56 protein-coding genes (1 of these 56 running past the window's edge) are annotated in these 54,443 nt (G+C 64.1%); 17 read left to right on the top strand and 39 right to left on the bottom strand.

The features are described 5' to 3' along the window. Nucleotides 1-55 precede the first annotated feature (55 nt). From OOJ09_RS22575 to OOJ09_RS22605, 7 genes are all read right to left on the bottom strand, one after another. Nucleotides 56-1,345 carry an NAD(P)/FAD-dependent oxidoreductase gene (locus OOJ09_RS22575; RefSeq protein WP_269907325.1) on the bottom strand — a complete coding sequence of 430 codons (1,290 nt, stop codon included), beginning with the start codon at nt 1,343-1,345 and terminating at the stop codon, nt 56-58. Beyond that, complete coding sequence (locus OOJ09_RS22580; RefSeq protein WP_269907326.1) at nt 1,338-2,087, bottom strand: ABC transporter ATP-binding protein; 750 nt, start codon at nt 2,085-2,087, stop codon at nt 1,338-1,340. The genes OOJ09_RS22575 and OOJ09_RS22580 overlap by 8 nt, the downstream gene beginning before the upstream one ends. Next, nucleotides 2,011-2,841 carry an ABC transporter ATP-binding protein gene (locus OOJ09_RS22585; RefSeq protein WP_269907327.1) on the bottom strand — a complete coding sequence of 277 codons (831 nt, stop codon included), beginning with the start codon at nt 2,839-2,841 and terminating at the stop codon, nt 2,011-2,013. Before OOJ09_RS22585 ends, OOJ09_RS22580 begins: the two co-directional genes overlap by 77 nt. After that, nucleotides 2,838-3,833 (bottom strand): branched-chain amino acid ABC transporter permease, encoded by a 996-nt coding sequence (locus OOJ09_RS22590; protein ID WP_269907328.1) that lies wholly within the window; start codon nt 3,831-3,833, stop codon nt 2,838-2,840. The genes OOJ09_RS22585 and OOJ09_RS22590 overlap by 4 nt, the downstream gene beginning before the upstream one ends. Further along, nucleotides 3,833-4,783 carry a branched-chain amino acid ABC transporter permease gene (locus tag OOJ09_RS22595; RefSeq protein WP_269907329.1) on the bottom strand — a complete coding sequence of 317 codons (951 nt, stop codon included), beginning with the start codon at nt 4,781-4,783 and terminating at the stop codon, nt 3,833-3,835. Before OOJ09_RS22595 ends, OOJ09_RS22590 begins: the two co-directional genes overlap by 1 nt. A 127-nt stretch (nt 4,784-4,910) precedes the next feature. Next, nucleotides 4,911-6,023: a branched-chain amino acid ABC transporter substrate-binding protein gene (locus tag OOJ09_RS22600; protein ID WP_269907330.1), complete on the bottom strand. Its 1,113-nt coding sequence runs from the start codon at nt 6,021-6,023 to the stop codon at nt 4,911-4,913. Between the two features lie 140 nt (nt 6,024-6,163). Further along, complete coding sequence (locus OOJ09_RS22605; RefSeq protein WP_269907331.1) at nt 6,164-6,937, bottom strand: GntR family transcriptional regulator; 774 nt, start codon at nt 6,935-6,937, stop codon at nt 6,164-6,166. 110 nt (nt 6,938-7,047) lie between these two features. Here OOJ09_RS22605 and OOJ09_RS22610 point away from each other — a divergent pair, with 110 nt between their 5' ends. Continuing rightward, nucleotides 7,048-7,815, top strand: a complete 768-nt coding sequence (locus OOJ09_RS22610) for a pyrroline-5-carboxylate reductase family protein (RefSeq protein WP_269907332.1) — start codon at nt 7,048-7,050, stop codon at nt 7,813-7,815. 12 nt (nt 7,816-7,827) lie between these two features. On the opposite strand, the gene OOJ09_RS22615 is transcribed toward OOJ09_RS22610, so the two are convergent. The 7 genes from OOJ09_RS22615 to OOJ09_RS22645 form a co-directional block, all read right to left on the bottom strand. Further along, a complete protein-coding gene (locus OOJ09_RS22615; protein ID WP_269907333.1) occupies nt 7,828-8,577 on the bottom strand; it encodes an SDR family oxidoreductase in 750 nt (249 codons plus the stop codon). Nucleotides 8,578-8,601: 24 nt separating this feature from the next. After that, nucleotides 8,602-9,525 carry a 3-hydroxyacyl-CoA dehydrogenase NAD-binding domain-containing protein gene (locus OOJ09_RS22620; protein ID WP_269907334.1) on the bottom strand — a complete coding sequence of 308 codons (924 nt, stop codon included), beginning with the start codon at nt 9,523-9,525 and terminating at the stop codon, nt 8,602-8,604. After that, complete coding sequence (locus tag OOJ09_RS22625; RefSeq protein WP_269907335.1) at nt 9,525-10,394, bottom strand: hypothetical protein; 870 nt, start codon at nt 10,392-10,394, stop codon at nt 9,525-9,527. The genes OOJ09_RS22620 and OOJ09_RS22625 overlap by 1 nt, the downstream gene beginning before the upstream one ends. A gap of 1 nt (nt 10,395) precedes the next feature. After that, nucleotides 10,396-10,719 (bottom strand): NIPSNAP family protein, encoded by a 324-nt coding sequence (locus OOJ09_RS22630; protein WP_269907336.1) that lies wholly within the window; start codon nt 10,717-10,719, stop codon nt 10,396-10,398. A gap of 105 nt (nt 10,720-10,824) precedes the next feature. Then, nucleotides 10,825-12,114, bottom strand: a complete 1,290-nt coding sequence (locus OOJ09_RS22635; protein ID WP_269907337.1) for an acetoin dehydrogenase dihydrolipoyllysine-residue acetyltransferase subunit — start codon at nt 12,112-12,114, stop codon at nt 10,825-10,827. An 11-nt stretch (nt 12,115-12,125) separates the two neighbouring features. Next, nucleotides 12,126-13,100, bottom strand: coding sequence for an alpha-ketoacid dehydrogenase subunit beta (locus OOJ09_RS22640; RefSeq protein WP_269907338.1), 975 nt, complete (start codon nt 13,098-13,100; stop codon nt 12,126-12,128). Nucleotide 13,101: 1 nt separating this feature from the next. Beyond that, nucleotides 13,102-14,073, bottom strand: a complete 972-nt coding sequence (locus OOJ09_RS22645; protein ID WP_269907339.1) for a thiamine pyrophosphate-dependent dehydrogenase E1 component subunit alpha — start codon at nt 14,071-14,073, stop codon at nt 13,102-13,104. A gap of 102 nt (nt 14,074-14,175) precedes the next feature. Here OOJ09_RS22645 and OOJ09_RS22650 point away from each other — a divergent pair, with 102 nt between their 5' ends. Further along, nucleotides 14,176-14,922: an SDR family oxidoreductase gene (locus OOJ09_RS22650; RefSeq protein WP_269907340.1), complete on the top strand. Its 747-nt coding sequence runs from the start codon at nt 14,176-14,178 to the stop codon at nt 14,920-14,922. A 30-nt stretch (nt 14,923-14,952) separates the two neighbouring features. Here OOJ09_RS22650 and OOJ09_RS22655 read toward each other — a convergent pair whose 3' ends face one another. From OOJ09_RS22655 to OOJ09_RS22670, 4 genes are read right to left on the bottom strand one after another with little or no spacing between them, the layout of a single operon-like run. Continuing rightward, nucleotides 14,953-16,692: a cobalamin-dependent protein gene (locus tag OOJ09_RS22655; protein WP_269907341.1), complete on the bottom strand. Its 1,740-nt coding sequence runs from the start codon at nt 16,690-16,692 to the stop codon at nt 14,953-14,955. After that, complete coding sequence (locus OOJ09_RS22660; protein ID WP_269907342.1) at nt 16,682-17,494, bottom strand: alpha/beta fold hydrolase; 813 nt, start codon at nt 17,492-17,494, stop codon at nt 16,682-16,684. The genes OOJ09_RS22655 and OOJ09_RS22660 overlap by 11 nt, the downstream gene beginning before the upstream one ends. Next, a complete protein-coding gene (locus tag OOJ09_RS22665; RefSeq protein WP_269907343.1) occupies nt 17,494-18,270 on the bottom strand; it encodes an aspartate dehydrogenase in 777 nt (258 codons plus the stop codon). Before OOJ09_RS22665 ends, OOJ09_RS22660 begins: the two co-directional genes overlap by 1 nt. Before the next feature lie 10 nt (nt 18,271-18,280). Continuing rightward, a complete protein-coding gene (locus OOJ09_RS22670) occupies nt 18,281-18,817 on the bottom strand; it encodes a cupin domain-containing protein (protein ID WP_269907344.1) in 537 nt (178 codons plus the stop codon). Nucleotides 18,818-18,965: 148 nt separating this feature from the next. Between OOJ09_RS22670 and OOJ09_RS22675 the strand changes: the two genes are divergently transcribed. Continuing rightward, nucleotides 18,966-20,567, top strand: a complete 1,602-nt coding sequence (locus tag OOJ09_RS22675; RefSeq protein WP_269907345.1) for an FAD-dependent oxidoreductase — start codon at nt 18,966-18,968, stop codon at nt 20,565-20,567. A gap of 25 nt (nt 20,568-20,592) precedes the next feature. On the opposite strand, the gene OOJ09_RS32070 is transcribed toward OOJ09_RS22675, so the two are convergent. Then, nucleotides 20,593-20,790 (bottom strand): hypothetical protein, encoded by a 198-nt coding sequence (locus tag OOJ09_RS32070; RefSeq protein ID WP_420107536.1) that lies wholly within the window; start codon nt 20,788-20,790, stop codon nt 20,593-20,595. Between the two features lie 83 nt (nt 20,791-20,873). Continuing rightward, nucleotides 20,874-21,656, bottom strand: a complete 783-nt coding sequence (locus OOJ09_RS22685; RefSeq protein WP_269907346.1) for a hypothetical protein — start codon at nt 21,654-21,656, stop codon at nt 20,874-20,876. Nucleotides 21,657-21,875: 219 nt separating this feature from the next. Between OOJ09_RS22685 and OOJ09_RS22690 the strand changes: the two genes are divergently transcribed. Then, nucleotides 21,876-22,658 (top strand): DeoR/GlpR family DNA-binding transcription regulator, encoded by a 783-nt coding sequence (locus OOJ09_RS22690; protein ID WP_269907347.1) that lies wholly within the window; start codon nt 21,876-21,878, stop codon nt 22,656-22,658. Nucleotides 22,659-22,685: 27 nt separating this feature from the next. On the opposite strand, the gene OOJ09_RS22695 is transcribed toward OOJ09_RS22690, so the two are convergent. The 6 genes from OOJ09_RS22695 to OOJ09_RS22720 all read right to left on the bottom strand — a co-directional run bounded on the left by OOJ09_RS22695 (nt 22,686) and on the right by OOJ09_RS22720 (nt 28,152). Beyond that, a complete protein-coding gene (locus tag OOJ09_RS22695; RefSeq protein WP_269907348.1) occupies nt 22,686-22,823 on the bottom strand; it encodes a hypothetical protein in 138 nt (45 codons plus the stop codon). An 88-nt stretch (nt 22,824-22,911) separates the two neighbouring features. Further along, a complete protein-coding gene (locus OOJ09_RS22700; RefSeq protein WP_269907349.1) occupies nt 22,912-23,688 on the bottom strand; it encodes an ATP-binding cassette domain-containing protein in 777 nt (258 codons plus the stop codon). Beyond that, on the bottom strand, nt 23,685-24,482 hold the full coding sequence (locus OOJ09_RS22705) for an ABC transporter ATP-binding protein (RefSeq protein WP_269907350.1): 798 nt from the start codon (nt 24,480-24,482) through the stop codon (nt 23,685-23,687). The genes OOJ09_RS22700 and OOJ09_RS22705 overlap by 4 nt, the downstream gene beginning before the upstream one ends. Next, nucleotides 24,479-25,309: an ABC transporter permease gene (locus OOJ09_RS22710; protein ID WP_269907351.1), complete on the bottom strand. Its 831-nt coding sequence runs from the start codon at nt 25,307-25,309 to the stop codon at nt 24,479-24,481. Before OOJ09_RS22710 ends, OOJ09_RS22705 begins: the two co-directional genes overlap by 4 nt. Beyond that, nucleotides 25,306-26,292: an ABC transporter permease gene (locus tag OOJ09_RS22715; RefSeq protein ID WP_269907352.1), complete on the bottom strand. Its 987-nt coding sequence runs from the start codon at nt 26,290-26,292 to the stop codon at nt 25,306-25,308. The genes OOJ09_RS22710 and OOJ09_RS22715 overlap by 4 nt, the downstream gene beginning before the upstream one ends. Nucleotides 26,293-26,541: 249 nt before the next feature. Beyond that, the gene (locus OOJ09_RS22720) at nt 26,542-28,152 is read right to left on the bottom strand and encodes an ABC transporter substrate-binding protein (protein ID WP_269907353.1); all 1,611 of its coding nucleotides are present in this window, start codon (nt 28,150-28,152) and stop codon (nt 26,542-26,544) included. A gap of 365 nt (nt 28,153-28,517) precedes the next feature. On the opposite strand from OOJ09_RS22720, the gene OOJ09_RS22725 reads away from it, so the two are divergent. Then, nucleotides 28,518-29,708: a M24 family metallopeptidase gene (locus tag OOJ09_RS22725; protein WP_269907354.1), complete on the top strand. Its 1,191-nt coding sequence runs from the start codon at nt 28,518-28,520 to the stop codon at nt 29,706-29,708. Between the two features lie 170 nt (nt 29,709-29,878). Here the strand turns inward: OOJ09_RS22725 and OOJ09_RS22730 are convergent, their stop codons facing one another. From OOJ09_RS22730 to OOJ09_RS22740, 3 genes are read right to left on the bottom strand one after another with little or no spacing between them, the layout of a single operon-like run. Next, nucleotides 29,879-30,298 carry a cupin domain-containing protein gene (locus OOJ09_RS22730; protein WP_269907355.1) on the bottom strand — a complete coding sequence of 140 codons (420 nt, stop codon included), beginning with the start codon at nt 30,296-30,298 and terminating at the stop codon, nt 29,879-29,881. Between the two features lie 6 nt (nt 30,299-30,304). Continuing rightward, a complete protein-coding gene (locus OOJ09_RS22735; protein ID WP_269907356.1) occupies nt 30,305-31,159 on the bottom strand; it encodes a phosphoenolpyruvate hydrolase family protein in 855 nt (284 codons plus the stop codon). Between the two features lie 10 nt (nt 31,160-31,169). After that, nucleotides 31,170-32,366 carry a Tm-1-like ATP-binding domain-containing protein gene (locus tag OOJ09_RS22740; RefSeq protein WP_269907357.1) on the bottom strand — a complete coding sequence of 399 codons (1,197 nt, stop codon included), beginning with the start codon at nt 32,364-32,366 and terminating at the stop codon, nt 31,170-31,172. 111 nt (nt 32,367-32,477) lie between these two features. Between OOJ09_RS22740 and OOJ09_RS22745 the strand changes: the two genes are divergently transcribed. The 7 genes from OOJ09_RS22745 to OOJ09_RS22775 all read left to right on the top strand — a co-directional run bounded on the left by OOJ09_RS22745 (nt 32,478) and on the right by OOJ09_RS22775 (nt 39,282). Next, nucleotides 32,478-33,161 carry a TetR/AcrR family transcriptional regulator gene (locus OOJ09_RS22745; protein ID WP_269907358.1) on the top strand — a complete coding sequence of 228 codons (684 nt, stop codon included), beginning with the start codon at nt 32,478-32,480 and terminating at the stop codon, nt 33,159-33,161. Between the two features lie 359 nt (nt 33,162-33,520). After that, a complete protein-coding gene (locus tag OOJ09_RS22750) occupies nt 33,521-34,837 on the top strand; it encodes an ABC transporter substrate-binding protein (protein ID WP_269907359.1) in 1,317 nt (438 codons plus the stop codon). Between the two features lie 68 nt (nt 34,838-34,905). Next, nucleotides 34,906-35,811: a carbohydrate ABC transporter permease gene (locus OOJ09_RS22755; protein WP_091583477.1), complete on the top strand. Its 906-nt coding sequence runs from the start codon at nt 34,906-34,908 to the stop codon at nt 35,809-35,811. 1 nt (nt 35,812) lies between these two features. Continuing rightward, nucleotides 35,813-36,772: a carbohydrate ABC transporter permease gene (locus OOJ09_RS22760; RefSeq protein WP_269907360.1), complete on the top strand. Its 960-nt coding sequence runs from the start codon at nt 35,813-35,815 to the stop codon at nt 36,770-36,772. After that, nucleotides 36,769-36,990 carry a hypothetical protein gene (locus OOJ09_RS22765; RefSeq protein ID WP_269907361.1) on the top strand — a complete coding sequence of 74 codons (222 nt, stop codon included), beginning with the start codon at nt 36,769-36,771 and terminating at the stop codon, nt 36,988-36,990. The genes OOJ09_RS22760 and OOJ09_RS22765 overlap by 4 nt, the downstream gene beginning before the upstream one ends. Then, complete coding sequence (locus tag OOJ09_RS22770) at nt 36,987-38,090, top strand: ABC transporter ATP-binding protein (RefSeq protein WP_269907362.1); 1,104 nt, start codon at nt 36,987-36,989, stop codon at nt 38,088-38,090. Before OOJ09_RS22765 ends, OOJ09_RS22770 begins: the two co-directional genes overlap by 4 nt. A 106-nt stretch (nt 38,091-38,196) precedes the next feature. After that, a complete protein-coding gene (locus OOJ09_RS22775; protein WP_269907363.1) occupies nt 38,197-39,282 on the top strand; it encodes an ABC transporter ATP-binding protein in 1,086 nt (361 codons plus the stop codon). 48 nt (nt 39,283-39,330) lie between these two features. Here the strand turns inward: OOJ09_RS22775 and OOJ09_RS22780 are convergent, their stop codons facing one another. Further along, nucleotides 39,331-40,317, bottom strand: coding sequence for an AraC family transcriptional regulator (locus tag OOJ09_RS22780; protein WP_269907364.1), 987 nt, complete (start codon nt 40,315-40,317; stop codon nt 39,331-39,333). 91 nt (nt 40,318-40,408) lie between these two features. Here OOJ09_RS22780 and OOJ09_RS22785 point away from each other — a divergent pair, with 91 nt between their 5' ends. Beyond that, the gene (locus tag OOJ09_RS22785) at nt 40,409-41,611 is read left to right on the top strand and encodes an MFS transporter (protein WP_269907365.1); all 1,203 of its coding nucleotides are present in this window, start codon (nt 40,409-40,411) and stop codon (nt 41,609-41,611) included. A 108-nt stretch (nt 41,612-41,719) separates the two neighbouring features. On the opposite strand, the gene OOJ09_RS22790 is transcribed toward OOJ09_RS22785, so the two are convergent. Continuing rightward, nucleotides 41,720-42,067: a GFA family protein gene (locus tag OOJ09_RS22790; protein WP_269907366.1), complete on the bottom strand. Its 348-nt coding sequence runs from the start codon at nt 42,065-42,067 to the stop codon at nt 41,720-41,722. Between the two features lie 121 nt (nt 42,068-42,188). Here OOJ09_RS22790 and OOJ09_RS22795 point away from each other — a divergent pair, with 121 nt between their 5' ends. Next, complete coding sequence (locus tag OOJ09_RS22795) at nt 42,189-43,484, top strand: amidase (RefSeq protein ID WP_269907367.1); 1,296 nt, start codon at nt 42,189-42,191, stop codon at nt 43,482-43,484. Between the two features lie 25 nt (nt 43,485-43,509). Here the strand turns inward: OOJ09_RS22795 and OOJ09_RS22800 are convergent, their stop codons facing one another. The 5 genes from OOJ09_RS22800 to OOJ09_RS22820 all read right to left on the bottom strand — a co-directional run bounded on the left by OOJ09_RS22800 (nt 43,510) and on the right by OOJ09_RS22820 (nt 47,764). Beyond that, nucleotides 43,510-43,899, bottom strand: coding sequence for a hypothetical protein (locus OOJ09_RS22800; RefSeq protein ID WP_269907368.1), 390 nt, complete (start codon nt 43,897-43,899; stop codon nt 43,510-43,512). 41 nt (nt 43,900-43,940) lie between these two features. Further along, complete coding sequence (locus OOJ09_RS22805; RefSeq protein ID WP_269907369.1) at nt 43,941-44,921, bottom strand: hydroxyacid dehydrogenase; 981 nt, start codon at nt 44,919-44,921, stop codon at nt 43,941-43,943. Nucleotides 44,922-44,923: 2 nt separating this feature from the next. Next, nucleotides 44,924-45,643 carry a FadR/GntR family transcriptional regulator gene (locus tag OOJ09_RS22810; protein ID WP_269907370.1) on the bottom strand — a complete coding sequence of 240 codons (720 nt, stop codon included), beginning with the start codon at nt 45,641-45,643 and terminating at the stop codon, nt 44,924-44,926. A gap of 2 nt (nt 45,644-45,645) precedes the next feature. Beyond that, nucleotides 45,646-46,815: a mandelate racemase/muconate lactonizing enzyme family protein gene (locus tag OOJ09_RS22815; protein WP_269907371.1), complete on the bottom strand. Its 1,170-nt coding sequence runs from the start codon at nt 46,813-46,815 to the stop codon at nt 45,646-45,648. A 61-nt stretch (nt 46,816-46,876) separates the two neighbouring features. Continuing rightward, nucleotides 46,877-47,764, bottom strand: coding sequence for a sugar phosphate isomerase/epimerase family protein (locus OOJ09_RS22820; protein WP_269907372.1), 888 nt, complete (start codon nt 47,762-47,764; stop codon nt 46,877-46,879). Nucleotides 47,765-48,164: 400 nt separating this feature from the next. Between OOJ09_RS22820 and OOJ09_RS22825 the strand changes: the two genes are divergently transcribed. The 3 genes from OOJ09_RS22825 to OOJ09_RS22835 all read left to right on the top strand — a co-directional run bounded on the left by OOJ09_RS22825 (nt 48,165) and on the right by OOJ09_RS22835 (nt 51,589). Beyond that, nucleotides 48,165-49,220 carry a sugar phosphate isomerase/epimerase family protein gene (locus tag OOJ09_RS22825; protein WP_269907373.1) on the top strand — a complete coding sequence of 352 codons (1,056 nt, stop codon included), beginning with the start codon at nt 48,165-48,167 and terminating at the stop codon, nt 49,218-49,220. Nucleotides 49,221-49,377: 157 nt separating this feature from the next. Further along, nucleotides 49,378-50,565, top strand: a complete 1,188-nt coding sequence (locus OOJ09_RS22830) for a Gfo/Idh/MocA family protein (RefSeq protein ID WP_269907374.1) — start codon at nt 49,378-49,380, stop codon at nt 50,563-50,565. A gap of 172 nt (nt 50,566-50,737) precedes the next feature. After that, on the top strand, nt 50,738-51,589 hold the full coding sequence (locus tag OOJ09_RS22835) for a sugar phosphate isomerase/epimerase family protein (protein WP_269907375.1): 852 nt from the start codon (nt 50,738-50,740) through the stop codon (nt 51,587-51,589). 67 nt (nt 51,590-51,656) lie between these two features. Here OOJ09_RS22835 and phnE (OOJ09_RS22840) read toward each other — a convergent pair whose 3' ends face one another. The 3 genes in view from phnE (OOJ09_RS22840) to phnD are tightly spaced (at most 55 nt apart) and all read right to left on the bottom strand, a layout consistent with a single transcriptional unit that may run on beyond the window. After that, complete coding sequence (gene phnE / locus OOJ09_RS22840; protein ID WP_269907376.1) at nt 51,657-53,024, bottom strand: phosphonate ABC transporter, permease protein PhnE; 1,368 nt, start codon at nt 53,022-53,024, stop codon at nt 51,657-51,659. A gap of 3 nt (nt 53,025-53,027) precedes the next feature. Beyond that, nucleotides 53,028-53,984, bottom strand: a complete 957-nt coding sequence (gene phnE / locus OOJ09_RS22845; RefSeq protein ID WP_269907377.1) for a phosphonate ABC transporter, permease protein PhnE — start codon at nt 53,982-53,984, stop codon at nt 53,028-53,030. Between the two features lie 55 nt (nt 53,985-54,039). Further along, on the bottom strand, nt 54,040-54,443 hold the 3' portion of the coding sequence (phnD, locus tag OOJ09_RS22850) for a phosphonate ABC transporter substrate-binding protein (protein WP_269907378.1). The gene runs 505 nt beyond the window's last position; 404 of the gene's 909 nt are visible here — the last part of the coding sequence; the start codon falls outside the window, past its right edge; the stop codon is at nt 54,040-54,042.

Below are 54,443 nucleotides of genomic sequence, written 5' to 3' on the forward strand. Positions count from 1 at the left end.
GCCCAGCCAAAAAGCCGACCGGGCTTTCTTTGTTTTAAAGCCGGGGCCAAGGGCTCTAAGAGCCTTGATCCTGCAAGCGGTTCCAGGCGTGCATGCGGTTGGCGACCTGCACCGCTATCGGATGGAACGGGACCGGTTTCATGTTGGTGACCGGCAGCGGCATCTGCCCGTCCGTACGCCGGCCTGCCGCCCAGCGGCCGATGTCCTGGCCAAGCGACATCGAAAGTGCCACGCCACGGCCGGAATAGACGCCACCAAACACAAGGCCGGGCGCCAGGCGATAAAGGCGCGGCCTGCGGTCGGGCACCACCGCGAAAGTCCCGTGCCAATATTCCACCATCTCCGGTTCGCCGCCAAACGCTGGAAATGCCTTGCCCAGCATGCGCGAGACCTTGGTCCGGCCGCGATCGGCTTCGTCAAACCAGAATGTATGCGTACCCCCGCTCACCAGCCGATTGTCGCGGTCATAGTGGAAATAGCGGATGTCATTGCGCATGTCGGATACGGCCGGATTGCCGACAAGGATTTTCGCGCGCACGTCCTCCGGCAGCGGGTTGGTCGCCGCCTGGAACACCTTGAGCGGCACCAGCGTCTTCTTGAGACCTGGCCAGATGTTGCCGGTCAGCGCGTTGGTCGCGAGCACGACCTCGGGTGCGGTGACGCTTCCCGACGCGGTGAAGACGCGCCAGCCGCCTTCCACTTTCTCGATGCGCGTTGCACGGGAGTTCTCGCAGATGGTCACGCCCTCGCGCTCCAGCGCGGCCGCGAGGCCGACGGTCATGGCAAACGGATTGATATGGCCCGAATTGTGAACCATCCAGCCGCCGAGATAGGGACTGCCGATGCGTGCGGTGGCTTCGGCGCGGTCAAGGCTGGAGACATTCGCGCCGAAGGCCTTCCATTCCTCGTAGAACTGGCGCGTACGGGCAAGCGTCGCCTCGGTGTGCGCGGGCTGGATCCAGCCTTCCTGCACCTGGTGCGCATCGATGTTGAAACGCTGCATCAGGCCGAAGGCGACGCCGGCCGCATCCGCCACCATGCGGTTGTAGCGGGTGCCAACGGTCTTTCCGTATGCCGCTTCGAACTCTGAGGGTGATGCCTTGGAATGGTGTGAGATGACGAGGCCGTTGTTGCGGCCGGACGCCGCTGAACCGATCTCGTTGCCTTCTAGGAGGATAACATCGACGCCGCTGTCGCGCGCTCCGAGTGCCGCGGCCATGCCGGTGAAGCCCCCGCCCACGATCAGTACGTCGGTCTTCAAATCACCCTGGAGCGCCGGCGCCGTCTGACGCAAATTTGCGATCTTGCGCCAGAGATGCGGCGTCTTCCAGTCGACCTCAAACATGAAGAACGTCCGTGTTTGCCCCGCCGAGATAGTGCTCGCTCAGCGCGGAATGCTCGGCCATTTCCTGTGCGGGGGCGTGAAGCTTCACCTTGCCCGTATTCAACAGATAGGCGTAGTCGCCGCATTCAAGCGCGAGCTGAACGTTCTGCTCGACAAGCAGGATGGAAATGCCGTTGCGCGACAGGTCGAGGATGATGCGGAAGATCTGGTGAACGATCTTCGGGGCAAGGCCGAGAGACGGTTCATCGAGCATCAGAAGTTTCGGCTCGGCCATCAGCGCCCGACCAATCGCAAGCATCTGCTGCTGGCCGCCGGACATGCGGCTTGCCATGCCATTGCGCCGCTCCTTCAGCACCGGAAAGAGGTCGAAGGCCTCGGTGCGCAGCGCTTCAAAGCTCTTGCCGCCGCGGCCGATATGGGCGGCGACCAGGTTTTCTTCCACCGTCAGCCGCTGAAAGATCTGGCGGCCTTCCGGGCAATGGGTGATGCCGAGACGCACGACCTGCTCCGGCCGCATGCCGGCGATGTCGCGCCCTTCGAAGGTGATGCTGCCGGCGGTCGGACGCGCAACGCCGGAGATGGAGTTGAGCAGCGTCGTCTTGCCGGCGCCATTGGGGCCAAGAACAACGACGATCTCGTGCGGATCGACGTCGATGTTTATGCCTTCAAGAACGCCGACGCGTCCGTATCCCGAGCTGAGCCCGGCGATCCTGAGCAGCGGCTCGGATGTCGTCGATGTCATTGGCGGTTCCCAGATAGGCGAGTTGGACGTCGGTGCTGGCCTGCACCTCGGCGGGTGTGCCCTGAAAGAGCAGTTTTCCGTGATGCATGACGATGATGTTGTCGCAGAGCGCCATGACCAGATCCATGTCGTGCTCCACGATGATCGTGATCCGGTCGGGCGAGCGCTGGGCGGCGAGCCTGGCGGTCAGCTCCGCCGTCTCGTGATGGTTCAGCCCCGCGGCGGGCTCGTCAAGCAGCAGCACACGGGGATTGCAAACCAGCGCGCGGGCGATTTCCAGCATGCGCTGCCGGCCATAGGGCAGGCTGCCTGCTTCCGCGTCGGCATGGCCTTGCAGATCGAAGAAACGCAAGATCTCCATGCATTTCTCGCGCCGACGGTCGCGCCGGGACGAGGCATAGGGCGGCCACAGCACTTCTTTCCAGGTGCCTCCGACATCGGTCGGATAAAAGCAGACCTCGAGGTTTTCGAGCGCCGTCATCTGGTCGAAGAGACGGATGTTCTGGTACGTGCGGGCGACTCCCGAATTGGCGATCTGATATTTCTTGAGCCTGTCGAGGCGTTTTCCGTCGAGCACGATCGATCCGGAGGAGACGGTGTAGGAGCCGGCGGTCATGTTGATGAGCGTCGACTTGCCTGCGCCGTTGGGTCCGATCACACCGTGGATCAGTCCGGGGGCGAAAGAGGCCGTCACGTCGTCGATGGCGACGACCTGGCCATATTCCTTGCGCAGTCTGTCAAAGGCGAGGGTCATTTGCCGATCAGCCTCCGGATGAGCTTGTCTGGCCCAAAGCTGCGTGGAACGATGCCGGCCGGGCGTACGATGATCAGGAAGATCATCAACAGTCCGAGGAACAGGATGCGCCATTCGGCGAATTCGCGAAGCACCTCCGGCAGCAGGATCAGGATTGCCGCGCCGGCGACGATGCCGAGAATGTTGCCGATGCCGCCGACCACGATCATCAGCACGATCAGCACGGATTCCTGAAGCGTGAAACTTTCCGGGCTGACGAAGCGCTGGGAGGCACCGAAGATTGCTCCTGCAATCGAACCGATGGTCGCGGAGGTGGCGAAGGCGGCAAGCTTGGCGTTGGTCGTATTGATGCCGATACCGCGCGCGGCGTCCTGGTCTTCACGGATCGCTGCCCAGGCCTTGCCGAGGATGGAACGCTCCAGCCGCCAGGCCACAAGGCCGGCCAGCAGCACGACAACGAGCAAGAGCCAGAAGAAATCGACGGGCCGCGCGATCTGAATGCCTAGGATCGAAGCCTTGTCGAGGCGGGCTATGCCCTTCGGCCCGCCGGTCAGCCAGTCGAGATTGTTGATGATGATGCGGACGATCTCGCCAAAGCCGAGTGTGACGATGGCAAGATAGTCGCCGCGCAGCCTCAACACCGGAATGCCAAGCAAAATGCCCGTGATCGCGCCAAGGCAGGCGGCGACGAGCAGAATGAGCAGGAAGGGCAAATGCAGGCCGAGCTGGGGGCTGGCAAGCAGTGCGTAGCTGTATGCACCGACCGCATAGAAGGCGACGAAGCCGAGATCGAGCAAGCCGGTATAGCCGATGACGATATTCAGCCCGATGCCGAGCAGGATGTAGATCAGCAGGCTGTCGATGACGCGGATGTAGTAGTTGGGCAGGAAGGGCGTCGCCGCGATCAGCGCGATGGCGATGGCAAAGACAAGGAACGCGACGGCCCGGCTTGAACGCGGCCTGACAGCAGCGAGGGTCTCGGCGACGGACATCAGAATTCCCTCTTGTACACGATGCTTTCCTCGGACACGGCCTCGCCCAATATGCCGGCGGGACGAACGAGAAGCACGAGTATGAGGATGGCGAAGGTGAGCACGTCGCGATATTCAGTGCCCAGCACGCCATGGGTGACGATGGGCAGCAAGGCGGTTCCGCCAACTTCGACGAAAGCGAGGATGAAGGCGCCAAGCATGGCGCCGGGAATGGAGCCGATGCCGCCGAGGATCGCCGCTGTGAAGGCCTTCAGGCCAATGACGGCACCCATGGACGGCGACATGATGCCGTAATAGCTGGCATAGAGGATGCCGCCCGCCGCGCCGAGCAGCGGGCCGACGAAGAACACCATGGAGATCGCGCCGTTGACGTTGATGCCGAGAAGCTGTGCGGTGGGGCGGCTTTCCGACACGGCGCGCACGATGATGCCGATGCGGCTGCGGTTGACGAGGAAATAAAGGCCGAACATCAAAACGAAGGCGGCAACGAGGATGCCGATCTGCATCGAGGTGATTGTGCCCCCCATCACCTCGTAACGGACGACGGGGAAGAAGCTCGGAAAGGCGACCGGCTGTGGCCCGGCAAGAATCTGTATGCCAGTGACCAGCGAGAGCGAAACGCCAAGCGAGGAGAGCATCGGCGCAAGCCGGGTGGAGTTTCTCAACGGCTTGTAGGCGACGCGTTCAATGCCGACGCCGATGAAGCCCACCAGGAAGATAGCCACGAGAAAGGCCACGGTAAGCGCGATCGCGCCCGCCATGCCGACATCGCCAACGAGCACGCTGAGGACCAGAAAGGCAACATAGGCGCCGAGCATGAACATCTCGCCATGGGCGAAATTGATCATGCGCAACACGCCATAGACCATGGTGTAGCCGAGCGCGATCAACGCGTAGATCGAGCCGATGGTCAACGCGTTGACCGTCTGCTGAATGAGGTTTCCCAGCATGGGCTGGCGTCCTGTGCAATGAGTTTCGATCGACCGGTCGAAACGGCCATCGCATTCTTGTCAGGCGCGGCCGTCAAGAGGCAAGAGGAGCCGCCTTCAAAAGGCAGGCGGCTCCCGCGCCTGGCTGCTATTTTGAGCCGACAAGCTGGAAGGCCGACCCCTCCACCTTGTAGAGGTAGGATGGGGCGACTTTGAGTTCGCCTGTGTCGTCGAATTCCAGTTCACCCACGGCGGTCTTGACCTTGACCGCGTGCAGCGCCGCGTTGATGTCCTCGCGCGTCAGGCCCTTGGTTGTCTTGAGCACCTGTTCGAGGATCTGTCCCTGCACGTAGCCGTAGATCGAGTAGGGGCCGGCGTCCTCGCCGTACTTGGCCTTGTAGAGTTTGGCGAAATCGGCGATCGCCGGTGAGGCATCCATCGGCGGCACCTGGATGGCGACGAGCGCGCCCTGGACGTTGGGCTCGCCAGCCTGTTTGATGAAGTCCGGTGTATAGCCACCGTCGGGCACGATCAGCGTGGCAGTGATGCCCTGCTCGTGCATCTGCTTTGCAAAGAGCGCCAGCTGCGGCATGACGGCACCGAGATAGATCACGTCGGGTTTCTTCGGTTTGATCTGCGCCAGCACGGCGGCGAAGTCCACGTCGCTCGGCGCGACGGCAATCGTGTCGAGGACCTTGCCGCCACCATCCTGCAAGTTCTTGGCGAAGATCTCGGAGATTCCCTGCCCGAACACCTGCTTGTCGTTGACGATCAGGGCCGTCTTGGCGCCAAGCTTGCCGAGCGCGTATTCAGCCGGCAGCAGCGCGCCCGCCAGATCGTTCGCGACCGGGCGCACCATGAACTTGTAGCCTTGCTTGGTGAGCGAAGGGTTGGAGCCGAAGGTCATCGTCGGCAACGAGCAATCCTCGTAGATCGGCAGGGTGGACTGGGCGACGCCGGAATTGAAGTTGACAAGGCCAAGCACCACCTGGGCATTGTCACAGAACTTCTGCGCCACGAGCGTTCCCTCGCGCGGATCTGCCTTGTCGTCTTCCTGTTCGTAGGCAATGGTCACGCCATTGACCCCGCCTTCGGCGTTCAGCTTGTCGATATAGAGCTTGAAGCCGTTATGCCATGTGGTGCCGAAATAAGCCTGCGGGCCAGAGAGTGGAGCGGAGAGACCAATCGTGGTCTGCTCAGCCATGGCCGGGCCTGCGAAGAGCGATGCTCCGAGAAGGAGCGTGGCGGTGAATTTCCTCATGATGGTTCCCCTTGGCTACTGGTCACGACAGGAGCGGCCGTTCCGGTCTTCTCTCCCTTGGAACCCATCGAAGCAGACAAAGAGACCGTCGTCAAGAAAGTGTCGACACTATTGCGTTCAATTTTGTGCTCAGATATCGATTATGCGTCGCGAGCCCGTCGCCGGCGCTTCAGGTCGGCGCCGTTGTCGGGTGCGAAAACCTTGAGCAGGGCGTCCTTGAGCGCCTGCTGCGTCGCGGAGACGGTCATTTCGATATGTTCGCGCAACAGTTTCGCGCCGTTCTCGGCATCCCGCTTGACGGCGGCTTCGACGATCGCCGAGTGAGAGGTGATCTGCGCCTTGTCATGCGAGGGGTGTTCGATCTGGATGCGGCGGATGAAGCGGATGCGCGCATTGATGGAGGCGAGCTGGCCGACGAGTTCCGGATTTCCGGACAGTTCGGCGATGAGCAGATGAAAGCCTTCGTCCTCGGCCAGGATGATGTCCGGCGGCTGGTCGCGATAGCCATCGACGATCGCCTCCCAATACTGCCGCAAACGGTCGATCTCGCTGTCTTCCGCGCGCTCGCACATCAGCTTGAAAGCAGCGGATTCAATGATGGAGCGCAGTTCGTAAAGGTCGAGCAGACCCTCGGTGCTGAGGCTCCTGACAAAGAAACCGCGATTGGGCGTGAGCGAAACGAAGCCCTCGGAAGCGAGCCGGTTCAGCGCCTCGCGGATTGGCGTGCGCGACACGCCGAGGCTGCGCGAAAGCTGGACCTCGTTGATGCGTTCGCCAGGCTTCAGCTTGAACTCGACCAGAAGCTTGCGGATGATGTTGTAAGCGCGCTCGCTGCTGTCGGCGCTGCGGCGCGTCTCGGCCTCATTCGCGAGGGACAGGTCGCTGTCGGCGCTGGTCTCGGCTCGTTCGGTCATGAAGATTCCAATCTGATTTGTCTGCAGGCTGTGTCGACACTTTACGGTGCCTCTTTCTTTCCCAACTTCATGTGAATGGCAAGCCGCAGGTTGCTACCGGGGAGACAACGATGATCATAGGCATTCTTGGCGTCGGGCATCTGGCGGCGTCCATGCTGGCTGGCTTCCTGCGTTCCGGGCTCGATCCTGAAACGATACTATTGTCTCCGCGCGGCAAGGCCGCGGCGCTTGCCACCCGGCACGGCTTTCGGCTGGCGGCCGGCAATCGCGATCTCGTCGAGCGGGCCGATATCGTGATCGTCGCTGTACGGCCGGCTCAAGCGCCGGAGACGGTCATGGGCCTGCCCTGGCGCGAGGGGCAGCTTGTGGTTTCGGTTTGCGCCGGCGTGCCGCTGTCACGGCTTGAGGTCGCGCCCGCGCGCGCCGTGCGCGCCATGCCGTTCACCGCCTCCGAGATTGCCGCCAGCCCGACAGTCTATTTCCCCGACCTTGAGCAGGCGCGGGCGGTTCTCGACCGGCTCGGCCCCGCGATCGCTCTCGCCAGCGAAGCGGACTTCGAAGTGGCGACGGTCAGCGCCGCCGTCTATGGCTGGGCGCAGGATCTGATCCGCAAGACGGCCGAATGGTCGAGTGCCGAAGGTCTCGATCCGGCAATCGCCCGCCGGCTGACGGCCTTGACCTTCGTGGCGGCCGGGCGGCTGATCGCGGAGAAGGGCGAACCGATGGACCAGATGCTCGAAGAGCTGGTGACACCGGGTGGCATCACCGAGCGAGGCCTGCAAGTTCTTTCGGCGCGCAGCGTGCCAGCAGCCTGGGAGGAGGCTTGCGCGGCGGTGCTCGACAAATTGACAGGGCGGGCTGATGCGAGGCCTCGTTGAGGCCACGCGCGCTTATCGTTGCGGCGCGGGTGGATAGACCTGGCCGCCGGCTGCCTGTTCGCTTGGCGCGATGGTCAGTTCGGCGATGTCGACATGGTCCGGCATCCGCAGCGCGGCGACAAGCACCGCAGCAATGTCCGCCGGGCCGAGCGGCCGCTGTTCGGAATACATGCGTTTGCGCAGGCCCTCGCGGTCGCCGTCGAAGGCCTTCAGGTAGAAATCCGTTTCCACGCGGCCAGGCGCGATCTCGGTCAGCCGCACGCCGGTGCCCGCGAGATCGAAGCGCAAGATGCGGCCGGCCTGGGAAAGGCCGGCTTTGGCCGCCCCGTAGGTTGTCGTGCCGGGAAAGACGGCGCTGGCCGCCGTGCTGGTCAGGTTGAAGATGTGGCCACGCTTGCGCGCGATCATGCCAGGCAGCAACAGACGGATGAGCTGCAACGGCGCGGTGAGGTTAAGCGCCACCACCTCGGCTGTTTCCTCAGCGCTTTGCTCATGAAGGGGGCGCACGGTCGCCAGACCCCCGGCATTGTTGATCAGCACGTCGATTTCCGTCGAACCGAGTGCGGAGGCGATCGCTTCGATGTCGCGTACATCGGCGACAAGCGGCTTGACGCCTGGTCCGAGCCGCGCCTGCAGGACCTGCAGTGCGTCGTGGTTGCGCGCCAGCGCATGGACGGTCAAGCCTTCCATGACCAGGCTCTCGACGATCGCCGCGCCGATGCCCTTCGAGGCACCGGTCACGAGGGCAGTGCGGTAGTTCATTGCCGTTCTCCTGAACCGTGACGATTAGAGCGCGCCGCGTTCGGCCACCGTTTTCAGAATGCCGACCAGGCCAGCCTCCCGCGCGGCCTTCAGCTCGTCCTGGCTGCGTCCATCCACCGCCGCATCTGTCGAAGCCGTGATCGCGCGGATCGTTTCGTCGTCGAGCTTCGCGTCGAGCAGCGTGTCCCAGATCGCCTGATAGGTCGGGCCATATTTGCGCAGGAAGTCCCCGATGCCATCGGCGTTGAGGCTGTTGGAAATGAACGAGCCTTGCAGGGTCCATTTCGCACCCGGCCCATACATGAAGGCACGATCCACGTCCTCGACGGAGGCGACGCCGTCGCGCACCAGCGCGATCGCCTCGCGCCACATCGCGCCCATCAGGCGCAGGGCGATATGGCCGGTCACTTCCCGGTTGAGCGTCACCGGCTTCTTGCCGATTGCTTCATAGATGGCGCGTGCCCGGGCGATCGCTTGTGGATCGGTCGCCTTGCCGCCGACGATCTCGACCAGCGGCATCAGATGCGCCGGGTTGAAGGGATGACCGAGCACGATGCGGCCGGGCCGACGGCACTCGCCCTGCATGTCGGACACCAGCAGGGCCGAGGAGGAGGAAGCGATGACGACCTCATCACCGACATGGCCTTCGATCTCGGCCAGCAGCCTGCGCTTCAGCGGCAGATCTTCCGGGCCGTTCTCCTGCACGAAATCGACGTCTTCGAGCGTCTCGGCGAGCGTCGGGAAAAGACGGATCGCACCGGGCGCGGACGAGGGTCCCTTCAACGCGTCGAGATCGGCCATGAGTGCGGGCAGCGCCTCGCTGAAAGCTGCCTCGCGCCGCTCCGTCGGATCGAACACATGCACCGCGTGGCCAGCATGGGCAAAGCAGGCCGTCCAGCGCTGACCGATCACGCCGAAGCCGACAATGCCGATGGTCAGCTTTTCCATTACCCGGCCCTCCTTCCGTCAAGCGCGGCGCGGAAGGCCTCGTTGAGGTCGTTCCACGGGATCAGGAGATCGAGCCAGGCACCGATCCGGCCAGCGACCAGGATCGCCTCGTCGATCAGGGCATCGAAAGGATAGCCGTCGCCCATCGCCGCCTTGAGCCGGAAAAGCAGGGCCGGCGTTTCCTCCATGTGGCAGAAGTCGCGCAGGCGGGTCGCGGTCTTGTCGAGCGCCAGCGCGGCCACCTGGCGCAGCACCACCTCGTCCTTTCTGCCGCGCTCGGCGCGTATCCACCACAGCAATTCGTGCAGCACCCGCGCTTCCGACTCCGCCGTGAAGACGGGACCGGCCGGGTGCATGATCGCGCGCGAGGCGGTGACATTGCTGATATCGACGGGACAAGCCGCCCACAACGCCTTGCGCGCGGCGATGATATCCTGCGGGAGCGGCGATGGCGCCGACGGCTCCGGCGCGCTGCCATCCGATCTGCCAAGTGTGCCTTCCAGGATGCGGCGGCCCTGGTCCCGCTTCAGTGTCGCGGCAAGCTCGGCAATGCCTTCCACCGGCGCGTCGAGATGGCCAAGAACGGTGATCTCGGCATTTTCCGCCTGGAGCGGTGCGAAGGTGATTTCGAGGAACTGCCGCACCGGCCAGTAGATGAAGGCGCCGGCGGCCGCGGCAAGCACATGCGTGGCCCCCTCCACATCCTCCACGAAGGGCGCATGCCAATAGATATGGCTGCCGGCGATCTTGGGCGTATGGAGCTGCAGGCGCATGGGCAGGACCGAAAGCAGCGCATCGCGGGTGCGGTCGGCATCGCCGGTAAGGCGTAGCGGCCAGCTGCGCCCCTCGGCAGAGAAAATCAGGTCCATCTTACTTTCCGGGATTGAAAAAGGAGACAGGTTTGAGGATCTGGTTGCGCATGTCGAGAAGGTAGTCGGTCTCGATCACCTTGCGCCGATAGGCCTGCCATTCGGGATCGGCTTCCATGCGGTCGCGCCGCTCTTCCCGGTCGGCAAGGCTTTCATATTTCCACAGATGCACGGTGCGCGAGAGGTCGCCGATATGGGTCTGGAAGAAGCCGAAGGGCTCGCCCAGATAATGTCGCTGCATCGGCAAGCCGACCTCCTCGTAGAGCGTGAGGAAATGCGACAGCTTGTTTGGGCGGGCGGTGTAGGTGCGATGGTCGAAGATCATCCTGGGCACTCCTTCTGGCATCCTGCTCCGGCGTCCTCGACGCCGGCGTAACGTGGTCTTGTCCGTCTCCCGCGACCGATCCGCGGGATCAAGCGAACTGCCGGCTCAACCGGCGCTGCGCACGGTCTCGGAGATCAGCCGGGCTGTAAGCGCCGGCGCCTCTATCTGCGGTACATGGCCAATGCCATCGAAAAGATGAACGGCGACGAAACCTGGCGCGCGGGCCGCATGGGCGACCGGGACAATCCGGTCCAGCTTCCCCCAGATCATCCGCGCCGGGACGTCGAGTTCGGCGAGCGCGGTCGCCAGGTCGAAGCCCTGGGTGCCGTCCGGGAACAGGCTTTCGGCCATCGCCGCGAGTGCTTCGCGATTGCCGGTCTTTTCCATTTGCCTGAGTGCAGCCTGCGCAAAACCACCTGGCAAGGCCGAGGGGGCGCCGACCATGACCGTCAGCCACCGCTCGAGGGCCTGCGCCGTGGTCGTGCGTGCAAGGCCGGCAAGGAAGCCTGCATTGATCTCAGGGCCAAGCCCAGCGGGTGCGAGAAGCGTGACCGAACGCACGGCGAGGCGGCCAAACCGGGTGAGCGCGAGAGCCGCGGCGCCGCCCAGGGAATGGCCGACGAGATGGGCATTGCCCACGCCCATAGCCTCCAGCTGATCGGAGAGGAGGAAAGCGATCTCTTCGATGGTACTCGCCGTCCTGGTGGCTTCGCTACCGTGGCCGGGCAGGTCGAGACTGATTGTCTCGATCCCCGGCCCGAGCAACGGGACGACCTGCCGCCATACGGAACGGTCCGCCCCGAAGCCATGGATGAGGACCACCGGCACTGCCTGTCTGGCCAGCGCCGGCGCTGCAACGGACGCTGTCTGGATTGCGGCTGGAGTCCGCTGGACCATGCCGTCATGTTCATTCGCGAGGGCGGCAAGTCTGGCATCGATGTCGCGCTTCTTGATGCGCCCGCGAGGGCCGCTTCCCGAAATGGTGGCAAGGTCGAGCCCGGCCGCCACGGCAAGTCGCCGGGCAAGCGGGCTGGCGATTGCACGGCTGCCGGTCTGATTGGCGGAGGTAGGGGTGTGTGCGGGCCCGGGCGCACGGGATGCCTCAGTTGCCGTGGCTTGCGCGGCCGGAGGCTGGCGAGCGGGGCCAGGCTTCTCATCCGCAATCGTACCGAGCACGGCGCCCACCGGCGCTTCCTGGCCCTCGGCGAAGAAGATTTCCGCCAGCCAGCCATCGCGGTCGGCTTCGATTTCTGTCGCCGCCTTGGCTGTCTCGACGGTGACGATGAGATCGCCGGCCTTGACCGGATCGCCTGGCTTCACTGCCCAGGCGATCACCAGCACGGCTTCCATGTATTCGCCGCCGGCGCTGTCGATCGTGATCGGATAGGTTGTCATCGCCGCCTCCGTCACTTCAGCGTCTTCAGCGCCGCAGTACGGATCTTTTCGGCATTCGGCAGCATCGCCGTTTCCAGCGGTTCGGAATAGGGGATGGGCATGTCCGGCAAGGTGACGCGCGCGACCGGCGCGTCGAGATCGTCGAAAGCGTGGTCCATGATCGTTGCCGAAAGCTCGGCGGCGTAGCCGCAGAAGCGCCAGCCTTCGTTGACCACCACGGCATGGTGCGTTTTCGAGATGGAGGCGACGATGGCGTCGACATCGAGCGGGCGCAGCGATCGCAGGTCGACGATTTCGGCCGAAACGCCGTCAGCGGCCAGCAGGTCGGCGGCCTTCAACGCCTCGACCACCATCTTGGAGGTGGCGAAGATCGAGATATCGCTGCCCTCGCGCATGGTCGCGGCCTTGCCGAGCGGCACCGTCACATCACCCTCCGGCACCTCGCCGCGGGTGTTGTAGAGCAGCTTGTGTTCGAGGAAGACCACCGGCTGATCGTCGCGGATCGCGGCCTTCAGCATGCCCTTGGCGTCGGCGGGCGTAGAAGGGGCAACCACCTTGATGCCGGGTATGTGGGCGAGCATGGAATCGAGCGCCTTGGAGTGTTGCGCGCCGGCACCGGCCCCGCCGCCGCCCTGCGTGCGCAGCACGAAAGGCATCTTCACCTGGCCGTTCCAGATGTAGTTGTAGATCGAGGCCTGGTTGACCAGCGCGTCGAGCGTCAGCGGTATGAAATCCGCATACATGATTTCCAGCACCGGACGAGTACCGGTCATGGCGGCGGTCACGGCCATGGCGGTCAGCGCTTGTTCGGAGATCGGCGTGTCGCGCACCCGTGTTTCGCCGAATTCCTCCATCAGCCCTTTCGTCACCTTGAAGACGCCGCCATAGCGGCCGATGTCTTCACCGAAGAGGAAGACGGAGGGGTCGGCCTGCATTTCTTCGCGCAGCGCCGCGTTGAGCGCTTCGGCGTACCGCATCATGGCCATGTCAGTGCGCCTCGCTATAGGGGTTGCAGGCTTCGTCGACGGAAAATTCCGGCATCGGATCGGACAACGCGGTCTCGAAAGCCTCGGCCACCTCGGCCTTGGCCGCCGCTTCGATCGCGGCGAGCTGGGCCTCGCCGACCTTGCCCAAAAGCACCTTGCGAGAGACGAGCAAAGGGTCGCGCGCTTTCCAGGCGGCGATGTCCTCGGGCTTCTGGTAACCGCCCATGTCGGAGGTGGAAAACCCTTCGATGCGGTAGGTCTTGCATTCAACCATGCCGGGACCCTCGCCGCGCCGGGCACGCTCGACCATCGCCGACACGGCGCGGTAGACGGCGACCGCGTCGTTGCCGTCGACGATCTCGGCGGGCATCGCATAGCCGGCGGCGCGGATCGACAGATCCTCGACCGGCGACTGGACGTCGGATGGGACGGTCAAGCCGAACTGGTTGTGCTCGAGGACGAAGACGACGGGCAGCTTCCACAGCCCCGCCATGTTCATCGCCTCGTGGCAGATGCCGGTCTGGGCTGCGCCGTCGCCGAAGATGCACATCGCGACATTGCCGTTGCCAAGGATTTGCATGGACAGCGCCATGCCGGTTGCCGCCGGGATGCCCGCGCCAACGATGGCGTTGCCGCCGATCACCCCCTTTTCGGCATCGGCTATCAGCATGTGGCCGGCGCGCCCGCCGCAGGCGCCGGTGGCGCGGCCAAGGATTTCGGCAACCACGGGACGCATGGCCATGCCCTTGCCGATATAGACAGCATGGCTGCGATGGGTGGTGGCGACCTTGTCGCCCGTGTCCAGCGCCGCCGTGGCCGCGACACCGACGGCTTCCTGGCCGTCGCAGCGATGGATCGGACCGCGCGTGCGGCCTTCCTTGTGGAGCGCGCCAAGGCTCTCTTCCAGATGCCGCACCAGCAGCATGCGGCGATAGATTTCCAGGTGCTGTTCGACGGAAGGAGTGTTTTTCACTGATATCTCCGATCTCGTGCCGAAATTAAATACAAAAGTGTCGACACTTTGCAAGGGCTTCTGCAAGATGGGGACGAAACAATCTGGAAAACAGGATCAACAATGCGTTTGAAGGACAAGATGGCGATCGTGACAGGCGCGGGAGCCGGCATCGGCGCGGCCGTGGCGGAACTGTTCGCGCAGCAGGGCGCGCGTGTCCTGGTCGTTGACCGGGACGGCGCGAAAGCACGGTATGTTGCGCACAGAACGGGTCAACTGGCGATGGAGGCTGATGTCTCGGACGAGAATTCCGTCGTGGCCATGGTGGCGCGCGCGCAGGACGCGTTCGGGCGCATAGATGTGCTCGTCAACAATGCCGGCTACGGCATACGCGGCTCCGTCGTCACCACCGCGGCGCAAGACTGGGACGCGCTGATGGCCGTCAACCTCAAGGGCGTTTTCCTCTGCTCCAAATATGCCATTCCGGTTATGGCCGCGGGCGGTGGCGGAGCGATCGTGAACACCGCCTCCAACGTCGCCCATGTCGGGATTGCCGATCGCGCGGCCTATGTCGCGTCGAAGGGCGGCGTCGTGGCGCTGACACGCGCCATGGCGCTCGACCACGCGGCAGAGAAGATTCGCGTCAACGCCGTGGCGCCCGGCACCACCTGGTCGAGCTATTTCGACAAGATTCTCGAAACCCATTCCGACCCCCAGGGCTTCGTCACGGCGTTGAATGCACGCGCGCCGATGAACCGCGTTGCCCAGCCGGTTGAGATCGCGCAGGCGATCCTGTGGCTTGCCAGCGACGAATCCTCCTTTGCGACCGGCTCGATCCTGACAGTCGACGGCGGCATGACGGCCTGGTGAGATGAGCGCCCGTCCGGCCCATGGCGGGCGTCACCGGCCGTTCGGGATAGAGCGCAGGGAGACGAGCATCGCATCGAGATCGGCGCATGGCACGCAGCCGAGCCTTGCGATGTCCTCGGTCACATCCACCGGCAGGTCGGAATTGGAGTCCTTCGGCACTTCGTTCAGCCGCCCACCGATGAGCACGGGCAGGACGAGTCCGCGCGCCGCCATCGCTGCCTTCACCGCCTGGGCATAACCGAGCGCCACGCCATTGTAGGTGCTGATGGCTATGGCATTGGCCCCGGTCTCCGCCGCGCGGGCAACAAGCGCTTCCGGGTCGACGGCCACGCCGGCATCTGCGATGGCAATGCCCAGGCCTTCCAGTGCCTGCTCGACGAGATACTTGCCGTGTTCGTGGACGTCGGTCGTACCGATGCAGACGGTCAGGGGTTCTTGCCTTGCCAGCGTTTTTTGCGTCGAAACCCAGCTTGCGGCCTTGTGATCGAGTTCGCGGGCCCATTCGGCATGGATCAGTGGCGTGCGTCCGCGCGCGCTTGCCGCGCCCGGGCCGAAGAGCGCCTCCATGCGCTTTGGCCCCATGCGGCGGACGGCGAGCATCAATGCGGCCGGGTCCTCGGTATCCACCCCGCGCTCGGCCAGCCCCTGCATGGCGGCATCGGCAAAGCGGCGTCCGCCCGCGACAAGTACATCGGCCATCGCCTCCACCTTGGTCCAGTCGAAGACCGGATCGTAGAACGGGGCGTGCAGCGTGAGCCGGTGCGCGAAGGTCTGCGCATCGATGATCTCGTCGACATCGGGAATGCGCTGGTTCTCGGTCACCGGCACGGGATTGATGGCATGGCCGGACGGCCATCGCCCGACGGCCAGTATGTCGGCCAGCAGATAGCTTGCCAGGCTTGCGTAATTGCCTGCCGGGGTCGACTGGTAGGAGACGGTGTTGCCGAAGATCATGGTGCCTGGCGTGTCACTGACCCGCACCAGCGCGGCATGGAAGGCGGTACGCGACAGCGGATCACTGAAATGGTGGCCGTAGCAATGGGCGAGCCGCGCGCCGATCAGATCCTCGACGATGTGCTTTTCGATCAGCACCATGCCGAGCGCGCAGGCCATGTCGATGAACAGCCCCGCGAATCCATCGTCGAGATTGGAATGGACAAGGATTTCGGCATCCTGCGTGGCAATCAGGCCGAGCGCGATGACGGTCGATTCGGTGGTCGCCACGTCATCGTCCCAGTAAGGCAGCCGGAAGGTGAAATATTGCCCCAGATTGCCGACCGCCGTCGCTCCGGCGGCGATGGCCGAGCGGGTGTTTTCCAATGCGCCCGGCAGGCCGAGCATGAAGTCGCCGAAATGGGCGGCGGCGGGTGCGGCGTTGGTGATGCGCGCGAAATCCTCGGGGCCGGTGAGCACGATGCCGGTGCCGCGCGCTGCCTTGGCGCGCATGGCCTGCGGATAGCCCATCGACCAGTCGAGCGTGATGCCGAAACGGTCCACCGTCACCCCTGCCTTGCGGCATTGCCCGTGCACCTCGCCGATCGCCGCAATGGTGCGGTCGACGCTTCTGAAGCCGATATGAGCATGCTGCATGACGCGCCTCTCGGCTGCGGCCTTGCGTTTCCATGCGGCCTCGGAAGGCATTCCGGTTTCGATGAGGAAGCGGCAGCTGCCGAGGCGCCAGTCGCGCGCCATGGCGCGCCCTTCGGCGAGGAGCTCGGCACTCGGCTTGAGGCGCGGGTCGATGAGAAGGGGGGCGAGTTCAGCGGTCATGATATTTGCTGTCGGCTTCGGCAATGAAACGGCGAATGATGGTGGCAAAACCTTCGGGGTCGGCGAGAGGATGAAAATGCGCGCCGGGAACGACGACATGGTCCGCACCCGGTATCGCGGTGGTGATGGCTTCCGAAAGAGCCGGCGGTGTCAGAATATCGCCAGCGGCCGCAATCACCTGGACCGGGGCGGCGATGCGCGGCAGGTCGGCAAGGCGGTCGTGGTCGAGCAGCATGCGCACGCGCGCGGCGCTGACGGCAAGTGGCGCCAGGGTCCGAGGGGCGGCGGCAACCGCCGCCTCGAGCTGCCCGGCATGCGCTTCGAGGTAGGACGGCTCGTGGCAGAGCACATGGCCGAGGCGCTGGTAGGTTTCGGCCATGCCGGCCTCCAGCAATTCGGCGCGAGCGCTGAAGAGCGCACGGAAACGGGTGTCGGCCCGCGCCCAGGAGCTGCTGATCGTGTAGCTCTGGCCGAGTTCAGCATGATCGAGCGCCAGCACTTGAGCGATGGCGCCACCGGTGGAATGTCCGACAATATTTGCCGGTCCGCCCGTCCGTGCCAGCAGGCCGGCAATGTCGCTGGCGATCAGGGGAATGGAGTAAGGCCCTTCCGGGCGATCGCTGCGACCCGCGCCGCGATGGTCGCTGACGATGATGCGATGGTCGGCCTCGAGCAGCCGAACGACGCCGGCCCAGAAGCGGCCGTCGCCGCCGAGTCCGGGGATGAGGATGAGGCGCGGGCCATGGCTGCCGAACGTCTCGTAGTGGATGCGGCAACCATCGGCGGCGGTGAAGAAGGGCATCAGCGATGGCCTTCCAGATCAAGCAACTCGCCAAGGGCTGCGACGAGGCTGAGTGCGGTGAGCGCGGAAGTCTTTGGATTGTCGGGCGAGGGCGCGTTGACGAAGCGAAAGGAGGCGGTGCCAGCGGCACTCTCGGCTTCAATCTCGTGGGTGTTGCCGGCAGCCTTCGGATCGGCAACCACGCGCACCGTGACCTTGCCGGCGCCCGCCGCGAGTGCCACTGCGAAAGCCGCGTTGAGGTTTCTCGGATAGAGCCTTGCCGCCTCAGTGGGCGTACCCTCGAAAAGGGTGATGGCGCCATTGTCGGCTGAAAGGCCGGCGGAGTTCAGCTCCGCCGCCCAGGCGGCAGGCGGTTTGCGCGAGGTATAGCGCACCCGCGCATCGGGAAGTGCCGCTATCGCTCGCAAATAGTCGAGGCCGCCCAACGCGCCTGACGGCAGGACGAAGCGCGCGCCTCCGTTGCGTGAAGCCCCGGCCAGCCGGGCGGCAAGCCCTGGGTCGGAGAGCGCGCCGACCGAAGCGATGACAGTCGGGATGCCGGCTTCAAGAAGCGCGGGTGCGTAAGCGGCCACGGCCTCCTGGCCTGCCGCTTCCACCACCGCCCTTGGACGCACGCCGATCAGTGCGTCAAGCCGCGTGACCGCGCTGACATTCGGTGGCAAGGGAGTTCCTGCACCCTCGCGCAGCAGCGCCACCCAGCGAACGGCGTCCGGTGGGAAAGCGGAGACGACCTCGCGCGCGATCGTGCCGAAGCCGATGAGGCCGAGCGTCACCATCAGGTTTTCTTCAGGGGTTCTGTTTTACGGGGTCGAACTTGTCGGCGAGGTCCGCTCCGAAGACCGTCTTGCGCTCGATTTCCAGCACGTTTTCCGGGCGCGGAAAATTGGACGGCACGCGGTCGCCCGGTTTGCGCGGCTTGCCGATAAGGCGAAAGAAGTCCTCGAGCCCGTTCGGCACGATCAGCCAGAGCCAGCGCAGGCGTGTCTCGCCATCGTTGATGAACATGTGCCTGACATTCTTCGGCAGGAACACAACGCTGTCCGGGCCTAGCGGATATTCCTTGCCCTCGACGACGGCGCGGCCATGACCCTCGATGACATAGATCGCCTCCTCGTTGCGGTCATGCGTGTGTTCGCGCACATAGCCGCCCGGCGCGACCGACTGCGTGCCCAGCGCGAAGGGGTGCTCCATGCCGACGATGTGCGGCGCGAGCGCCACGTCGATATGGCCGTTTGCCGGCACTGGCTGCCAATAGCTTTCACGCGTTCGGGAATCGGAAATATGGATGCCGGAGGGTGCGGTTGGAAGGCGGGTATCGTCCATGGTTCTGCCTGTCGAAAGGGCTACGAAGATCATGCCGAGCACGCTGCTGACTTGCACGAGGTTACAGCGCAAAAAGTGTCGACACAAGAGTAGACAGATTTAATTTTCTGCTCCTATAGTGCCGTGGCGATGCAGCAGGGGACCGCCAATGGGTGAATTCGACGTTCTGGTCATCGGGTCGGGGTCGGCGGCCTGTTCGGCGGCATTGAGGGCCGCCAAGGGCGGCCTCAAGGTGCTCGTCATCGAAAAGAGCGAATGGTTGGGCGGCACATCGGCCATGTCCGGTGCCGGGGTCTGGATACCCGCCAATCATGTGGCGGCCGAAGCCGGCATCGCCGACAGCCGCGAGGACGCGCTCGCCTATCTGCGCGCAGTCGCGCCCGAAGGGTGGAAGCTGAAGGAAGACACGCTCTGGTGTGCGTTCGTCAGGGCCGCGCCGGACATGCTACGCTTCCTGTCCGGCAACACGCCGCTCGATTTCCGCCTGATCAACGAGCCCGACCCCTTTACCGAAGCGCCGGGCGGCAAGCTCTACGGCCGCATGGTCTCGCCGAGGCCGCTCAGCCGCCGTATCCTGGGCAGGTACGCACGGAGCCTGCGCCGCTCCACGCTGCCGCACAGCTTCACTTACCAGGAGATCGTCGACCTGGATCTCTATCACCACCCTATCGCCGGATTCAAGGTCTGGCCGAGGCTTCTCTGGCGATGGCTGACGAATTCCGGCGGCCAGGGCACGGCCCTGATGACCGGGCTCATCAGGGGCTGCCTCGATGCCGGCGTCACCTTCCGGCTGGGAACGCGCGCCGTGACCCTGCTTCAGGATCCGGACTCGCGCATCACCGGCGCGGAAGTGCAGAGCGAGGGCCGACGAACGAAGATTGTCGCGCGCCGCGGCGTCGTGATCGCAACGGGTGGCTTCGAATGGGATGCCGAGATGCGTGGACACCATTTCCCCGGTGCCTTCGACCGGATCGGCAGTCCGCGCGGTAACGAGGGCGATGGCCAGAAACTTGCCGCTTCCGTCGGCGCGCAGCTGGACCGCATGGATCAGGCGAACGTCTACCCCTGCCTGCCGACGCGCTACCAGGGAAAGCCGCACGGCTTGCCGATGACCTTCCAGGCCGAGCCGCATTCGATCGTGGTCAATCGCGGTGGAAAGCGCTTTGTCAGCGAAAACGCCTTCAACATCGGCGAGGCGATCGATGCGCGCGGGCCGGAGGGCGTGCCCGTCAATCTGCCCTGCTATCTCATCGGCGATCATCGGTTCCTGAAAACGTCGCTGCCTTTCCGCTGGTATGCCTCCTATGAGCGCGATTGGGTCAAGAAGGCCGATACAATCGGTGGCCTTGCCGCCAAGCTCGGGTTGCCGGCGGCGGCGCTCGAGGAGACAATCGCCCGCTGGAACGGTTTTTGCGCCAAGGGGCACGATGCGGATTTCCACCGCGGCGAGAACGGTTGGGAGGACTACAAGGCGCATGGCCCCGAGAACCGGCTGAAGCCGATCGACAAGCCTCCCTATGTCGGCATGACGATCAACCGCTCCATTCTCGGTACCAAGGGCGGCGCCCGCACCAACGAGCGAGCGCAGGTGTTGAGGCCGGATGGTTCGATCATCCCCGGCCTTTATGCGGCGGGACTAGCCATGGCCAATCCCATCGGCACGCGCGCCGTGGGAGCCGGCACGACCCTCGGCCCCAACATGACCTGGGGCTACATCGCCGCCGAGACGATCCTGCATCAGAACCGATGATCGCGGGGCCTTGCTGCCCTCGGCTTCACGCCACGGCCACGCCGAGCGATCGCTTTTTCTCAGCGGCCGCGAGCAGATCGTCAAAGGCGCGCACCCTGGCGGGCCGGAACCGGGCCGGTGGAAAGACGGCATGGATGCCGCCGGTGGGCAAGCTCCAGTCGGCAAACACCGGCACCAGCCGCCCCTTGGCGATATCGTCGCCGACGCTGTAATCCGGAAACACGCCCGATGCCGGCGAGCACGCAGGCAAGGGCAGCGGGGCTCTTGTCGCACATGACGACCGGGTTGAGTTCGGTCAGCACAGGCTCAATCGAGCCCGGCCGATGCCAGACGCATCAACGCTTCACGAACGCCGACACGCCGGTAGGTCTCGCTGACGAGGCCGTCCTTTCTCAGCTCTTCGCGGCGGCGTTCGACAAAGGCGCGTTCCTCGCTGGTCAGGTCGTGTTCCCGTTTGCGGAGCCATTCCTGGTAGGACGGATCAACCTCCTTGACCGGCTTGGCCGCGGTGGAAACCGAAGCCGGCCGGTTGTCGGTGTAGCGCGGCCGCAAGGCGCTGTCGGGATTGTATTCGGTTCGCTTGTCGTTGCCTGAAATGACGAGGTCGGGATCCGCTACCCGGCCCGACGGGCTGTAGACGAATGCCGAGGCGATGCGGTCGAGTGCCGCGTCGACTTCCTTCGGCCGATGCACCACCTCGCGCGGCTGGCGATCGGGGACGGCCAGCCGGGTGATGCCGCGATCATTGATGGCATCGAGAACCTCGCGATGATCGCGCGAGGTGATGACCTCGCGCCGGGCAGGCCAGAAATCATAGGGCGCATGCGCCCCATGGCCCTTGCCGATATGGAAGGCATAGATTTCCGGATAGACCGTCAGTTCGGTGCGCCGGCTCGGCTTGACGTCGTAGAACGAGGTGATGGCGATCTGCAGCAGATGGGTGGCGCCGATGCCACCAAGCGCATCGTCGATCACCAGCCCGAACCGGTCGTGCGGGTTCCAGTCCGGCAAGGCCTCGCCGATCGAAGCCGGCTTGCCGTCGATCTCGACGTCGAACATATCCGCCTTCAGCAATGTCACGACATGCATCGGAGTATCCCTTCAATGAGGCGCTGACCGCCGATTCGTGCATCCAATCAGACCAAGGAAGGGCCGGGCTGTCACCCTTGTTCGGCTTCTTTCCCAACGGCTCCGGGATCGCTAATGTCTTCGGGTTCGGGATGTGCGCCGGCATCATCTGCCTTAACGCTGGCAGGACTTGATGGATAGGCGGGGCTGCGAACGCGCTGATTGCGGCAAGGGGGCGTCATGGAGCGGGGTCGGCTGACGAAGAAGGAGCGGCACGAGCTGATCCTGTCGGAAGTGCGCCGGTCGGCGTCGATCCGCATCTCGAAGCTCGCCAGGCGCATCGGTGTCGCCGGCGAAACGATCCGCCGCGATCTCATAGAGCTTGGCGAGGCCGGGCTGCTCAACCGTACCTATGGCGGCGCGACGATTTCACTGGTGACGTCCGAACCGGCCATTTCCGAACGTGGCCTGACCATGGTCGAGGAACGTGCCCGGATCGGGCGCGGCGCGGCCGGCCTGATCGAAAAGGGCCAGATCGTCATGATCGACGGCGGTTCGACAACCTACGAGGTGGCCCGCAATCTGTCGCAACTGGCGCGCAACCTGACCGTCATCACCAACTCCACCGGCGTGGCGTCGGTGACCGGCGCCAACCCGACCTTCCGCGTCATCCTTTGTCCGGGAACCTATGACAGCCGCGAGGGCAGCGTGCTGGGCGAAGACACCGTAGAGTTCGTCCGCCGCTACAATGCCGACATCGCCATCATCGGCGCGTCCGGTCTGACGGTCGATGGCCCGAATGACATGATAACTGGCGCGGCCGCGGTCAAGCGGGCGATGATCTCGCGCGCGCTGTCGACAATGCTGGTGGTGACCAACGACAAGTTCGGCCGCGCCAGCCTCGAGCGCGTGTGCGCGCTTGGCGACATCGCCGACATCGTCACTGACGACGAGCCGCAGGTCGAGTTGCGCGCGGCGATCGAAGAAGCCGGAACGGAGCTGCATGTTTTTGCAGGCAACTGACAGCGCGGCACAGGGCAGTGCGCCCGTTCAGGCGCCATCCCGGTTCGTCAGTGCAATGTGACAACAGCCGGAGCCGTGGCCCGGCGTCCAGGTGATATTTTCGAAACGCACGCCGGTAGCCTCGAACAGGCCACGGTCGAAGGCGCCGGCTATGCGGCAGAGCATGGCGATGATGTGTCCTGATTTGTTGTTTGACTATCATCTTGTCCGAAACCGGGCCCGGTTTTCGCGGACGCGGTCCTTCGGTTCGGGATCATCGTCTGGTTCCGTGCAGTCTTGGTGCCGCCGCCACCAGCGCTTTGCCGATGGCCGATCGCGGCGCGTCGATGACGGCTCGGGCATCGCCGCTCTCGGCAATCTGCCCGGCATCGAGGAGGATGACGCGGTGGGCGACTGCCCGGACCACGCCGAGATCATGCGAAATGAACAGATAGGCGATCCGCTCCTGGCGTTGCAGGTCGAGCAGGAGTTCGAGGATCTGCCCGCGCACCGAAACGTCGAGGGCAGACACCGCCTCGTCGAGTACGATCAGCGTCGGTTTCGTGGCGACGGCGCGAGCGATGGCGACGCGCTGCCGCTGGCCGCCAGAGATTTCATGGATGGCGCGCGAGGCAAGCTCCGCCGCCAGTCCGACGCGCTCCAGCAAGGCGGCGATGCGGCGCGGGCGCTCGGAGCGGGAAGCGATGCCATGGATGCGCAAGGGATCGTCGAGCACGCGCGCCACGGTGGCACGCGGATTGAAGGCTGCAAGCGGATCCTGGAACACCATCTGCAGACGCGCGCGGCGCGCACGCAAGGCGGCGGCCCTCAAAGCCAGGAAATCATCGCCCTCGAATTCGATGCGGCCGGCGTCCGGCTCGACCAGCCGCAGCACCAGTCGCGCGATTGTCGACTTGCCGCTGCCCGAGGGGCCGGCCAGTGCCAGCGTTTCGCCGGGGTCGATATGAAAGGAGACGTCGTCGACGGCGGCGATGCTCTTGCCGCCGCGACGGTAGCGTTTGGTGAGATTGGAAACCGCGAGCAGGCTCATGTGGCGAGACCGCTTCGGTTCAGCAACGGTTCGGCGTCGAGGCCGATATGGGCGTCGAGCAGCGCGCGTGTGTAAGGCTGGGCCGGGGCGTCGACAATCCGCGCCGTCGCGCCAAGCTCGACCAGCTGGCCATGACGGAACACGGCGATGCGTTCGGCAAGCTCGGCCGCCAGTGCGATGTCGTGGCTGATGAACAGCAGCGTCATGCCGTCCTCGGCCACCAGCCGCCGGATCAAGGCAACGATCTCGGCTTGCACGATGGTGTCGAGCGCGCTGGTCGCCTCGTCGGCGATCAGCAATTTCGGGCCGGCCGCAATCGCGGCGGCGATTGCCACACGCTGTTTCTGGCCGCCCGAGAGCTGATGCGGGAAGGCCAGCAGGGCCGAGTCCGGGTCCGGCAGGCGGACGCGCTCCAGCAAGTTTTTTGCCTTCGCGTAAGCCTGCGGCCATGTGAGGCCGAGATGCGTGCGCGCCACTTCGGCGATTTGCTTGCCGATTGGCATCACCGGATCGAGGCTGGCGGACGGATCCTGGAAGACGAAGCCAATGTCGCGGCCGCCGAGGGGTGCCCGGCCGAGGCCGGGCCACTCGATCCGCCCATCGATCCGAGACGCAGCCGGCAACAGCCCGGCAATGGCCAGTGCCAAAGTGCTCTTGCCCGATCCGCTTTCGCCGATGACAGCGAGGCGCTCGCCTGTAACAACATCGAGGCCGATGTTCTTCAGCGCCGCCACCGCGGTGCCGTCGCGGCGGTAGGTCACCGTCAGGTCGCGGATCGAAGTCAAGGCGGTCACTGCAGGCCCCTCCTCACGGCGGTGGTCTCGACGATGCCTTCACCAGCGAGATAGACACCCAGTACCGTCAGCACGAGGGCTATTCCCGGGACGATCGACAGAAAGGGCGCGGTGCGCAAAACGGTGCGGCCTTCGGCGATCATGCCGCCCCAGGTGACGCGGTTGGGGTCGCCGAGGCCAAGGAAGGACAGAGCCGCTTCGGTGAGGATCGCGGCGGCGACGATCACCGAGGACATCGCAAGCACCGGCGGCAACGCATTGGGCAGCACCTCGCGAAAGGCGATCGCCAGCGGATGCATGCCGATGGCGCGGGCGCTGGCAACATAATCGCGCTCACGGATGGAGAGGACTTCCGCGCGGGCGACCCGAGCCGGCCCAGTCCAGGTGCCAAGCGCGATGGCAATCACCACGATGCCGAGCGACGGCCCGACGACGCTGACAAAGGCCAGTGCCAGCAGGAAGCTCGGCACGGTCTGGAAGGCGTCTGTGATGCGCATCAGCACCTCGTCGATGAAGCCGCCGGCAAAGCCGGCCAGCGTGCCGACCACAGAGCCGACGGCGAGCGCCGCCGCTGCTGCCGCGAGCCCGACGGCGAGCGAGGTGCGGGCGCCGTGGAAAAGCTCGGCCAGAACGTCGCGGCCGAGCCGATCGGTGCCGAGCGGCAGCGACCAGTCCTGAAATGGCGGCAAAAGCGCGGGGCCGGCGATCGCTTGCGGGTCGCCGGGAAACAGCAGCGAGGCCGACAGCGCCATGGCGATCAGCGCCGCCAGGATGATGGCGCCCGCAACTGCCTCAGGCGTGCGCAGAAAGCGGCGGAAGCGGCTCATGCATTGGCCTCGCCGGCGCCGACGCGCGGATCGAGGAAGGCATAGGCGATGTCGACGAGCAGGTTGATGACGACGACAAGCACGGCACTGACGAGGATGATGCCGAGCAGCAAGGGCGTGTCGCGCGCGGCCACCGCTTCCTGCGCCAGCCGGCCGAGGCCGGGCACGGAAAAGACGCTTTCGATGACGACGCTGCCGCCGAGCATCTGCGCCGACTGCAGGCCGAGCATGGTGACCAGTGGCAGCAGTGCGTTGCGGGCGACGTGGGCGAGCACGATGCGGCGGCGCGAAAGCCCCTTGGCGCGGGCGGCCAGCACAAAATCCTGCCGCCAGACCTCGGCCATGCCGGCTCGCATCATGCGCAGATAGAGCGCGAGGTAGATGAAGCCGAGCGCCGCCACCGGCAGGACGAGGTGGATGGCGATATCGGCGGCACGGTCGAGGCCGGTCTTGTCCGAGGCCAGGGCCTCGATGCCGCCGATCGGCAGCCAGCGCAGGTCGACGGCAAAGACGACAATCAGCACCAGGCCGAGCCAAAAGCCCGGTATGGCATAAAGCGCCAGCGAGCCGATCGACAGGATGCGGTCACGGACGCTGCCGGGTCTGGCGCCGGCATAGATGCCGAGGGCGGAACCGAGGCCGAAGGATAGCGCGGTCGCGCTGACCATCAACAACAGGGTGTTGGGCAGCCGTTCGAGGATCACGTCGCGGATCGGTCTGGAGAACGTCACCGACTGGCCAAGATCGAGATGCAGCAGCGCCCAGAGATAGTTGGCCAGCCGCGTCAGTTCCGACTGGTCGAGGCCCCAGCGGTGGCGCAACAACTCGATCATGCCGGCATCCCCGCCGGTCGAGACGATATAGGCGTCGACGGCGTCGCCGGGTGCGGCTTCGAGCAGCAGAAAGGTGCCGATGACCACGATCAGCAGCACGAAGATGCTGCCGATGAGGCGGCGACGGAGCAGGATGAGGGCGCGGGTCATGCCGCTTTCACCCTCCCCCTTGTGGGGAGGGTCGATCGGCGAAGCGGAGCGGGGTGGGGGTCTTCAGGTCTTCGCCATTACCCCCACCCCGCCGAACGGTTGCCGCTTCGCGGCACCCATTCGTCGACCCTCCCCACAAGGGGGAGGGCGAACCCGGCGGAGATGTCCGGCGGGATAGAGGGGGGCGCGAAGGAACTCTCATTGTCGAACCTGAGCACCCGGATAGACGATCTGCAAGTCTGGAGAGGGTCAGCCCGCCAGATAGGTGTCCGCCCAGTTGGAGACTGCCCAGCGCGGATTGTTGGCGATGTTGCCCACGGTGTCACGAGCGACGCTGATAAAACTCCATTCGGCGACGTTGATCAGCGGCAGGTCGGCCGCCACCTCCTTCTGGAACTCCTTGTAAAGGTCGGTGCGGGCAGTGGTGTCGAGGGTTTCCGATGCCTTGGCGATGAGAGCGTCGAGCGCGTCGTTCTTGTAGCCGCCCTGGTTGGAGAAGGGCACGCCGTCGGGAATGCCGCTCTGCACCAGGATGGTGGTCGAGATTGCCGGGTCGCCGCGGAACACCGGCGGGCCGACGGCGAGGTCGAAGGCGTGGTCGGTGTAGACGGCCTTGATGTGCGCGGCCGAGTCGTTGTTGACCAGCTGGGCGTCGATGCCGATTGCGGCGAGCGCCTGGCGCAGATAGTCGCCGAACTGCTTGGTCTCGTTGAAATAGGGCGCCGGCAAAAGTTTCAGCGTAAAGCGCTTGCCGTCCGGGCCTTTCTTATAGCCGGCCTCGTCGAGCAGCGCGTTGGCCTTGGCGACGTCGAATGGATAGGTTGGCACGTCGGCAGTGTAGAATTGCGGATCGTTCTTGGGCACCGGGCCGGTGGCGGTGGTGGCATAGCCGAGGAACACCGTCTTGACGACGAAATCCTTGTCGATGGCGTGCGCGATCGCCTGGCGCACCTTGAGGTCGGCCAGTTCCTTGCGGCGATGGTTGATCTCGACGACGAGCTGATAGGTGAGCCCTTCATAACCCTTGGAGATCACTTTCAGGCCGGGCACCTTGGAGATGCGGTCGAGGTCGGCCAGCGGTACGGCGGAAAAGGCGGCGAGCTGGATCTCCTCGGCTTCCAGAGCGCTCGCCGCCGAGGTGCGGTCGGGCAGCACCTGGTAGATGATCTCGTCGAGATAGGGCTCGTCCTTGCCCCAGTAATCCGCGTTCTTCGTCAACCGGTAATACTGGCCGGCCTTGTATTCGGCGAATTTGAACGGCCCGGTGCCGATGGGTGCGTTGTTGGCCGGGTTGTCCTCGATCTTACCGACCTCGTAGATGTGTTTCGGCACCACGCTGCTCAGTGCCGGCAGAGCATTGCGGATCAGCTGGAACGGCGTCGGCTTGGCGAATTTGAACACGGCGGTGAGATCATCCGGCGTCTCGACGGCGGCGAGATCCTTGAACACGGTGCGGCCGAGATTCTGCAGCGGCTTCCAGATCTGCAGCGCCGAGAAGGCGACATCGGCCGATGTGAACGGCTTGCCGTCATGCCATTTGACGCCGTCACGCAGTTTGAAGGTCACGGAGAGCCCGTCGGCGGCCCCTTCCCAGCTCAGCGCCAACCGGGGAGCGAGCCCGTCCTTGCCGTCGAAGGAGGCTTCGGCCAGCGTTTCGACGATCTTGCTCGAGATGAAGAAAACGCCGTTGGAGGCGACGATCGCCGGGTTGAGGTTGCGCGGCTCGGAATCGGCGGCAAGCACCAGCCGGCCGCCCTTCTTCGGCGTTTGCGCCCAGCCGGTATCTGGCATGGCGGTGGAGGCCAGCAGCATCGCCGAGCCGGCAAGCATCGTGCGTCTGGAAATCGTGAAACCTGACATGATCGAACTCCGTCCTCTCCGCGACCCGATCGGGTGCGCCAATACCCCATGAATGCCCGCGGGCCAGCCAGCGGTCGCGATTATGAGCCTTGCCGAGGGTTTCGCCAGAGACGGAATTGGCGCATCCTCGCTTGGCTTTGAAATTTTCGTCCGCTGGACCAGTTTGGAGAAAGCGGCTCAATCCGCTCATTCTGGTAGGACCAGATTGAAAGGATGCGCGGCTAATGACGCGTTGGTGACCGCCAACCAATGCCATTATGCCTATTTCTGGCTGGACCAGAGTGGGCAATCTGGTGCAGATTTGATCTGCAGCTTGGGATCGGAAGCAGAACAGCCGGCGATCCCGGCAATTCAGGGAGAGAGAGATGAACGTTGCCCCGGGCAAGAGTGCCGTCGGCGATATCCCGTTCGACCAGGCAAGGGTCGACCGGTTGATGGAGGAGGCCGGCATCGATGTGCTGCTCGCCACCTCCAAGCACAACACGCAATATCTGCTTGGCGGCTACAAGTTCATCTTCTTCGCCGCGATGGATGCGATCGGCCACAGCCGTTATCTGCCTGTCGTCATCTATGAGAAGGGCGGGCCCGACCATGCCGCCTATATCGGCAACCGCATGGAAGGCGGCGAGCACCAGAACAATCCGTTCTGGACGCCGACGCTCCACGCCGCCTGCTGGGGCACGCTCGATGCCGCCAACCTCGCGGTCGAGCACCTGCGGAAGATCGGCAAGGCTGGTGCCCGCATCGGCATCGAGCCGGGCTTCCTGCCGTCGGACGCCTTTACGCTGATCCGCAAGGCGCTGCCGGATGCCAGGCTGATCGATGCGACGGCCATGCTGGAAAGCATGCGCGCCATCAAGACCGATGCGGAGCTGGAGAAGCTGCGCACGGCCTCCGAACGGATCACCGATTCCATGCTGGCAACCATTGCCTGGGCACGCGAAGGCACGACCAAGACCGAGATCATCGAGCAGCTGCGGCGCGAGGAAACCAATCGCGGCGCGCATTTCGAATATTGCTTGCTGACGCTGGGCTCCAGCCACAACCGCGCCGCCTCGCCGCAAGCCTGGAAGAAGGGCGAGGTGCTGTCGATCGATTCCGGCGGCAATTATCACGGCTATATCGGCGACCTCTGCCGGATGGGTATTCTCGGCGAACTGGATGCCGAACTCGAGGACCTGCTGGCCGCGGTCGAGACGGTGCAGCAGGCGGCCTTCTCGAAGGTCAGGGCGGGCACGCTGGGCGGCGACATGATTGCTCACGCCGAGGCCGCGCTGAAGAAATCCAAGGTCGCGCCCTACACGGATTTCTTCGCCCACGGCATGGGTCTGATCACGCATGAGGCGCCATTCCTGATGACCAACCATCCGGTGACCTATGAAGGCACGTATGCGGCAAAGCCGCTGGAAAAGAACATGGTGCTGTCGGTCGAGACGACGATGCTCCACCCGACGCGCGGCTTCATCAAGCTGGAAGACACGGTTGCGGTGACGGATGCCGGTTACGTGATGTTTGGCGATCGCGGCCGGGGGTGGAACAGGGGTGGGACCTTATAAAGTCCAAGGTCGGCGCTGCCCTCATCCGCCTGCCGGCACCTTCTCCCCGTGGAACGGGGAGAAGGGAGCGTTCCGGCGATTGGCGAAAGCGTCGATGACAGCGTCTTTCTCCCCGTTCCACGGGGAGAAATGTCCGACAGGACAATGAGGGGCTGCGCTGCCCGAGAAAGCTATTTCCCGCCCGGCGGGATCAGCCTGAAATCCGGCAGTTCGCGCAACACCAGTTCCGGTCCGGCCGGCGAATAGACGACGAAGAGCTGCATCGGTCCGTCGCCGGTGTTCAGCGTCGAGTGGAAGCGGCTTTCCGGCACGTAGATGGTGCAGCCGGGGCCGACCTTCGCGACCACCGGATTGCCCTTCTCGTCCTCGACCATCTGCTCGCCATGGCCGGAGATGACGAAGATGATTTCCTCGGCGCCGGGATGGTTGTGGCGGGTGTGGCCCTTGCCGGAGGGCAGGTCTACGACACCGCCGGAGAAACGCTCAGCGCCATTCACTTCCGGCGCCACCGTCAGCGCAAGCCGGCCCCAGTCGAAACCGAAGGTGCTGACGTCCCTCGGATAGACAAACATTTTGCTCTTGTCGGTCATCTCTCATCATCCCTTCTTTTTCTTCTGGTTATGCATCGTGACGGCCTTGAAATCAGCCGTCTGCCTGGCGATCGCGGCTTCCGCCGGCAGCCTTTCCATCGAACTGGCACCATAGAAGCCGTGCAGGCCCTTGCAGCGGTCGAGGATATAGCGGGCGTCGTCCGGCATCGAGATCGGCCCGCCATGGCAGAGCAGGATGACATCCTTGCGCACCGAGCGCGCGGCATTGGCGATGGCATCGATCTCGACGACGCAGTCATCAAGCGACCTGGCCGACGTGGCGCCGATCGAGCCGCCGGTCGTCACGCCCATATGAGCGACGACGATGTCGGCGCCGGCCTTGGTCATGGCGCGGGCCTCGTCCGGGTTGAAGACATAGGGTGTGGTCAGCAGGTCGAGCTTGTGCGCTTCCGCGATCATGTCGACCTCGAGCCCGAAGCCCATGCCGGTCTCCTCGAAGCTTTGCCGCATGTTGCCGTCGAACAGGCCGATGGTGGGGAAATTCTGCACGCCAGAAAAACCCATCGTCTTCAGTTCGGCCAGGAACAGCGGCATGATGACGAAGGGATCGGTGCCGTTGACGCCGGCCAGCACCGGCGTCTTCTTGACCACCGGCAGCACCTCGTAGGCCATTTCCTTGACGATCTCGTTGGCGTTGCCATAGGCGAGCAGGCCAGCGGCCGAGCCGCGCCCGGCCATCCGGTAGCGCCCGGAATTGTAGATGATGATGAGGTCGATGCCGCCGGCTTCCTCGGCTTTCGCCGACAGCCCGGTGCCTGCGCCGCCGCCGACAATCGGCACGCCCTTGTCGATCATTCCCCTGAATTTCTTCAGTATGTCCTTGCGCGGTATGGTGGGCATGTCTGGCCTCTCACTGTCTGGCGATGTCGAGGAAGGCGGCGGTTGCCGCCCCGGCGAATTCGGGATCGTTGATGTGCAGCGGCAAGCGCGTCACGCGGCGCCTGCCATTCGGCTTGATGGTGCGCTCGATGGCCTCGAACAGAACGGCGTCGGCTTCGGGATCGAAGAAGGCGCCGCCTTCGATGTCGAGCGCCGAGACGCCTTTTTCCGGAATGAGGAAATGCACCGGTCCCTCGCAGCGGGCGAGCCTGGCGCCGATCCACTCGCCGATCTGGCGGCATTCGTCCGCTGTGGTGCGCATCAGCGTGACATTCGGATTGTGCTCGTAGAACAGCCGCCCGCGATAGCGTTCCGGAATGGTCGACGGCGCCCAGAAATTGACCATGTCGAGTGCCCCGACCGAACCGACATAGGGCAGGCCGGTGCGGGCGATCGCGCCGAAGCGGTCCTCTGTCGCTGGCAGCACCCCGCCGAACAGGAGATCGCAGACCTCCGTTGTGGTGATGTCGATGACGCCGGACAGCAGGCCGCTGTCGGCCAGCTTCTCCATGCTGCGTCCGCCGGTGCCGGTGGCATGGAAGACCATGCAGTCATAGGTCGAACGAAGCCGGTCGGCGATGGCGGTCACGCAAGGCGTGGTGACGCCGAACATGGTGAGCCCGATCGACGGCTTGCCCTCGGGTGGCGGCGCTGGTCTGGCCGCCATGCCTGAAATCGCCTGGGCGGCATTGTGCAACACGACACGGGAAAGCCGGTTCAGTCCGGCCATGTCGGTCACGGATGGCATCATGACGATGTCGGAGACGTCGACATAGGGTGCGGTGTCGCCGGAAGCGAGCGTCGAGACCATGATCTTCGGGAGGCCGAGCGGCAGCGCGCGCATGCCCGACGTGATGATCGAGGTGCCGCCGCCGCCGCCAATGCCGATCATGGCGGCGATGTCGTTTCTCGATTGGGCAAAGCGGGCGAAGGCGATGCCCATCGCCGCGACCGCGGCGCCGCGATCATTGCCGCCGAGCACGGCTTTGCTCCCGCCGGGGTGATGGTTGGCAATTTCCTGGGCGGTGATGTCGACGGGAATGGTTGCGTCGCGCGTTCCGACATCGACGCGGGACACTGCGGCACCCGTGGCGGCGATGGCATCGGCCAGGAAGGCGAGTTCCTCGCCCTTGGTGTCAGCGGTGCCCACCACATAGATGCGCTTCATCGTGTTTCCCCAATCCGGGCGGGCTTGCGTCACCGCCTGCCGCTCCATTGCCCGCCCGTTCGACCGCTCGAAGGCCATTGCAATTTTTTGAGACGCGCGTATCGTATTGACATGGATGTCTCACGTCAACAAGCCGCGGTGAGCGACGATACCGCCGAGGGAGCCGAGCGTGGACCCCGCGCGCGCACGAAACGGCTGATGCTGGAGACGGCGACGAGGCTGATGCAGGCCGGCGTCACGCCGTCGGTCAGCGAGGTGGCGGAAGCCGCGGAAGTTTCCCGCGCGACTGCCTACCGTTATTTTCCGAGCCAGGCCGCATTGGTGCAGGCTGTCGTCGACGAGGGGCTGGGGCCAATCCTGACCTGGCAATCGACCTCCGCCGATGCCGAGCGCCGGGTCGCCGATCTGTTCGACACGGCCATGCCGCGCATCGAGGCGTTCGAGGCGACGTTCAAGGCGGCGCTGAAGCTGTCGCTCGATCAGTGGGCGAGGCGTCAGGCCGGCACGCTGGGTGGCGAGCCGGCCTTCACGCGCGGCCACCGCGTCCAATTGCTGAAGGAAGCGATCGCGCCGCTCAAGGGCCGCTTGCCGCCGCGCGATTTCAAGCGGCTGGCGCAGGCGCTGTCGCTGATCTTCGGCGTCGAGGTGCTGATCGTGCTCAAGGATATCTGGGGACTGGACAGCCGCAGCATGATGTCGGTCGCGCAGTGGGCGGCCGCGACGCTGGTGCGCGCGGCAATAGCGGAATCGATCGGTGAAGGAGATAGCATCGATCCGACGGTGGTCGTGAAATAGCACCTATCTGGTTGGACCAGATTTGAGCATTGACTACTAATATTACCCTCAATGCGGAGTGCTGGACAATACCTCCGTGTATCACTGAGTAGGAAAATCATGAGAAAACAGGCAGATAAACCCGGAATCCGATAGCAATGACCAAGTCAAGCTGCCAAGAAAGGGCTTGACGTGCACGCGAAATTGGTAATACCAGATCAGGGAAGAAAAGCGGATCGAAAGTGAGGGCTGCGATCCATTTTCCGGCAGGGCGAGGAGGCCCGGAACCGGAAGAGTGCGATCACGGGAGGAACTACCGGAGCCGGCCCCGTTGCCGGCTCGCATGACAGGGTAGAATGCGCACAAGGGAGGAAATCATTATGCGCAAGTTAGTGACCAGCGTGCTTGCTGGTATCGGCTTAACGCTTGCCTGCGGAACGTCCGTCTACGCGCAGGAAAAGTCGCTCACCATCTTCTGGGCGGAATGGGATCCGGCCAACTATTTGCAGGAACTCGGCAACGAGTACGAGAAGGAAACCGGCGTCAAGATCACGGTGGAAACGACGCCGTGGTCCGACTTCCAGACCAAGGCCTTCACCGAGTTCAACGCCCATGGCGACGCCTATGATCTGGTCGTCGGCGACTCGCAATGGCTCGGCGCCGGCTCGACCGGCGGCCACTATGTCGACCTCACCGACTTCTTCAACAAGTACAAGCTGAAAGAGGTGATGGCGCCGGCGACGGTGAAATACTACGCCGAATATCCCGGCAACAGCGGCAAGTACTGGGCCATCCCGCTCGAAGGCGATGCCGTCGGCTGGTCCTACCGCAAGGACTGGTTCGAGGATCCCAAGGAGAAGGAAGCCTTCAAGGCCAAATACGGCTACGATCTCGACGTACCGAAGGATTTCAAGGCGCTGCGCGACATCGCCGAATTCTTCTACCGGCCGGATCAGAAGAAATACGGCATCGCCATCTACACTGACAATTCCTATGACGCGATGGCGATGGGCTTCGAGAACGCGCTGTTTTCCTATGGCGGCGAACTGGGCGACTATTCGACCTACAAGGTCGACGGTATCGTCAACTCCGACAAGGCCATAGCGGCGCTCGACGCCTACAAGGAACTCTACAAGTTCACGCCTCCGGGCTGGGCCAAGTCGTTCTTTGTCGAGGACAACCAGGCGATCACTGAAAACCTGGCCGCGATGAGCATGAACTACTTCGCGTTCTTCCCCTCGCTCATCAACGAGGCGTCGAACCCGAACGCCAAGAACACCGGCTTCTTCGCCAACCCTCCCGGCCCGAACGGCGACCAGTTCGCCGCACTCGGCGGACAGGGCATCTCCATCGTTTCCTACTCGCAGAAGCAGGACGAGGCGATGAAGTTCCTGGAATGGTTCATCAAGGATGAGACCCAGAAGAAGTGGGCGGCACTTGGCGGCTACACCTGCAGCGCGGCGGTGCTCAAGTCGCCGGAATTCCAGAACGCCACGCCCTACAACAAGGCCTTCTACGAGACCATGTTCAAGGTGAAGGACTTCTGGGCGGTGCCGGAATATGCCGAACTGCTGCAGCAGCTCAACCAGCGCGTCTACCCCTACATGATCGGCGGCGAAGGCACCGCCAAGGAGACGCTGGACGCTTTGGCCGGCGACTGGAACGCGACCTTCAAGAAATACGGCCGCGTCAAGTAACAATCATGGCTCACGGAGGGGGCGTTGGTGCCTCCTCCGTTTCTTTTTCTGCAAATGGGAGCAGGGTCTTGGCGACCACGATGATCACCACGCTGGACAGGTCTTCAAGAGCGGCCGCGCGCGGCCTCAGCGACATTTCGATCCGCAACCTCTTCATCATCCCGACGGTCCTGTTCCTGATCGTCTTCAACATCTTTCCGCTGATCTATTCGCTTGGCTATTCCTTCACCGATTTTCGCGCGTCGACCAACGCGCCGGCGAACTTCGTCGGGCTGCAGAATTATCGCGACCTGCTCAACGATCCTTATGTTTGGTCCAACTTCGCCATCACCGCTAAGTACGTCATCATCTCGGTCGCCGGACAGCTGCTTGTCGGGTTCGGCGTGGCGATGCTGCTCAACCGCGACATTCCCATGAAGGGGTTGCTGACGACGCTGCTGCTGCTGCCGATGATGCTGTCGATGGCCGTCGTCGGCCTGTTCTGGAAGCTGCTCTACGACCCGTCCTTCGGCATCATCAACTATGCGCTCGGCCTCGGTACATTCGAATGGCTGTCGGATCCGAAGATGGCACTCTACGCCGTTGCGCTGACCGACATCTGGATGTGGTCGCCCTTCGTCATGCTGTTGTCGCTTGCCGGCCTGTCGGCGGTGCCGAAGCATCTCTACGAGGCCGCCGCGATCGATCGCGCCGGGCCGTTCTACACCTTCTTCCGCATCACGCTGCCGCTGGTCGCGCCGATCCTGATGATCGCCGTCATCTTCCGCACCATGGAAGCGTTCAAGACCTTCGATCTCGCCTACATCCTGACCAGCCAGCCGACGGCCGAGCTGATCTCGATCCGGCTCTACAAGATGGCATTCCAGGAATGGCAGACCGGGCGTTCCTGCGCGCTGGCCTACATCGTGCTGATCATGGTGCTGGCGATCACCAACATCTACGTCAAATACCTCAATAAGGTGAAGGAGCGCTGAGATGGCCGCCGTCCGCACTTCTTCCGAAATCGGCTTCAACCGCGTTGCCATCGTCGCCGTGCTGGTGGTGACGATCATCTTCCTGGCGCCGATCTACTGGATCGCCTCGACAGCGTTCAAGCCGCGCAACCTCGCCACCACCATCCCGCCGACGATCGTCTTCCAGCCGGAAATATCGCCTTTCGTGAAGCTGTTCACCAAGCGCTCGCAAATGCGCAGCCCGCCGTCGCCGGAAGAGTATGCGGCCGCGCCGTGGTGGGAGCGCGTCGTCTTCGACGGCGGCGAAAAGATCGTGCGCGACGGCAAGGGCCAGGTGCAGTGGTCGGGATATCCGAGCCGCTTCCTGAACTCGCTGATCATCGCCATTACCTCGACGGTGCTGGCGGTCGGCATGGGAACGTTCACCGCCTATGGCTTCTCGCGCTTCAAGGTGAAGGGCGAGGCGGACCTTTTGTTCTTCATCCTGTCGACGCGCATGTTGCCGCCCGTGGTGGTGGCGATCCCGATGTTCCTGATGTACCGGGCGGTCGGCCTCAACGATTCCCATGTCGGCCTGATCATCCTCTACACCGCCTTCAACCTGTCCTTCTCGGTGTGGCTGATGAAGGGCTTCATGGACGAGATCCCGAAGGAATATGAGGAGGCTGCCCTCGTCGATGGCTACACGCGCATGGAGGCCTTCTTCAAGATCGTGCTGCCGGAGGCCGCCACCGGCATCGCCGCCACCGCCGTGTTCTGCTTCATCACGGCATGGAACGAATATGCCTTCGCGCTGATCATGACCAACCGCCGCGCCCAGACCGCGCCGCCCTTCATTCCCAGCCAGGTCGGCTCCGGCCTGCCGGACTGGACAGTGATCGCCGCCGGAACCTTCCTGTTCCTGCTGCCGGTCGCGATCTTCACCTTCCTGCTCCGCAACCATCTGTTGCGCGGCATGTCCTTCGGAGCGATCCGCAAATGAGCTTTCGCGCCATCAACCAGAAATACCTGGAACCTGGATCGCAGATTCTCATGGTGCTCGGCATTATCGCACTCTGCCAGCCCTGGAACATGTTGCTGCATACATATGGCCTGACCATCATCCTGATCGGGCTGATCGGCTTCAACATCACGTCGAAGATCGCACCGGAAGAAAAAGCCGGCACGGGACAGATGCGAAATCCGGGAGCACAGCATTGACCCAGATCGAGCTTCGCGGCGTCCAGAAATTCTTCGGCGCCGTCCAGGTCATCAAGGACCTCAACCTCAAGATCAGCGACAACGAGTTCATCGTGCTGCTCGGCCAGTCTGGCTGCGGCAAGACGACGACGTTGCGCGCCATCGCCGGGCTGGAGACGATCGACGAGGGCGACATCCTCATCGACGGCAAACCCATCCAGCATCTGAAGGCCGCCGATCGCGATATCGCCATGGTCTTCCAGTCGTTCTCGCTCTACCCGCATATGAGCGTCTACGAGAACATCGCCTTCCCCTTGCGCGCCACGCGCAAGAGCAAAAGCGAGATCGACCAGGAAGTGCGTTCGGTCGCCAGGACGTTGCAGATATCGGACCTGCTCGCCAAGAAACCGTCCGCGCTTTCAGGCGGCGACATGCAGCGCGTCGCCATCGGCCGGGCGCTGGTGCGGCGGCCGAAAGCGATGCTGATGGACGAGCCGATCGGCGCGCTCGACGCCAAGCTGCGCGAGGAGATGCGGGCCGAGATCAAGCGGCTGCACATCAAGCAGGGTTCGACCACCATCTATGTCACCCACGACCAGATCGAGGCGATGAGCCTCGCCGACCGCATCGTCATCATGCATGAAGGCGTGCTGCAGCAGGTCGGCTCGCCGGACGAGGTCTATTCGCGGCCGGCCAATCTGTTCGTGGCGCAGTTCGTCGGCAGCCCGGTGATGAACGTCGCCGACGCGGCGGTCGCCGAAACGGCTTCGTCGGTCTCGGTGACGCTCGGTGGTGCTGCCGCCGGTTTCGAGTTCCCGCAGGCGCTGCTGTCGAAGCTCAACGGCCATGCCGGCGATCAGCTGGCGCTTGGCATCCGGCCGGAAGGCGTTCTCATTCGCCACGATGCGGCGAAAGGGTTCCTGCCGGTCGAGACGCAGATCGTCGAGCCGCTCGGCTCCTTCGATATCGTCGACCTCAAGGTCGGCTCCAAGATGCTGCGCGCGCGCACCAAGAGCGGCTTCGTCAGCGGTCCCGGCGAGAGGGTGTTCGCCAGGATCGATCCGGCCCAGGCGCATTTCTTCGACACGGCAAGCGGCAAGTCGCTGGGGGTGAGACTGTGACGGCCGAAAGCCGCGAAAAGCCAACGATCCGGCTTTTCGAACAGTCGAATGCCCGGAGCCATAGCGAAGGGCAGGCCGCCCTCGAACAGAATCGAGACAACTGACCATGGCCCATATCCAGCTCAAGAACATCTCGAAGACATTCGGAAATCATACCGCGCTGACCGGGCTCGATCTCGACATCGCCGATGGCGAATTCTTCGTGCTGCTGGGGGAAACGGGCGCCGGCAAGACGACGACGCTGCGGCTGATCGCCGGCCTCGAGAAGCCGAGCGAAGGCCAGGTTTTCATCGATGGCGTCGATGTCGCCGACTGGGGGGCAGCCGAGCGCGATGTGGCGCTGGTGCTGCAGCAATACTCGCTCTATCCACGCTACACGGTGCGCGAGAACCTCGAGTTCCCGCTGAAGCCGAAGATCCGCCGGCTGCCCGACGCCGAGATCAAGGACCGCGTCGACCGTGCCGCCCGCACGCTCAGGATCGAGCATCTGCTCGACCGCAAGACCGACCGGCTGTCGGGCGGCGAGATGCAGCGCGTCTCCATCGGCCGCGCCATCGTGCGCAAGCCGCGTGTGTTCCTGATGGACGAGCCGCTGTCGGCGCTCGACGCCAAGCTGCGAGAGGCGCTGCGCACGGAACTCAAGAACCTGCAGATGCAGCTTGGCGCCACCTTCCTGTTCGTCACCCATGACCAGATCGAGGCAATGTCGATGGGCGACAAGGTCGGTGTGCTCAACCACGGCCGCATCGTCCAGACCGGCACGCCGCACGAGATCTACAACAATCCGCGCGACACCTATGTGGCGAGCTTCGTCGGCTCGCCGCCGATGAACCTCATCGACGGCAAACTGGTGAATGGCCGCGCGGTGATGGCGCCGCTGAACTTCGAACTGCCTTTTTCAGGGGGAGCCAAGGCGAGCGGCGCGACCGATGGTCGCCCGCTCGTCTTCGGCGTTCGTCCCGAGGACGTCTATCTCGAGAGCGGCGCGCCGGTCGAGGCGCGCGTCCATGACGTCGAGAACCACGGCGTCGAGAAGATCCTGACGCTGCGCGTCGGCGACGCGACGCTGCGCGCCACGGTGCCAGCCAGGACCGATGTGGCGATCGAGCAAGCGGTGCGCTTTGCCTGGAACCCGGACAAGGTGGTGCTGTTCGACAAGGGCAGCGGTGTCAGCTTGCGGCACGTTGGATGAGGCACGCTGCTTCGCTCTAACCAGAGCCGCGTGCGCGGGAGCGGCCGCTCAGCCGGCCTGGCGGATCTCCGCCTGCTCCTCGGCGCGCAGGTGGCTGGGCGCCGAGCCGATGACACGCTTGAAGGCGCGGCTGAAGGCGGCGTCCGATTCATAACCGAGACGCGCGGCAACGACCGATATCTTCATCCGGTCCTGGACCAGCCACTGCCGCGCCTGATGCATTCTCACCTGGGTGACGTACTTCGCCGGTGTCTCGCCGACGATGGTGGCGAAACGCTCGGCAAAGCCCGATCGCGAGGCGCCCATCATCCTGGCCAGCGATTCGACCGTCCAGTCGTGGCTAGGTTCGAGATGGATGGCGGCCAGCACGCGCCCGATCTCGCGGTCCCTGACCGCCGCGATCCAGCCGCTGGAATCGCCACAGCCGCGCTCGACCCATGAGCGGATGACGGTGGCGGCCAGCACGTCGGCCAGCCGCGCCAGAATGCCACCCGAGCCAACGCGCTCCATCGTCACTTCGCGCGCCATCGAGTCCAGCAGATGCGGAATGCCCGGCTCGTAGGCTTCGAGCTCGTGGGTGCGCATCACATCCGGCATCATGCCGAGCAGCGGATGCAGGCCATCGAGATTGAAATACATGCTGGCGCAGAACAGCAGCGTTCCCGGCCGGCAGTCCTTGTCGCACATCTCCGCGTTCGACGTGCAGTAAACGTCCTTGCAGACCTCCTCGCGCTCGTAACCGTGGATTGGCCAGGTCTGTGCGCCGGGCTCGCTGGCCAGCACATGGGCTTCGCCTCGGGGCAGCAACACCGCATCGCCGGCGTTGAGTTGCACCCATTCGCCGGATGGCTGCTTCAGCCAGCAGCCTTTGCGGCCAACGAAATGAAAGCGCGCCGCCGGGTGGGCAGGGAACTGAATGCCCCAGGGCTCCTTCATTTCGCAGCGGCCATATTCGACGCCATCGAGACGCAAGCCACGCAAGATGTCTGTCAGCGGGTCGCCAGTGATCGGAATTTTGGACGAACGGTCAAACATAATGGGGTTTCTAGCATGGAAACTCCAAGCGGTCACTCCCTATGTTGCACTGCAGCCAAATGCTGCGCTGCAAGCAACCCGGAGACTGACCATGGCCGAACCTGCGACAGGCGTCATCGACGCCGCCCTGTTGAACCCTGCGGATCAGGAGGAGCGAACCGAGCCGGCATGGGGTGCCGTCGTCTCCCTGGCGCTTGGTGTTTTCGGCCTCGTCACGGCGGAATTCCTGCCCGCCAGCCTGCTGACGCCGATGGCGCGCGATCTCGGCGTCACCGAGGGCGTGGCCGGACAAGCGGTGACGGCGACCGCGATCGTCGGCGCCATTGCCGCGCCCACCATGGCCATCATCACCAGGCGCATGGACCGCAGGCTGGTGATGTGGATGCTGACGGTGTTTCTGATCCTGTCGAACCTCCTGGCCACCTTTGCCTCGTCGCTCACCATGCTTCTGCTTGCCCGCGTCGTGCTCGGCATGGCGCTCGGCGGCTTCTGGGCGATGTCGGCGGCGATGGCACTGCGGCTGGTGCCGATGCGGCTGATGCCGCGCGCCATGTCGATCATCCTGACCGGCGTTTCCCTTGCCACGGTCACCGCCGCCCCTGTCGGTGCCTATGTCGGCGACATCTGGGGATGGCGCACGGCGTTCATGATCGCCACCGTCGTCGGCGCGCTGGCACTGCTGGTGCAACTGGCCACCATTCCGAGGCTGCCGCCGGTGGGTGTGGCGAGCTTCCGCACCTTGCTCGACGTGCTGGAGCGCCCGACGATCCGGGCAGCGCTGCTGGTCGCTTCGGGACACTTTGCCGGCTTCACTTATGTGCGCCCCTTCCTCGAGAGGGTGCCCGTGCTCGACATCGAGACGATCTCGCTGGTGCTGCTGGCCTATGGCATAGGCGGCTTCTTCGGCAATATCGCCGGCGGCATCCTAGCCGAACGCAACCTCAAGGCAGCCGTTGCGCTGGCACCTTTGCTGATAGCCTTGGCGGCCGCCTCGATGCTGATCTTCGGCGCCTCGCCGACGATTGCCGCCGCCGCCGTCGCGGCCTGGGGCTTTGCCTTCGGCGCGGTGCCGGTCGGGATGCAGACCTGGCTGGTGCGGGCCGCGCCCGACCATGCCGAAAGCGCCGGCGGACTGATGGTGGCGACCTTCCAGGTGGCGATTGCGCTGGGTGCCGTGTTTGGCGGCCTGCTGGTCGACCATGCCGGCGTGGCCAGCGCCTTCGCCTATTGCGGCGCGGCGACCTTGCTGGCGGCGATCGTGGTGTTCCTGCGCGGCCCGAAGCAGGCTGAATAGTCTCTCCCATCGGAGCGACATAGACAGGTGTCCCAGACATTGCGCAGCGGCCCGAGAACCATCACGGTTTTCGGGCCGCTGCCGTTATGATGGCAGGGACGAGCGAACTCAAACCGCGCGCCCGTCGAAGTCGAAGACCTGCAAGGTGGAAGGGTCGAGATCGGCGACGCAGTGGATGTTGATATAGGCACTGCGCTCGCTGCCTTCGCGGACATCCTCGGCGAAGGGATGGGTTCCGCAGGTCCGGCAGAAGCGGTGTGCGATGGCGTGACCGCCGAATGTGTAGATGCCCAAATCATCGCCCCAGGCCAGAACCCGCAGCGTCTGGTGCGGGATGGCACACAACAGCGCGCCCTTGCGCGAGCAGATCGAGCAATTGCACCGCACGGCGCCGGTCAGTTCGGCCTTGAACTCGAAGGCGACCTTGCCACAGTGGCAGCTGCCTTTGTAGAGCATCGGTTTATTCCCTCCATCCGGCAGGGGTGCAAAACCGCCTGCGCCGGGTTAAGTCTCGGCAAGCCATGCAACTGGCTTCAACCGTTAAGACGTTCAACACGTCCGGAGTCCGACACCGACAATGCAATCCGTCCGGGATCATCTCGAAATCATCCTTTCGCGCCTCGCCGCCCGTGCCGGGGAAGAGCGCGTGTTCACGAAGATCTACGCGGAGCCCGCGCGAGCGGCGGCCGATGCCAGCGATGCGCGCCAGCGCGCAGGTATAACGCTCGGACCGCTCGATGGTACCATTGTCTCGATCAAGGATCTGTTCGATGTCGCGGGCGAACCAACCACGGCCGGCTCGCTGATGCTCAGGACCGCCGCACCGGCGCTGAGAGACGCGGTCATCGTCAGCCGGCTGCGGCAGGCCGGCGCGGTGATCATCGGCAAGACCAACATGACCGAATTCGCCTTCACGGCGATTGGCGACAACCAGCACCATGGCACACCCGGCAACGCGATGGATGCCAGCCGCATTCCGGGCGGCTCGTCTTCGGGTGCGGGCGTTTCTGTTGGCGAGGGCAGCTGCGACATCGCCATCGGCTCGGACACTGGCGGTTCGGTGCGTATACCGGCATCACTCAACGGTGTCGTCGGCTTCAAGCCGACGGCGCGGCGGGTGCCGCTGGCGGGCGCTTTCCCTTTGTCCGGCACGCTGGACTCGATCGGGCCGCTTGCCCGAACCGTCGCCCAGTGCGCCGCCACCGACGCGGTGATGGCCGGCGAGGTGCCGAGCGCGCTGGCGCCGCTTCCGCTTGCCGGGCTTCGCGTCGGCGTCCCGCGGGGCGTTCTTTTCGAAGACACCGAAGGCGAGGTCGCGGCAGCATTCGAGCACTGTCTCGGCAAGGTCGGACTGGCTGGTGCCCGGGTCACGGACCTGCCGATAGACGATCTGCTTGCCGATATGCGCGCGGCGACCAGGCGTGGCTCGATCGCCGCCATGGAAGGGGCCGAGATCCATGCCGACTGGCTGGCGACAGGGGCGTCAGTGCCGGTTGACCCACATGTCAGCGGGCCTTTGTCGCGGGCGGCCCTGCTGCCGACGCCGGTCTATATCAGGGCACTGCGGCGCCGTACCGCGCTCGCCGCGGCCATGGACGAGCGGCTGGCATCGGTCGATGTGCTGGCGCTGCCAACCACGCCGGTGACGGCGCCGACCATCGTTTCCATGGCCGAGGATGCCGAACTGCGTGATCGCAGCGAAGGCCTGCTCTTGCGCAACACACAGGTCGCCAACCAGTTCGACCTCTGCGCGATCTCGCTGCCGATGCCGGTCATGGCGCTGCCGGCCGGACTGATGCTGGTCGCGCGCAATGGCCATGACCGGCATTTGATGCGGATTGCGGCTGAAGTGGAAAGGCTGCTGGGCGGCTGATCGGCAGGGAACTGCGAACCGAGGATCAGTGCGACGAGCAGTGCTTGCGTTCGCTGTCGCTGGCGGTGCGCACGATGCGAGTCGCGACCAGCCAGGGCAGGCTGTAATCCTTGCCGGTGATGGTCTCGGTGCGCTGCTCGATCGAGCCCCTGACGACGATCTTTCCGGCATAAAGCACGTCGGACTGATCCGTTATCGCCTTGTCGGCCTGCGGCAATCCGCTGGTGTCGATAGACACACCCTTGATGATCGTGCCGGTGGCGAGATCAAGCGCGCTGTTTGACGGGCAGGGCGCCTTGAAGCAGCGCAACCCGTTGTCGCAATAGACATAGCTGCTCTGGGCCGCGGCGAGTGCCGGCAAGGCGCAGATAGATGGGACTGCGGCAATCAGAAATGCGAGGCGAAGACCGGACATGACCGCAACGTCGCGGAGAATTGGGGCGAAACCGCGATGCACTATAGGTTGGCCGGAAACCGCCGCCGGTAATGATCGACCACTTCCGGATTGCGCAGATTGACCGGCAGTTTGCCCGCCAGCACGAGCAAGGCCTCGCCCGCCGCGCCGACACCCATGCGCATCATCGATTCTTCGGTGATGCCGGCCATATGCGGGGTGACGATGACATTGTCGAAGCCGAAATAGGGATGATTTGGCGGCAGCGGCTGCTGCGAAAACACGTCGAGCGCGGCACCGCCGATGCGGCGTTTCCGCAGGGCCTCGATCAGCGCGTCGTCGTCGACGACCGGTCCGCGCGACACGTTGATCAGCAGCGCATTCGGCTTCATGCGGGCGATCCGCTCACGATTGATCAGTCCGCGCGTCTCCGGCGTCAGCGGACAACACAGGACGATGATGTCGCTTTGTTCGACCAGCGCGTCGATCGACAGGAAGCCGACCTTCTCCGGCGCGGGCTGCATGCTGCGCGTCGTTGCCACCACCTTCAGGTCGAAGCCGTGCGCCGCGATGTGGCCGACGGCCTGTCCGACGGCGCCGAGGCCGACAATGCCGATCGTCTTGCCGGCCAGCTCGCTGTTGGAATTGGCGTGCTCGCGGCCGGCGAGCCAGCCTTTCGTGCGCAGGTCGCGGTCGACAACGCGGAAGTTACGCAGCAAGGCGAGGGCCGCAAACATGACGTGTTCGGCAACCGAGCGGGCATTGACCGCCGGCACATTGGCCACCAGCACGCCGGCCGCGAAAGCAGCTTCCATCGGGATCATGTCGAGCCCGGCGCCATGGCGGATCGCGGCCCGCAGCCTCACCGCACCCTCGAACAACGCCGGCGGCAGGGGCGCGCGCACGATGACGATGTCGGCATTCTTCGCCTCGGCGGCAAGCGTGCCTGGATCGAGGGCGGGAGCAACGACAAGCTCACCGGCGCCGGCCAGCATCGCCGAGGCGCGCGGATGCAGCGGATGAGTCGACAGGATCCTTGGCACGGTCAGGCCTTTTCGAGCGTAGGGCTTGCGGGCGCCACCGCTTTGCCGCCCTCGATAAGGCCCTTCCAGTAGCTCTCCGCGCCTTGCAGATGGGCGCTCATCAGCGCCTGGGCGAGGTTGCCGTCGCGACGCAGCAGCGCCTCATAGATCTGGATGTGCTCGGCATGCGAGCGCACGCTGCGCTCGGGGTCGTTGAAATAGATCGGCAGGCGCTGTTCGCCCATCATGTAGTAGACGCTGCAGACATTGTGGAAGACGCTGTTCTTGGTGGCGCGGACGATCTCGAGGTGAAACTCGCGGTCTTCCTTGGCAAGACCTTCGCCTGCAGCGATGCGGTCTTCCGAAGCCTTCAGGATTTCGCGCAACCGCTCGAAATTCTCCTCGGTGGCGCGCGAACAGGCCAGCTCGGCCGCCTTGATCTCGTGGATCTTGCGCAGTTCGACCGTCTCGTAGATCTGGATCGGGTCGAGCGGCAGGCCGGCGCGCGCGAACAGCGCCATCGCTTCGACACTGGCCTGCTTGGTGTCGATGTAGATGCCGGATTTGGCGCGGCGCTCGACGATGCGCATGGCCTCGAGAATGGCGAGCGCCTCGCGGATCTGGCCGCGGCTGACGCTGAAATGCTCCGCCAGTTCGCGTTCCGACGGCGTTCGGCCGGTCTCCTTGTCCGAATGGGAGAACAGGTAGGCGGCGAGTTCCGCGAGAAGGTTCTTTTCTTTCATCGTCAATCGCGTTGCGCGTGCGCCTCCAGGAACCGCTCCGAAATGGTGAATCCCAGACCCGGCTTTTCCGGGATCGCTACCATACCGTCCCGTGCTTCGACAGTCTCTTCGATCAAATCATGGATCATCGGGTTGGCGCCGAGCGAATATTCGACGGTGAAACTCGATGGCGATGCGGCGCAGACATGCAACCCGGCGAAAAAGCAGGGAGCTCCGGCCCACAGATGCGGGGCAAAGCGCAGGTTGAAGGCGCTGGCGATGGTGCCGATCTTCATCGCCTCGCTGATGCCGCCGCAGAAGGCGGGATCCGGCTGGAAGATGTCGGCGGCCTTGAGTACGGCAAGGTCGCGGAAGGCATAGCGCGTCGCTTCGCTTTCGCCGGTGGCGATTGGAACGGCGCCGGACGCGCGCACTTCAGCCATGCCCGGCTTGTCGTCGGCGATGATCGGCTCCTCGAACCAGGCGAGATCGAGGTCGTTGACGAGGTGGATGAAGCGCTTGGCCTCCGCCACCGTGTAGGTGCCATGCGCGTCGACCATCAATTCGACATCGGGACCCAGTGTCTGCCGCGCGGCGCGGACACGCGCCGCGGAAATGTGTGCTGCGCCGTCCATGGCCCCGACCCGCATCTTCAGCGCCTTGAAGCCGCCCCTGGCGATATAGGACTTCAATTGCTCGCCGATGGCCTCGGCGGGCGCCCAGCCGCCGGACGCGTAGGCCGGCATGCGATCGAGCTTGCGGCCGCCGAGCAGCCGCCAGACCGGGACCCCAAGCGATTTGCCGAGAATATCCCAGAGCGCGATGTCTACCGCGCTGATGGCGGCGATGCTCATGCCACGCCGTGCCAGCTGCGGCATGGCGTGGCCGGCGCGCGCGGCACTGTCGTGGCGCACGCCATTGTAGAGCATCTCCCATATGACGCCGATATCGGCCGGATCACGGCCGATCAGCTGCGGCCCGACCTCATGGTTCAGCATGTGGACAAGGGCGCCGTAGCTGCCGGCGCTGCCGGCGGCGTTCTTGCCTTCGCCCCATCCGACCAGCCCGTCATTGGTCTCGATGCGCAGGATGGCGGCGTCAAAGGTCGTCACCTGGCCGAAATCGCTGCGGTGTTGCCGTGCGGCTTCGATCGGGATGCGGACCCACCAGGCTTGGACGGTCTTGATACGCATGGTCTTCCCCAGCCCTGCCGCCGGTCGGGGCGGAAGGGCAAATTTTCCAACAGGCAGTCGACTACTTGATCAGCGGCAGCAGCGTTTCGGCGGTGATGCGCATCTGGTCGGTGTAGAATTTCTCGGTAAGCACGCTCGAGCCGTGGTCCTGGATGAACTTCAGCTGTTCGGGCGAGATGTCGACCGGATGGCGCTCGACCATGTCGGGATAGGGCGCGGCCGGCGTGCGGTCGACCGGTGCCACGAACTCGTTGGTCAGCGCACCGTCGTAACCGATCTCCTTCAACGTGGCGACGATCTTTGGCCAGTCGATCTGGCCGAGGCCGGCGGCAAAGCGGTTGTTGTCGGCGACATGGAAGTCGAACAGGCGCTTTCCGACCTGACGGATCGCGTCGTAGACGTTAAATTCTTCCATATGGATATGGTAGGCGTCGAGGCAGACGCCGCATTCCGGGCTGACCGCGTCGGCCAACGCCAGGGCCTGAGCGCCGCGGTTGAACAGATAGGTCTCGAAGCGGTTCAGCGGTTCGACGGCGATCTTGACGCCGACCTTCTTGGCGTGGGCGAAGCATTCGCGGGTCGCGTCGACGACCCATTTCCATTCTTCTTCCTCGGTGCCATCCGGCACCACCTTGCCGACGGTGGCCGGAACCAGCGTGATGATCTCGCCGTCGAGTTCGCTGACCATGGTCAGCACGTCCTTGACGTACTGAACGGAGCGTTCGCGCTGGCCCTGGTTCTTGGCGGCGAGGTTGCGCTCGCCCAGCATCAGCGTCACCGCCCCCCAGCAGCGAATGCCATGTTCCTTGAGGAGCGCGCGCGTCTCCCTGGTCTTGTACTGTTCGGGCTCGCCGGAAATCTCGATCGACTCATAGCCGAATTTCTTGATGCGCTTGAGCGTCGTCTCCAGGGGTTCCGCGCGCATCCAGTTGTGCGTCGAAAGATGCATGGTCTGTCCTTCCCAAATTCGCCTGTATGGTTCGCCTGCGACATGCATCGCCGAAAGGCGACGCAAGGGTTCCTCCCCAAGGCATCCCCAGCCTTTTCTCGAAAACTGGTTCGACCAATTGGGCCTCAAGCGAGGTCTACAGCAAATTCTTCGAGACGGCAAGAAGTGCGGGAATACGACTTTTAACCTAGATTACCTCATTGATTACATTGGAATATGCGACGGTTTCTTGCGTGCATGAAGGGCTCCGCCGGCACATAGCGAGGCTTGACCAAATTGGCATATTTGGTAATACCAGAATGGCGACGTGTACAAGTGCTAACGTGAAAAGACCAAAGTGGCTGGCCCTGCTTCCAATCGGCGCTATGCTTGGTCGCGATGAAAACGAGGGAGGATGCCGATGCCGACAACGATGAAGGGCCCTGGGCTGTTTCTGGCGCAGTTCGCGGGCGATGCCGCGCCGTTCAATTCACTGGCCTCGATCACCAAATGGGCGGCCGGCCTCGGCTACAAGGGCGTGCAGATTCCGACCTGGGACGCGCGGCTGTTCGATCTCGAGAAGGCGGCCTCTTCCAAGACCTATTGCGACGAGGTCAAGGGCATCTGCGCCGAGGCCGGCGTCGAGATCACCGAACTGTCCACGCACCTGCAGGGGCAATTGGTGGCGGTGCATCCGGCCTATGACGCGCAGTTCGATGGTTTTGCTCCGGCTTCGGTGCACAACAATCCCAAGGCGCGGCAGAAATGGGCGGTCGAACAGATGAAGTTCGGCGCCAAGGCCTCGAAGAACCTTGGCCTCAAGGCCTCGGTATCGTTTTCCGGCGCACTGGCCTTCCCTTACCTCTATCCTTGGCCGCAGCGGCCGGCCGGCCTGATCGAGGAAGCGTTTGCCGAACTCGGCAAGCGCTGGAAGCCGATCCTCGATGTCTATGAGGACAATGGCGTCGATATCGGCTACGAGATCCATCCCGGCGAGGACGTGTTCGACGGCGCGACCTTCGAGATGTTCCTCGACGCGGTTGGCGGCCACAAGCGCTGCAACATCAATTATGATCCGTCGCACTTCCTGTTGCAGCAGCTCGACTATCTCGAATTCATCGACATCTATCACGAGCGGATCAAGGCCTTCCACGTCAAGGACGCCGAGTTCAACCCGACCGGCCGGCAAGGCGTCTATTCCGGCTACCAGAGCTGGACCAACCGCGCCGGCCGCTTCCGCTCGCTTGGCGACGGTCAGGTGGATTTCGGCGGTATCTTTTCCAAGCTCACCCAGTACGATTATGATTCCTGGGCGGTGCTGGAGTGGGAGTGCTGCCTGAAGCATCCGGAGGATGGCGCGGCCGAAGGCGCGCCCTTCATCGAGCACCACATCATTCGGGTGACGGAAAAGGCATTCGACGATTTTGCCGGCGGCGCTACCGACAAGAAGGTGCTGCGCGCCATGATGGGAATTTGAAGCGGTCTTCCTTCCCCTTTGAGGGGAGGGTCGATCCGCATAGCGGATCGGGGTGGGGTCGCCGGCCGCAGAGCCCGGCATGAAGCGATCCCTTCCGGCCCTTCGGGCCACCCTCCCCACAGGGGGAGGGGTATCTCAGCCAACACGGGAGAAAAAGATGGTCGGCGCATCGAAGTCGGAAACGGGAGGCGGCCCGATCCGCTACGGCATGGTCGGCGGAGGGCAGGGCGCCTTCATCGGCGCGGTGCACCGGATCGCGGCGCGCATGGACAACGACTTCGTACTGGTCGCCGGCGCGCTGTCGGCGAATCCTGAGCGGGCCAAGGCATCGGCCGCTGAACTCGGCCTCGACCCGGATCGCAGCTACGCCTCCTACGCCGAAATGGCCAAGGCCGAAGCCAAGCGGCCCGACGGCATCGAGGCGGTGGCCATCGTCACGCCCAACAATGTGCATGTGCCGGCGGCCAAGGCCTTCCTCGAGGCTGGCATCCACGTCATCTGCGACAAGCCGCTGGCAACGACGCTGGCCGAGGCAAAGAAGCTGGCGGCGATAGTCGAGAAGACCGGCAAGGTGTTCGTGCTCACCCACAACTACACCGCCTATCCAATGGTACGGCAGGCGCGCGAGATGGTGGCCAAGGGTGTGCTCGGCGACATCCGCATCGTGCAGTCGGAGTATCCGCAGGACTGGCTGACCGAGGACCTTGCCGCCACCGGCCAGAAGCAGGCGTCGTGGCGCAGCGACCCGAAGCAGGCGGGCGCCGGCGGTGCGCTCGGCGACATCGGTACGCACGCCTATAACCTCGCCCGTTTCGTCTCCGGGCTGGAACTTGATTCATTGTCGGCCGATCTCGACGCCTTCGTGCCGGGCCGGCTGCTCGACGACAACGTCAACGTCATGCTGCGCTTCAAACCGGCCGGCAGGACGCATCCGGCCAAGGGCATGATCTGGGCAAGCCAGGTGGCGCCGGGCCATGAGAACGGGCTGAAGCTGCGCATCTACGGCTCGAAGGGCGGGCTGGAATGGGTGCAGGCCGACCCGAACTATCTCTGGTACACGCCGTTCGGCCAGCCGAAGCAGCTGATCACCCGAAATGGCGCTGGCGCGCTGCCGGTAGCGGGTCGTGTCAGCCGCGTTCCGTCGGGCCATCCGGAAGGCTATCTCGAGGGCTTCGCCAACATCTACCAGGAGGCGGCGCGGGCGATCCGTGCGGCACGACGCAAAGGCGGCAAGCCGGCAAAGGATGTCGTCTTTCCGACCATACAGGATGGCGTCGAGGGCATGGCCTTTATCGAGGCCTGCGTGAAGTCTTCGAAGAAGAATGGAGCGTGGACGAAGCTCTGACCGGGGTGCTGATCTTCAGGTGATGCCGGCCTGCAAACGGCAGTTTCCGGCGCTTCCGGTGCTCACGTACGAAAAGTACGCTCCGCTCCGGTTCTCGGAAACTACCATTTTCGGCTCGGCCTGACCTGAAGCTCAACACCCCGGCAGGGCCGAAAAATGGGGAGGGTCGTCGATGAAAATCGGCATGTGCATGTTCTTGTGGACGACGGCGGTGTCGAAGAAACACGAGCCGCTGCTTCGCGACATCAAGGCGACAGGCTTCGATGGTGTGGAGATACCGATCTTTGCCGGCACGCCGGACGACTACAGGAAACTCGGCGAGTTGCTCGATCGCATCGGGCTCGAGCGGACCGCGGTTTCAGCCATGGGCGATCCGGCAATGAACCTGATCTCGGCCGATGCGGCAACGCGCAAGGCCGGCATCGACTACATGAAATGGGCGATTGATTGCGCCAATGCGCTCGGTGCGAGCACGCTGAGCGGCCCGCTGCATTCGACGCTCGGCGCCTTTTCCGGCACCGGGCCGACGGCCGCCGAGAAGAAGCGCTCGGTCGCCTCGCAACGCGCCATCGGCGACCATGCCGGCAAGAAGGGCGTCACCATCGGGCTCGAGGCGCTCAACCGCTTCGAATGCTATCTCCTCAACACGATGGCGGATCTGTCGGAGCATATCGACGCCATCGACCGGCCGCACATCAAGGCGATGTACGACACCTTCCATGCCAATATCGAGGAGGCCGACCCGATCGGCGCCTATACAAAGCACCGCGGGAATGTCGTGCATATCCATATTTCGGAGAATGACCGCGGCGTGCCGGGGCGCGGCAATATTCCGTGGACGGAGACTTTTTCCGCCATCCGCAAGAGCGGCTATGACGACTGGCTGACGATCGAGGCGTTTGGCCGCTCGCTCAAGGACCTGGCGGCGGCAACCAAGGTGTGGCGCGATTTTTTCGAGAGCCCGGAAGCCGTCTACCGGGACGGCTACAAGCATATCAGAAACGGGTGGAAGAAAGCCGCTTAGGGTATGCCGATATCCAGGTGAGGCCGGTCTGGCCTGACGCTCAACACACCCTGGGGCGCCGAACCGGTTACTCCTGCTCGGCCTGGAGCCTGTTGTAGTCGTGGATGGTACGGCTCAGCCTGCGGCGCAGGAAATTCGATATGTTGTCGAAGACGAAGACGACGACCAGCGTCAGCAGCACCATGTAGAAGACGTTGGCCCAGTTGGAGTTGGTGCGCATCGCTTCCCACAGCTTCAGACCGATGCCGCCGGCGCCGACGGCACCGATGATGGTCGCGCCCCTGGTGTTGGATTCCCACTGGTAAAGCGTCTGGCTGATGAACACCGGGATCACTTCCGGCAGCACGCCGTAGCGCTGCACCAGAAGGCCGTTGGCGCCGGTCGAGACGACACCCTCGCGCGGCTTGTCGTCGATGTTCTCGAGCGCCTCGGAATAGGTTTTGCCGAGCGTGCCGATCTCGGTGAAGAAGATCGCGGCGCTGCCTGCCAGGGGACCCGGCCCGAAGGCGCGGGTGAAGAACAGCGCCCAGATCAGCATGTCGATCGAGCGCATGAAGTCGAAGAAGCGCTTGAGCACCTGGTTGACCAGCCGGCTGGGCGTGATGTTGCGGGCGGCGAAGAACGCAAGCGGGAAGGCGACGATGCCGCCAAGCGCGGTGCCGAGAAAGGCCATGACGATGGTCTGCAGGAGCTTGGTCCAGACATCGCCATGCTGCCACTGGGCGTTGTTCCAGATGTTGTCGCCGGCCAGCGCCAGATTGGACGTGCCCGGCTTGAGTTCGGGCCCGGAGACGATGAGCGAGGCCACTTCGCCCGCCGACTTGCCGAAGAACGGCGAGCGGGTATCGAAGACAAAATTCGCCCAGCCGAGGAAGCGCTTGCGTATCTTGACGCGGTCGGCTGCGACGCGGACCTCGCCGGCAAAGCCCATGTCGGCGACGACCTCGTCCTCATGCGCGGTGATCCAGCCGGGAACCGGGCCGGAGATCAGCGGCTTGCCTGTATCCAGCGCGACCGGCACGGTCTCGCCGTTGGCAATGATCGTTGCCTGCATCTTGTTGAAGGTGACCGACTTGGCGGCGCCATCGATCAGGATCGTCACCGAGCCGTCGGCATTGGTCCTGACCCAGTCCGGATGCGGATCCGGGCCGAGCACCGAGAAGCGTGGATATTTGGCGGTGATCTGAGGTTCATCGAGGCGGAAGATCGGCTGCACGTCGTAGCTGATCCATTGGGTCAGGAACAGTGGCAGGCGCTCCCAGTGCGATTCCCGTATCACCTGCGGCAGGTTGAAGAACCACAGGGCGTAGAGAAGGTAGACAACGGTGCCTCCAAGCAACAGCAGCGGCCTGAAGCGCTGGTGGAGCGGGCGCCGGAACACGTGCGGGAAGCGCTCCTCGATCGACTGGATCTGATCGGCGGTCATGGTGGTCATCGGCTACGCCCCGATCATGAAGGCTTGCTCGCCGACAAGCTTGCGGCGCAGCCAGGCGGAGAACTGGTCGACGATGAAGATCGTGGTGAACAGGAGCAGCACCAGGGCTATCGTCTTGGCGCCGAAGCCGCGGGAGATGGACAGCTTCAGCTCTTCGCCGATACCGCCGCCGCCGACCGCGCCCATGATGGTGGAGATGCGCACGTTGATCTCGATCCGCAGCAGTGTGTAGGACATGAAGTTGGGCAGCACCTGCGGCAGGCCGGCAAAGCGTACCCGCTCGAACCAGTTGGCGCCGACCGCTCGCAGGCCTTCCTCGGCGCGCATGTCGATGTTCTCGTTGATCTCGTAGAACAGCTTGCCCAGCGCGCCGATCGAATGCAGGCCGATGGCGATGATGGCGGCGATCGGGCCGATCGAGACAATGGCCGCGAACAGACCGGCGATGACGATCTCGGGAAAAGCGCGCAGCAGTTCCATGAAGCGCTTGACGATAAGCCGCAGCACGGGGTGCGGCGTCAGGTTGCGCGCCGCGATGAAGGAGAACGGCACGGCAAAGACGAAACCGATGAAGGTCGAGACCAGCGCCACGTTGAGCGTGGTCAGCATCAACTCGAAATATTCGGGGATGTAGAAGCTGCCCCAGACATAGGCGCGGCCGAGCGGGAAGTTGAATTCCTGGGTGCCGGTATCATGTGGGGAAGCGATGTCGAACATCGCCCGCCAGACATCGTTCCAGTCCTTGGGGACGAGCCAGCTCAGGAAGTCCAGTATGTGTGGCAGCCGATCGAAGAAATGCCCGGCATTGGCCTCGTCGGCGAACCACATGGTGCCGCAGAGCGCGACGATGAGCAGGCCGACACCGATAGCCGTATAGAGCCGGCGCAAGGATGTCTGGCGTCGCCAGGCATCGGCTGCCCGGTGCGTCGCGTCTGAATGAGCGGTCACGGAAAGGGTCATGATCGGAGATGCAAAAAGGGCGGTGCTTTGAACACCGCCCTTTTTGATTTTGCCGTTAGCCGCCGATGGCTGCCTTACGGGCTTCGACGATGACGTTGTAGAAGTCCGGCTTCACCGGGACGTAGCCGGTAAAATCGCCGCCTTCGACGCCTTCGAAGCAAGCCTTGTCCTTCTTGGGCAGGGCGGTGAAGAAGGCGGTCAGCTTGGCGGTCATGTCGTCGCCGAGCGCGGTGCGCACGACCAGCGGGCCGTTCGGGATCAGGCCCGAGCGCCAGACTTCGACGAAGTCGTTGGGGTCGACGGCGCCCTTGGCGACTTCCTTGTGGAAGGTGCCGGAGCTGTAGCCGTCCTTGAAGTCGCCAATGCCGGAGGAATCGTCCACCGCCACGTCGACCTTGCCGTCACGCACGGCCAGAACGTTGTTCTCGTGGCCGCCGTTGAACTGGGTCGAAGCGAAGA

The sequence above is a fragment of the Mesorhizobium qingshengii genome (assembly GCF_027563465.1).
GTDB lineage: Bacteria > Pseudomonadota > Alphaproteobacteria > Rhizobiales > Rhizobiaceae > Mesorhizobium > Mesorhizobium qingshengii_A.

What these genes read in the sequence shown, in the direction of transcription:
- OOJ09_RS22785 (WP_269907365.1), top strand. Translation starts at nt 40,409, where the DNA reads ATGGCCGAACCTGCGACAGGCGTCATCGACGCCGCCCTGTTGAACCCT.
- OOJ09_RS22630 (WP_269907336.1), bottom strand. Translation starts at nt 10,719, where the DNA reads ATGATCTTCGACCATCGCACCTACACCGCCCGCCCAAACAAGCTGTCG.
- OOJ09_RS22585 (WP_269907327.1), bottom strand. Translation starts at nt 2,841, where the DNA reads ATGACCCTCGCCTTTGACAGACTGCGCAAGGAATATGGCCAGGTCGTC.
- OOJ09_RS22605 (WP_269907331.1), bottom strand. Translation starts at nt 6,937, where the DNA reads ATGACCGAACGAGCCGAGACCAGCGCCGACAGCGACCTGTCCCTCGCG.
- OOJ09_RS22580 (WP_269907326.1), bottom strand. Translation starts at nt 2,087, where the DNA reads ATGACATCGACGACATCCGAGCCGCTGCTCAGGATCGCCGGGCTCAGC.
- OOJ09_RS22675 (WP_269907345.1), top strand. Translation starts at nt 18,966, where the DNA reads ATGGGTGAATTCGACGTTCTGGTCATCGGGTCGGGGTCGGCGGCCTGT.
- OOJ09_RS22590 (WP_269907328.1), bottom strand. Translation starts at nt 3,833, where the DNA reads ATGTCCGTCGCCGAGACCCTCGCTGCTGTCAGGCCGCGTTCAAGCCGG.
- OOJ09_RS22640 (WP_269907338.1), bottom strand. Translation starts at nt 13,100, where the DNA reads ATGGCCATGATGCGGTACGCCGAAGCGCTCAACGCGGCGCTGCGCGAA.
- OOJ09_RS22575 (WP_269907325.1), bottom strand. Translation starts at nt 1,345, where the DNA reads ATGTTTGAGGTCGACTGGAAGACGCCGCATCTCTGGCGCAAGATCGCA.
- OOJ09_RS22710 (WP_269907351.1), bottom strand. Translation starts at nt 25,309, where the DNA reads ATGAGCCGCTTCCGCCGCTTTCTGCGCACGCCTGAGGCAGTTGCGGGC.
- OOJ09_RS22780 (WP_269907364.1), bottom strand. Translation starts at nt 40,317, where the DNA reads ATGTTTGACCGTTCGTCCAAAATTCCGATCACTGGCGACCCGCTGACA.
- phnE (WP_269907377.1), bottom strand. Translation starts at nt 53,984, where the DNA reads ATGACCCTTTCCGTGACCGCTCATTCAGACGCGACGCACCGGGCAGCC.
- OOJ09_RS22655 (WP_269907341.1), bottom strand. Translation starts at nt 16,692, where the DNA reads ATGACCGCTGAACTCGCCCCCCTTCTCATCGACCCGCGCCTCAAGCCG.
- OOJ09_RS22790 (WP_269907366.1), bottom strand. Translation starts at nt 42,067, where the DNA reads ATGCTCTACAAAGGCAGCTGCCACTGTGGCAAGGTCGCCTTCGAGTTC.
- OOJ09_RS22600 (WP_269907330.1), bottom strand. Translation starts at nt 6,023, where the DNA reads ATGAGGAAATTCACCGCCACGCTCCTTCTCGGAGCATCGCTCTTCGCA.
- OOJ09_RS22660 (WP_269907342.1), bottom strand. Translation starts at nt 17,494, where the DNA reads ATGCCCTTCTTCACCGCCGCCGATGGTTGCCGCATCCACTACGAGACG.
- phnE (WP_269907376.1), bottom strand. Translation starts at nt 53,024, where the DNA reads ATGACCACCATGACCGCCGATCAGATCCAGTCGATCGAGGAGCGCTTC.
- OOJ09_RS22610 (WP_269907332.1), top strand. Translation starts at nt 7,048, where the DNA reads ATGATCATAGGCATTCTTGGCGTCGGGCATCTGGCGGCGTCCATGCTG.
- OOJ09_RS22815 (WP_269907371.1), bottom strand. Translation starts at nt 46,815, where the DNA reads ATGCGTATCAAGACCGTCCAAGCCTGGTGGGTCCGCATCCCGATCGAA.
- OOJ09_RS22835 (WP_269907375.1), top strand. Translation starts at nt 50,738, where the DNA reads ATGAAAATCGGCATGTGCATGTTCTTGTGGACGACGGCGGTGTCGAAG.
- OOJ09_RS22595 (WP_269907329.1), bottom strand. Translation starts at nt 4,783, where the DNA reads ATGCTGGGAAACCTCATTCAGCAGACGGTCAACGCGTTGACCATCGGC.
- OOJ09_RS22650 (WP_269907340.1), top strand. Translation starts at nt 14,176, where the DNA reads ATGCGTTTGAAGGACAAGATGGCGATCGTGACAGGCGCGGGAGCCGGC.
- OOJ09_RS22615 (WP_269907333.1), bottom strand. Translation starts at nt 8,577, where the DNA reads ATGAACTACCGCACTGCCCTCGTGACCGGTGCCTCGAAGGGCATCGGC.
- OOJ09_RS22695 (WP_269907348.1), bottom strand. Translation starts at nt 22,823, where the DNA reads ATGCTCTGCCGCATAGCCGGCGCCTTCGACCGTGGCCTGTTCGAGGCT.
- OOJ09_RS22750 (WP_269907359.1), top strand. Translation starts at nt 33,521, where the DNA reads ATGCGCAAGTTAGTGACCAGCGTGCTTGCTGGTATCGGCTTAACGCTT.
- OOJ09_RS22690 (WP_269907347.1), top strand. Translation starts at nt 21,876, where the DNA reads ATGGAGCGGGGTCGGCTGACGAAGAAGGAGCGGCACGAGCTGATCCTG.
- OOJ09_RS22765 (WP_269907361.1), top strand. Translation starts at nt 36,769, where the DNA reads ATGAGCTTTCGCGCCATCAACCAGAAATACCTGGAACCTGGATCGCAG.
- OOJ09_RS22745 (WP_269907358.1), top strand. Translation starts at nt 32,478, where the DNA reads ATGGATGTCTCACGTCAACAAGCCGCGGTGAGCGACGATACCGCCGAG.
- OOJ09_RS22665 (WP_269907343.1), bottom strand. Translation starts at nt 18,270, where the DNA reads ATGGTGACGCTCGGCCTCATCGGCTTCGGCACGATCGCGCGCGAGGTC.
- OOJ09_RS22735 (WP_269907356.1), bottom strand. Translation starts at nt 31,159, where the DNA reads ATGCCCACCATACCGCGCAAGGACATACTGAAGAAATTCAGGGGAATG.
- OOJ09_RS22720 (WP_269907353.1), bottom strand. Translation starts at nt 28,152, where the DNA reads ATGTCAGGTTTCACGATTTCCAGACGCACGATGCTTGCCGGCTCGGCG.
- OOJ09_RS22830 (WP_269907374.1), top strand. Translation starts at nt 49,378, where the DNA reads ATGGTCGGCGCATCGAAGTCGGAAACGGGAGGCGGCCCGATCCGCTAC.
- OOJ09_RS22685 (WP_269907346.1), bottom strand. Translation starts at nt 21,656, where the DNA reads ATGCATGTCGTGACATTGCTGAAGGCGGATATGTTCGACGTCGAGATC.
- OOJ09_RS22715 (WP_269907352.1), bottom strand. Translation starts at nt 26,292, where the DNA reads ATGACCCGCGCCCTCATCCTGCTCCGTCGCCGCCTCATCGGCAGCATC.
- OOJ09_RS22725 (WP_269907354.1), top strand. Translation starts at nt 28,518, where the DNA reads ATGAACGTTGCCCCGGGCAAGAGTGCCGTCGGCGATATCCCGTTCGAC.
- OOJ09_RS22635 (WP_269907337.1), bottom strand. Translation starts at nt 12,114, where the DNA reads ATGACAACCTATCCGATCACGATCGACAGCGCCGGCGGCGAATACATG.
- OOJ09_RS22795 (WP_269907367.1), top strand. Translation starts at nt 42,189, where the DNA reads ATGCAATCCGTCCGGGATCATCTCGAAATCATCCTTTCGCGCCTCGCC.
- OOJ09_RS22700 (WP_269907349.1), bottom strand. Translation starts at nt 23,688, where the DNA reads ATGAGCCTGCTCGCGGTTTCCAATCTCACCAAACGCTACCGTCGCGGC.
- OOJ09_RS22775 (WP_269907363.1), top strand. Translation starts at nt 38,197, where the DNA reads ATGGCCCATATCCAGCTCAAGAACATCTCGAAGACATTCGGAAATCAT.
- OOJ09_RS22625 (WP_269907335.1), bottom strand. Translation starts at nt 10,394, where the DNA reads ATGGACCTGATTTTCTCTGCCGAGGGGCGCAGCTGGCCGCTACGCCTT.
- OOJ09_RS22820 (WP_269907372.1), bottom strand. Translation starts at nt 47,764, where the DNA reads ATGCATCTTTCGACGCACAACTGGATGCGCGCGGAACCCCTGGAGACG.
- OOJ09_RS22670 (WP_269907344.1), bottom strand. Translation starts at nt 18,817, where the DNA reads ATGGACGATACCCGCCTTCCAACCGCACCCTCCGGCATCCATATTTCC.
- OOJ09_RS22760 (WP_269907360.1), top strand. Translation starts at nt 35,813, where the DNA reads ATGGCCGCCGTCCGCACTTCTTCCGAAATCGGCTTCAACCGCGTTGCC.
- OOJ09_RS22800 (WP_269907368.1), bottom strand. Translation starts at nt 43,899, where the DNA reads ATGTCCGGTCTTCGCCTCGCATTTCTGATTGCCGCAGTCCCATCTATC.
- OOJ09_RS22730 (WP_269907355.1), bottom strand. Translation starts at nt 30,298, where the DNA reads ATGACCGACAAGAGCAAAATGTTTGTCTATCCGAGGGACGTCAGCACC.
- OOJ09_RS22740 (WP_269907357.1), bottom strand. Translation starts at nt 32,366, where the DNA reads ATGAAGCGCATCTATGTGGTGGGCACCGCTGACACCAAGGGCGAGGAA.
- OOJ09_RS22620 (WP_269907334.1), bottom strand. Translation starts at nt 9,525, where the DNA reads ATGGAAAAGCTGACCATCGGCATTGTCGGCTTCGGCGTGATCGGTCAG.
- OOJ09_RS22825 (WP_269907373.1), top strand. Translation starts at nt 48,165, where the DNA reads ATGCCGACAACGATGAAGGGCCCTGGGCTGTTTCTGGCGCAGTTCGCG.
- OOJ09_RS22810 (WP_269907370.1), bottom strand. Translation starts at nt 45,643, where the DNA reads ATGAAAGAAAAGAACCTTCTCGCGGAACTCGCCGCCTACCTGTTCTCC.